The organism is Pelotomaculum isophthalicicum JI, assembly GCF_029478095.1.
GTDB classification, from domain to species: Bacteria; Bacillota; Desulfotomaculia; order Desulfotomaculales; family Pelotomaculaceae; genus Pelotomaculum_D; species Pelotomaculum_D isophthalicicum.
The window spans coordinates 1-57,671 of the sequence record NZ_JAKOAV010000022.1; the positions used below are offsets into that span (position 1 = coordinate 1).

Consider the following 57,671-nt stretch of genomic DNA (forward strand, 5'->3'; position numbering starts at 1 on the left):
TTCTCTTCAAACTCTGGCCAATTTATTTTAAGTATTTCTTTTATTTTCGACGAATATCTCATGTTTAAATGTTACCATATTATGGTCTCACCGGGTACCCTCAAAAATGTATACTTTCCTAAACAATAAAAAACCAGCATAAATACCCTGTTCGATTACACGAGCTAATAAAAACTAAACATAATAAATCTGAGTCCCCATTGCCTGTTGCCTATGGTTAAAGCTATGGCGGGTGGACCGATGGGTGTATCGGGAAACCGGTGCGCCTCCCATTGCGGAAAGGATTTAACTTACTTACAATGTCGTCGTGCCTTTACGCATGACGGCTTTTTTGTTATTGGAAACATTTAAGAGCCAGAGCGGGGTGAGTCTTTTGGCGGTTATCAGCGTTGTAATAGCCAGTGACACAGGTCACCAAGGCGAAGCAATTAAAAAGATAATTGATAAGGCGCCTGACGTGTTTAAAGTGCTGGATGTGATATTATTCGAAAAAATCTTGGAAGTAGTGGGGGACTACCAGCCGGAAATCATTGTCTGTACTTTAAGGGAATGGGAAGAAAACATTGATGTGTTGAGCGAGATTAAAAATGTCTGCCCGCAGACTCTGGTGGTGATGATAACTGAGAAGGAAGATCCGGAAGTAGTCTTGCACGCCTTAAAAGCGGGTGTTGACTCCTGTCTTGGCTCAATTACGCCGGGGTACATACTGCGTAGCCTGGAAATGATTTGTCGCAGCGGGATTATGATCTTCCCCCGCATGCTCAAACCAAGAATACAAAGAATAGCCGACCTTTCGGAATATGCGTCAAAGAGGATACCCGAGGAACTGACCGGCAGGGAAAGAGAAATTTATAGTTTACTGCTGAAAAGGTATTCCAACAAAGAGATATCACAACAACTATTCATCAGTGAATCAACGGTAAAAGTACACGTGAGGAACATTCTGCAAAAAATCGGCACAAAAAGCAGGGTTAGCTTAATAGATAATTAAGCAATCAGATAAATGTATCGATCCTTATGGGTAGGGTGGTTTTAGATGATTAACGTTTTGATTGCCAGCGATAATAGATCTTACGGAGATGCATTAATTAAGATGTTGAAAAAAGTGCCGGATGTTTATAAAGTACTTGATTTGGTAGACTCGGACGATATATTGAATACCGCGGTTGATTTCCAGCCGGAGATAATGTTGTGCGCCGTTCAGAACAGGGAATTGCCTTATTCACTGTTGAAGGAGATTCAAGACTTCTGCCCGCAGACACGTTTAATCCTGGTGCTTGAACAGGACGACGCAAACATTTCGATAAACGCTATGAAAGCGGGTGTGGATGCCTGCCTCGGCCAGGTGGCGCCGGGGAATCAACAGTTAAGGTGCATGTGCGCAATATTCTGAAAAAAACGGGTGTTAAAAGCAGAGGCGCTTTAATTTTCGCCGGTTTGATGCAATAAACTGACCAGATTAGACATCCCCAACATAATGGGGTATTTTTTTTGCCTAATTTGCTAAACTGCTTAATCCCAGGCCTTAAATGCCTAGCACTCGAGACGTGATGATGATTATCGACTTGACATGGGCTATTAGAGAAGCCGATAAGGCTTAATTCAAAGTGGTGATAAAGGATAATTTTTAGGTGATATCATCTAATTCTGGCTAATCCCGGGGTTGGGAAGGTACATCCCGGGCTCGGGTTGGAGGGCGCTGTTAAAACGACTTTAGTGGTTATGTGCCTTTAAAAACTTTCTAAACCCTTTTAAACCTTTCTAAACCCCTCTAAACTATATGCTTTAAGATTTGAACGTTTGGGGAAAAGACTGGTAGGCACTATGACTGATAAAATATGCAGTGCAAGCCGATAAATTCATATTTATGGAAGTTGAATGAAGAATGTACCGAAAATTAAAAAATGTCCGCAGTCACATTATAATTTGTGTCGCCCTGGCGATAGCTCTGAACGCCATCGGGTTGGGTTACGCCGCCTGGCAAAACGGGCTGCAGTTCGAGGGAGTAGTGGCAACGGGGTACATCGACCCTCGCTTTAGTTCCTGCGAAGTGCTGGAAAATTGTTCACCGGGTCGCGCCAAAGCTGTGCTGGAGGGTCAGGGTAAAAGGCTGGCTCTCCACGTTCATGACGCTTACCCGGGATATTACGCGCGCTTTCGTTTTCAGGTGACCAACCAGGGGACGGTGCCGGTCGGTTACACCGCCCGGATCAATAATGACACGCCGGAAGTGGATATAAAGGTCAGCGACGCCCAGGGCATTATCGGAGGGGCGGGCGGCAGCCAGTACGGAGACCTCTGGCTTACGGTGGGAAACGTCGATGAAAACAGCAATTACAATTTCACGGTGGACCTGGCTTTTCAGCAGTGGGATGCCGTGAGGTGATGATAAATAATTGCGGCTGTTTGCTAAAACATTACGGGAGGTGATGGAAAAAACTGTCTGAGCGTGCTTTGGCGCTAATTACCCATTAAATTTTGAGGAGGAAAAGGAAAGATGAAAAGTGTCAAAACGATGAGTTTGGTTATGCTGCTTGCCCTGGTCCTGATGGGCGCCGCCTACGCCGTGTGGGCCGAGGACATCACCATTAACGGCAATGTCCAGACAGGTTACCTGGATACCGTGTTTACAGCCGCGACTTCCAATGACCCGGGCGTATCCGTTGACCCCGGCAAGACGTTAAACGTGGGCCGTACTGAAGTGCCCACCGTTATCGGCGCGGATGGAGTCAAAGATATCGGAGTGGACGTGACCAACGCCTATCCCGGCTACAACGCGACAGTCAATTATACCATTAAAAATAACGGCACCATTCCTGTTAAAGTGACTGAGGTTATAGATAAATCAGGCAACGAGGCCGAGCTTAGCCTGGCTTCCACTTTAACGCCCAATACTGTCATCGCCGCGGGCGCCACCTATAACGCCAGCATTGCCCACACGCTTACCGACGCCGCCCAACAGGAGCAAAATTATCATTACAAAGTCACCATCACCGCCACCCAGGCCCAGTAAGTGATGTTACAGGTGTAACTAACTTGTAAGCCTGAAAAACAAACAAGTTTCTTTATCAGCAAATTAGCAAAGGAGGGATATTCAACATGTCGAACGTCAAAAAGAACTGGCTTTACAAGGTTTTCATGGTCGTTCTCAGCGCGCTGCTGCTCGCCGGGTCGTTTAGCCTGACGGCGCCCGCGCCGGCCCTGGCCGCGTCGACTCAAGTACAGATTGACGGAAACGGGGTGACGAATCCCACGACCTTTACCGTGGTCCAGCTCCAGGCCATGGACGCGCAATACAAACTTATTGAACAGCCGTACAGCACCATCAACACCTGGCCCACCAAGAAATTTTACCGGGCCACGGGGGTCAAACTGCAGCACCTGCTGGATTTGGCGGGGATAACAGCGTCCGCCAAACAGCTTAAATTCTACACGACCGACGGTTTTGCAATAACCCTGACCCGCCAGGAGTTATTGCAGGACACGCGCTATTACTACCCGAATTTCAAGAACGTTGATCCCGGCGACAGCGACGGTTATAAGTTCAATGAAGACTCCGACAACAACGCGGCGGCGGTGGAGCCCATCCTCGCCTATTCCAGCGCCAGCGGCGGAGCGAATGACACTTCCCCTCCCCAGGCGTCAAGCATGAACGGCGACAGCGCCCTGCTCCTGATCTTCGGGCAGCGGGCGGTCAGCGAGCAAACCAATACTTTCTTTTTAAAGTATGTGAACAGGATCGAAGTGTTCACCACCCAACCGGATCAATGGGACAGCTCCATTCAGGCCAGTCCGGCCAGCGGGCCGCCCCCGGCCAACGGGCAGGTAGCGTTGTCCATACCCGGCGCCCCGGACAACGGGCAAGAGGACACGGATAAGATTTACTACACCACCGACGGCAGCACCCCGACCCTGAACAGCCCGATCTATAACTGGATCGGCAGCCGGTGGTGGGTAGACCGGGCGGCTGTTCTGAACACGATCAACCACCCGATCACCGTCGGCACTACCGGTGAAACAGCGATCAAGGCCGTCAGGATCGGCCCCCCCGGCTATACGCCCAGCAATTCCGGCAAAACGAACAGCGACGTGCAAACCTTCGTCTACACCAACCGCGCCAAAGGTGATATCGACTACGACGGCTACATCGATGTCACAGACCTGGGGATAATGATCGACATTATCAGTGCCGAGTATACCCCTAATGATTTTGAGTTCTACGCCGCTGATATCAACTCCGACGGCTACGTCGATGTCACGGATTACGGGATGCTTATTGACTTGATCTCAGGCTAGCAGAGTTTCTTGAACTTCCGCGAGCCAAGTATTAATCAAACTTAAGGAGGGGGATTTTTTTGTCAAGCATGAGTAACAAAACATGGCGCATCCTGCTCACGGTAACGTTTATCATGGCCATGCTGTTCAGCGTCGGCATGGCGGCGCATGCCGATGAAAGCACGGTAGTGACTATCGGTAACGTCGTCGGCGGGCCTGGAACAGAGATCCAGGTTCCGGTTTATTTGAATAGTACGGGTAATGTGGCAGTAGGTCAATTTGACATGTACTATGACTCCGCCCTGTTAACCTACACGGGTTACAGCAGGGGGGATCTGGTGGCTTCCACCAGCCATAGTTTTATTGTCAGCAACCCGTCTACCGGTCCCAAGAGAACGAGAGTTATTATTTCAAGCAATCCCAAGGCAGCGATCCCGGCCGGTTCCGGCACCCTGATCATCCTGAGGTATCAGGTTGCGGCAGGCGCGCAGCCGGGTCAGAGTTGCGCCCTGCAACTAATCAACAATCCGCCCACATCCACCTTGAAACTAAATGACGTTAACAACGCGGTAATCCCCACCACCTGGTACGACGGGCAGTTTAGCGTGCCCGGCGGGGGCAGCATCACCCTGAGCGTGGACCCGGCCGCCGTCACCCTGAATGTCGGCGCCACCCGGGCCATCACTGCCACAGTTGACCCGAATGATGCCACCCTGAGCTACTCTTCCAGCAACGAAGCCGTGGCCGCCGTAGACACCACCGGCACAATCACCGCCTTGTCCCCGGGCGACGCCGACATCACCGTCACCGCCAGCAAGGCCGGTTACACCACGGCCACAGCCACCGTGGCGGTCACCGTAAACGCACCGGCCGACACCGAAGCACCCGCCTGGCCTGAAGGCAGCATCTTGACCGCCGCCGCCTCCGGCGGCAGCGTGGACTTGAGCTGGCCGGCGGCCACCGACAACGTGGGCGTCACCGGCTATCAGGTTTACCAAAACAGCGCCCTGGTAGATACCGTGTCCGGCGCCACCCGGAACTACAACGTCACCGGGTTGATCCCCGGCAGCTACACCTTCAGCGTCAAGGCCGTGGATGCAGCCACTAACACCAGTGCGGCCTTGGATGCCAACGCCAGCGTTGCGCTCGCCACCGACAAGACCCTGCAAATCTTCGGCACCGGTGTAAATCATGATGTAAACATAAACGCGACCGACTGGGCCGGTTTCACTCTCCAAGACCGGTACTATTCCTCTAACAACAGCTATAATTTCCACAAAATCGTCAAGACCAGAGGTTATAGTTTGTGGGATGTGATTGGTACTGATAATCTAAAAACCGACCAGGACTATGACGTTACCTTCATAGCTTCAGATGGTTTTAAGACAGTGAGAAAAGTCAGTCAGTTAAACGGCTATTTTTACTACCCGGATTTGTATACCGAGGCAAGTAAAGTAACCGTCGGTCCAATGCTTGATTTTTACAAGGCGGAGCTTGTATCTGTTCAAGCCAATCCCCTGACCGGGCCGGTCATCTGGTCGGACCGTGAACTTGCCGCCGGCGACGCTGATTCAGGCGCCGTACGGGTAGTCTTTGGCCAGGCCAATGCCAGCGACAAGAATGAATCCAGGTGGGCCAAATATGTGGTAAAAATCCTGGTGGGGCAGGATGCCGTCGCCCCCGCCTGGCCTGAAGGCAGCGCCCTGACCGCCGCCGCCTCCGGCACCAGCGTGGCCTTAAGCTGGCCAGCGGCCACCGACGATGTCGGGGTAACCGGATATAACGTCTACCAGGGTGAGACACTGCTGACTGAAACCCCGATCACCACCACCAGCTATAACGTCACCGGGCTGGCCCCCGGCAGCAGCTACACCTTCAGCGTCAAGGCCGTGGACGCCGCCGGCAACGCCAGCGCGCCATTGACCGCGGATGCAACCACCGCCCTGGGGGCCATCACCCTGAGCGCCAGCCCGGCCAGCGCCGCCCTGATTGCCGGTAACACCCAAGCAATCACCGCCACTGTTGACCCGGCCGACGCCAGCCTGAGCTATGTTTCCAGCGACACGAGCGTGGCTGCTGTTGACGCCGGCGGCGTGATTAGCGCGGTCGGAGCGGGCAGCGCCACCATCACCGTCACAGCCAGCAAGGCCGGCTACAACGATGCCACCGCCACCGTGCAGGTAACTGTGAATACTGCGGCGGAAACCGACCAGGTGGCTCCCGTCTGGCCAACAGCCAGCGCCTTGACCGCTACCGTCGCGGCTGACGGCGTCAGCGTGGCTCTAAGTTGGACCGCGGCCACCGATAACATCGCCGTGACCGGGTACAAAGTTTACCAGAACGGCACTCTAATTACCACTGTGCCTGTTACCGGGACCAGCTATACCGCCACCGGCCTGACTGTGAACACTCAGTACACCTTCCGGGTCACCGCCGGTGACGCCGCAGGCAACTGGACCGGCAACGGCCCCAGCGCCACCGTGATCACCACCACCCCGACCACCGACACATCTCCACCTTACTGGCCGGCCGGCAGCGGCGTGACCGCCTCCGGCGCCACCCACTTCGGGGTGAATCTGAGCTGGACCGCCGCCGGTGACAACGTGGGCGTAACCGGCTACCGGATCTATAAGAACGGCACCCTGATCGACACCGTGAGCGGCACCGGCTACAGCGCAACCGGCCTTAGCGCCAACACCATGTACACCTTCCGGATCACCGCCGGCGACGCCGCAGGCAACTGGAGCCGTAGCGGCGTTTCGGTAACCGTGACCACACCCTAAGCTGCGCTCTGCGCGCGCAGCCGGGTGAACAATTTCCCGCTCAGGCCGCCACGGCCTGAGCGGGAGTTCCAAAATTGACGCTTCCGTCCCGTTAGCGGGCCCTGAATATTTGACAATGCACACAACAGGTATCAGTGACAGGCGCCGGGAAGCAGGTTAACTCCCGGCGCTGAAAAAAGTTTAAGCTTGCCAACAACGGCTGGCTGCGTTTTCATCATCCGGCTGTTTTTATATTTGTTCAGAAAAGTATGCACGCAAGTGCGCGGCGCTTGCATTTTGAGAGTTTTGCCGGCGTCGTGCAAGCGTATTTGAGGAGGGAGAGATTTTTGTCAAGCGCGAAAAGTAAAACATGGCGCGTCCTGCTCTCGGTAGTGTTCGTCATGGCCATGCTGTTCAGCTATGGTCCGGCGGCGAACGCCGACGAAAGCACGGTAGTGACTGTCGGCGCCGTCACCGGTGAGCCTGGAACAGAGATCCAGGTTCCGGTTTATTTGAATAGTACGGGTAATGTGGCAGTGGGTCAATTTGACATGTACTATGACTCCGCCCTGTTAACCTACACGGGCTACAGCAGGGGGGATCTGGTGGCTTCCACCAGCCATAGTTTCATAGTCAGCAACCCGTCTACCGGTCCCAAGAGAACGAGAGTTATTATTTCAAGCAATCCCAAGGTAGCGATCCCGGCCGGATCCGGCACCCTGATCATCTTGAAGTATCAGGTTGCGGCAGGCGCGCAGCCGGGTCAGAGCTGTACCTTGCAACTGGTACACAATCCGCCCACATCTACCTTGAAACTGAATGAAGTCAATAACGCGGTAATCCCCGCCACCTGGCACGATGGGCAGTTTAGCATAACCGGCGGCCCCATCGCCCTTAGCGTGGACCCGGCCGCCGTCACCCTGAATGTCGGCGCCACCCGGGCCGTCAGTGCCACGGTTAACCCGAACGACGCCGGACTGAGCTACGCTTCCAGCGACACAGGCGTGGCCACCGTCAGCGCCTACGGCTTGATCAGCGCCGTGGCCCCGGGCGTCGCCGACATCACCGTTACCGCCGCCAAGGCCGGCTACACCACGGCCACCGCCACCGTGGCGGTCACCGTGGTCGACGCGGCGCCAACCTGGCCCGCGGGCGCCGCCCTGACCGCCGCCGCCACCGGCGGCAGCGTGAACTTAAGCTGGCCCGCGGCCGCCGGCGGCGCGGGCGTCACCGGCTACCAGGTCTGCCGGGACGGCAGCCTGCTGGCCACCGTGACATCCACCGTCTACACCGTCGACGGCCTGGCCCCAGGCAAATACTACTTTACCGTGAGGGCCGTGGACACCGCCGGCAACCTCAGCGCGGCCTTATCCGCCAGTGCGGCGCCGGGCCTGGCCAACGGCTATATCACCACCGTGGCCGGCAATGGAACACTTGGCTACTCCGGCGACAACGGCCCGGCCACCGCTGCGCAGCTAAACCTGCCTAATGGCATGGCTATGGATGCCGCCGGCAACCTTTATATTGCAGATTCTGAAAATAATCGCGTCCGCGTGGTGGCGGCGGCTGATGGTGTCAGATGCGGCATCGCCATGACAGCCGGGAACATTTACACCGTGGCCGGCACCGGCAATCGAGGCTGCTCCGGCGACAACGGCCCGGCCGCCGGCGCGCAGCTAAACTTGCCTAATAGTGTTGCGGTGGACTCCGCCGGTAACCTCTACATCGCCGACACCGACAATCATCGTGTCCGCATGGTGGCGGCTGCTGACAGCACCAGATATGGAATCGCCATGACCGCCGGGAAAATCTACACCGTGGCGGGCACCGGCGCCGCCGGCTACTCCGGCGACGGCGGCCCGGCCGCTGGCGCAAAGCTAAGTTACCCTCAAGGAGTGACGGTGGATAGCGCCGGCAACCTCTATATCGCCGATAACCAAAACCATCGTATACGCCGGGTGTCTCCCAATGGTGCTATCACCACCGTGGCCGGAAATGAAATCCCTGGCTACTCCGGCGACAACGGCCCGGCCACCGGCGCTCAGCTTACCTCGCCTAGTGCTGTGGCGGTGGATACCGCCGGCAACCTCTACATTCTAGACAGCTATTACCAACGTGTTCGCATGGTGGCGGCGGTGTCCGGCACCAAATACGGCATCAACATGACCGCCGGGAACATTTACACCGTAGCCGGCATCGGTATTCCGGGCTACTCCGGCGACGGCGGCCCGGCCACCGGCGCTCAGCTTACCTCGCCTAGTGCTGTGGCGGTGGATACCGCCGGCAACCTCTACATCGCCGACGGCAATCGCGTTCGCCGGGTGGCCCCCGGCGGCATCATCACCACCGTGGCCGGCACCGGCGTCAGCGGCTGCTCCGGCGACGGCGGCCCGGCCGGCGGCGCGCAGTTAACAGGCACTAGGGGTGTGGCGGTGGACGCCGCCGGCAACCTCTACATCGCCGACAGCGGCAATCAGCGCGTCCGCTATGTGCCATCGCCGGTTTCTTCATCTTACCTGGCCACCCTCACCCTGAGCGGCAGCCCGGCCCTGAACTACAGCGGTGCCCCCTTTACCTACGACCTGAGCAGCCTCACCCTGGCCGGCGTTGGCCAGAACGGGGCGGCCTTCGACCTCACCGGCCAGACGGTCACCTGGGCGCTCATCTCCGGCCCAGCCACTATCTCGGGCAGCACACTGACCATCAACGGCAGCGGCATCGTGAGCGTCACCGCCCGGGCGCTCGGGATCACCAGCAACACCCTTAGCCTTACCGTCACCAACAACGCCGGTAGTCAACCCCCGGCCCTGGCCGCGGATATCACCGGCAACAATGTCGGCCAGGATATCGAGCTGACCTTCACTGACGACCCGGCCTGGCGTGGGGCCATCGGCGGGATCAGCATCGGAGGCGCGGCGCTTGGCGCCGGTCAATATACCATCGCTGCCGGCAAGATTACCGTCAGCGGGGCTATCTTCGCCACAGCCGGGGATTACGCCGTCGTGATTACAGCCGCCGGGTACGCGAACGCCTCCGTGACGCAGACGATACTGCCGCCCGGGATAAAAACGCCGCCCGCCCTGGCCTTCGATTACACCGGTAACACCGCCGGCCAAGATATCGAGCTGACCTTTACGGACGACCCGATCTGGCGGGGGGCGATCAACCAGGTTAGCGTCGACGGCGCGGCGCTCGGCGCCGGTCAATATACCATAGCGGCCGGCAAGATCACCATTAGCGGAGCCGTGTTCCCGGCGGAAAAAAATTATGCCGTCGTGATCACTGCTACCGGCTACGCGAATGCCGGCGTGACGCAGCCCATTGAAGAAATCGCGCTTGAAATCAAAGGGGACGGAGTGGAGAATCCCGTTAGCTATACAATGTCCCACCTCCGGGCCATGCCTCAATACGAGCATTTGTACAGCACTATTAACGTCTTCCCCAGTAAAAACTTTTACCGGGCCCGGGGAGTCAAAGTCAGCGACCTGCTCGCCCCGGCGGGAGTGAAAAATGATGCCAGGCAGATTAAATTTATGTCTCTGGATAGTGAAATGGCATATACAGCTGAATTTCCCCTGCCGCAGTTTTTTAATGAAAAGCGCTATTATTACCCGCATTTCAAGGATGTAACCACCGCCGACGGCGACGGCGACGGGTGGATTCCCGGCGATTCATCTGGTGCGGAAGAGGTAGAGTCAATCATTGCACTAACAGTCAGCATTGGTCATACTAAACCACCTGCCGACTTTTCAGATATTGACAATGATTTCTCATTTAAGTCCCTGATTGTAGGGCAGCGGTCGGTTCTCGAGGAGACGAACCCTTCTTTTGTGAAATATATGAAGGTAATCAAGGTGCTCACCGCCGATTTGGAAAAATGTCCCAATCCGCAGGCTGATCCAGGCGTTCTAGACGGTACCATGACGGTGCCCGCCGGGACCAAGGTGTATCTGAGTGCTCCCCCGGATAGTCTAAATTATAGGCAAATTCATTACACCACGGATGGAAGCACCCCGGACGTGAGCAGCCTAATTTATAATTGGAGCGGCAATAGTTATAACCCATCACGAAACGTCCCCCTCGAAATCAGAAAGAGCACCACGCTTAAGGCTATCTTCATTGGCGACGGCAAGCGGGGCGGGTTGGACAGCGACGTGGTCACCTACCACTACCATGTCGACGTGGCCATGCCTCCGGACCTGGTGACCGATACCACCGATAATACGGTGGGTTGGCCGGTAGAGCTGGCCTTCCATTTCGGCAACCCATATGTTACCGACGACGCGGACTGGCGGGCGGGCATCAGCGAGGTCAGTGTAGACGGCGTGGTGCTGGCCGCCGGGCAGTATTCGGCCGGCACCCCCGGCAAGCTCACCATCAGCGGCGACGTGTTCACCACGGCTAAAGATTATACCATTGTGATCAAGGCCGCCGGCTACACCGACGCCACCGTGACCCAGACCGTCCTTGAGTCCCTGAGCGAGCCGCCCGCCCTGGCAGCGGACACCACCGGGAACGTAACCGGGTGCCAGGTGGAGCTGACCTTCACCGACGACCCGGCCTGGCGGGGGGCCATCACCGGGATCACCGTCGACGGTGCGGCCCTGGCCGCCGGGCAGTACTCAAAAGACACCGCCGGCAAGATCACCATCACGGCAAATGTGTTCACCGCCGCCAGAGATTACACCATCGTAATTAAAGCCACCGGGTACAACGACGCCACCGTGACCCAGACCATCACCGGGCTGGTGGTGGAAAAGGCGCCCCTTCTGACCTGGTCCGGCGATCCCAAAACCACCCAGACCGTCACCTGGCTGATGCCGCAGACCTTTGCCACGGCCAAAGTACAGTACCTGGAAGCGGCCGGCTTTACCGGCAGCTTTGCCGGCGCCCAGGAAGCGGCGGCCGCCGGCCGGGCCTTCGGCGCCTCCGGCGCGGACAACCTGTTTTCAGTCAACCTGACCGGCCTGGAGCCGGGGACGCGGTACGTCTACCGGGTCGGGTCCGGGGCGGACTGGAGCGGCCAGTACACCTTCACCACGGCTTCTGATACCGACGCCTTCTCCTTCCTGTACCTGGGCGACGTCCACGCCGGGTACAGCGCGGGCTGGGACGGCCAGTGGAGCGGGATGCTGGATTCAGCCTGTGCCGCGCACCCCGGCCTGAAGTTTTCCCTCCAGGGCGGGGATTTGACCAACGCGGACGACGAGGCGGAATACCGGCAGTTCCTCGGCGCGGCCACGGGAACATTCTCCCGGATTCCCTTCATGCCCGCTCTGGGGAACCACGACGGCGCCTTCTACCTGGATTTCTTCACCCTGCCGGAAAACGGCCCCGCCGGCCAGAAAAAAAGGTTTTACTCCTTTGACTACGGCAACGCCCACTTCGCCGTGCTGGACAGCGACAGCAACGGTGACGCGGCGGCCGCCGAGTGGCTGCGGCAGGACCTGCAAGACAATCACAGCCAGTGGAAGTTCGTGGTGTTCCACAAGCCCGCCTACTACGCCAGTGACGATGGGAAGACAGCCACATACGACGCCATACGGGCGACCTGGGTCCCCATCTTTGAGCAAAACGGCGTGGATATGGCCTTTGTCGGCCACCAGCACGTGTACATGCGGACCAAGCCCATGCGGGACAACCAGGTCCAGGCGGACGGGCAGGGCATCACCTACGTCATGGGCGTGTCGGGACCCAAGTATTATGCCGCCGGGGAAGATTACGACTATGTCGCCAAAGAAGTGGCCAATGTCAGCAATTACCAGGTCGTCAGCATTGACGGCGGCGAACTGACCCTGACCTCTGTCCAGGCGGACGGCCAGGTCATCGACACTTATCAGATCGACAAGAACGCTGGTGTCCCGGCCCCCGTCTGGCCCGACGGCAGCGCCCTGACCGCCGCCGTCTCCGGCAGCGACGTGGTCTTGAGCTGGCCCGCGGCAACCGGCGACGGCATAACCGGTTATCGGGTCTACCAGGACGGCAACCTGCTGACCACCGTCGCAGATGCCGTTTACAGCGGCACCGTCACCGGGGCTGTATACGGCGACGCTTATAGCTATACCGTAACCGGGCTGGCGCCCGGCAGCTACCAGTTCAGCGTCAAGGCGGTAAATGCCGCCCAAAAAACCAGCGCGGCCCTGACCGCCGGAGTCAGCATCACCGGCTCCATGGACACCATGGCACCCGTATGGCCGGAAGGCGGCGCCTTAACCGCCGCCGTCTCCGGCAGCAGCGTGGCCTTGAGTTGGCCCGCGGCGTATGACAACACGGGCGTCACCGGCTACCGGATTTACCGGGGTACGGCCTTGCTGGCCACCGTCACCGGGACCGTGCACAGCTACCCGATCACCGTGCTTGCCTCCGGCAGCTATACTTTCAGTGTTATAGCAGTTGACGCCGCTGGCAACGCCGGCGCGCCCCTGACCGCCGGCGCCGTGATTGCCAACAGTCCGGAAGTGGCGCTGACCATCACCGGAGACGGGGTGGCGACGACCAAAAGCTACACCCTGGACCAGCTTGCGGCCATGGAGCAGTACCAGCAGGTATACAGCGCGATCAACACCTGGCCCAGCAAGAAATGGTACGTGGGCAAAGGAGTCAAATTAAGAGACCTGCTTAGCCAGGCGGGGATGGCGGAAAACGCCAAGCTGATTAAAATTACCTCGCAAGACGGCTACGCAGTAACCCTGACGGTGCAGGAACTGCTTAACGACAAGCGCTATTACTTCCCGCACCTGATGGATAGCGGCACCGGCGACGGCGGGGGGCACATACCCGGCTCCCCCGCGGGCGCGGTGGAAGTGGAGCCCATTCTCGGCCTGGCCAGCGCCGAGGGCACCAGCAACCCCGCCTATATGAACGACGCGAACGCCCTGCTGCTGATGCTGGGGCAGCGGGCGGTCACCGAGCAGACAGGCAATCTATTCGCCAAATATGTAAAGAAAATCGAAGTGCTTACCAGCGCCCCGCCTAAATGGGACAACCCCCGGGCAGTACCGGACAGCGGCACGGTGGCCGCGGGCACCCTGGTCAGACTAAGCAATGACAACATGGACGACGACAAAATTTACTACACCACGGACGGCAGCGACCCGACCCTGGACAGCCCGATGTACAACTGGATAGCCAGCCGGTGGTGGGATGCCCGAAAGAATGTTTTGGACACCATCAATCATCCTATCGAAATCAGAAAGAACACTGTCATCAAGGCCATAACCATCGGCCCCGGCAAAGAGAACAGCGATATCGTCACCTTCAGCTACCAGGTTGACGTTCCCCTGCCCCCGGTATTAAAGGCGAATGCGACGAATGTAATCGGCCAGCAGGTGGATCTGACCTTTGACGACGACGCGGCCTGGCGGGCGGCCATCAGCCAGCTCAGCGTCGACGGCGCGGCCCTGGACTCCGTGCAATATTCAGTATACGCCGGCAAGATCACCATCATTGGAGATGTGTTCAAGACAGCCAAGGATTATCTCATTGAGATCAATGCCGCCGGGTACAATGATGCCGCCGTGACGCTGACGATCACGGAAAGTAGCGGTACAGTAGAGCCTGAGCCCGAACCCAAAGACGTGGTGCTGACCATCAGCGGAAACGGGCTGGCAAAAGACAAGAAGTACACCCTGGCCGCTCTCCAGGCCATGGAACAGTACCAGCAGGTATACAGCGCGATTAACACCTGGCCCAGCAAGAAGTGGTATGTGGGGAAAGGGGTCAAATTGAGAGACCTGCTCAACCAGGCGGGGGCGGCCGGAAGCATGATCAGATTCACCGCCAAAGACGGCTATCAAATGACTCTCACCGCTAAGGAGTTATTACAAGACAGGCGTTATTATTTCCCGCGTTTCATGGACACCGGCGGCGGCAACGGTGGGGGGCATCTGCCGGGCTCCCCGGCGGGGGCGGTGGAGGTGGAGCCCATCATCGGCCTGGTCAGCGCCGAGGGCTCAAACAACCCGGCCTATATGAACGACGTGAATACCCCGCTGCTGATGCTGGGACAGCGGGCGGTCACCGAGCAGACCGGTAATTTATTTGTAAAAAATTTGTGTAAAATCGAAGTTCTCACCACCAGCCCGTCCAGGTGGGACAGCCCGAAAGCGGAGCCGGGCAGCGGCACGGTGGCCGCGGGCACCAAGGTCAAGCTGAGCAACGCCAACATGGACGACGACAAGATTTATTACACCACGGACGGCAGCACGCCGACCCTGGACAGCCCGATGTACAACTGGATTGCCAGCCGGTGGTGGTCAGCCCGGGGAGAAGCCACAGTGGCCGAAATCAATCACCCTATCGAAATAACCAAGGACACCACCATCAAAGCCGTCACCATCGGCCCCGGCAAGGAGGACAGCGATGTCGTCACTTTCACTTACAAGGTTATGGAAGCTCCCTCCAGCGCGTCCGGCACCATCACGCCCGAAAAAGGAGGCGCCGTGAGCCTCGGGAATGAAGTTGTCATTGAGTTACCCCCCGGCGCGGTCACCAGCAATGTGGATGTAAAAATAGACCGCATCGCCGCGCCGCCCGCCGCGCCCGCCGGCTTCAAGCTGCTCGGCGGCGTGTACGAGTTCAGCGTGGGCGATCAGAAAAACTACAGCTTTACCAAAAGCGTGACCATCAAGCTAATCTTCGATCCCAAGGCTCTTAGCCCCGGCGAGACCCCGGCCGTCTACTACTACGACGAGACTGAAGGCCAGTGGGTCAACCTGGGCGGCACCGTGTCCGGCAATTACATCACCGTGCAGGTGGATCACTTCACCAAGTTTGCCGTAATGGTTGCCCTGCCTGCCAGCGTAACGGTGAAAATCAAGCTGGACAAAGGCGGCACGGTAAGCCTCAACGATGAAGCCGTCCTGGAAATACCCGCCGGAGCCCTCAGCGGAGCCGGTGAGGTGGAAGTAAAAATCGAGAGATTGGCCGCGCCGCCCGCCGCGCCCGCCGGTTTCAAGCTGGCCGGCAGCGTGTACGAGTGCAGCGTGGGCGGCAAGAGCAGCTACGAATTTGCCAAGCCGGCGACCATCAAGCTCAGCTTCGACCCCGGCCTGGTCGAACCGGGCAATACCCCGGCCGTTTTCTGCTACGACGAGGCCAAGGGCCAGTGGGTCAAGCTCGGCGGCGTTGTGTCCGGCAAGACCATCACCGTGCCGGTGGACCACTGTGGCAGGTTTGCCGTGCTGACCGCCGCGAGAGTGATCCTGACCGACATCGCCGGCCACTGGGCGGAGGCCGCCATTGAAAAACTGGTGGCCATGGGCGCCGTCAGCGGATACCCCGACGGCACCTTCCAGCCCGACAACACCATTACCCGGGCAGAATTTGCCACCGTGCTGGTGAAGGCGTTCAAGCTGGAGGGCAAGGGCGGTCAAACCTTTGCCGACACTGCCGGTCACTGGGCCGCGGACGCCGTGGCCGCGGCCGCCTGTCACGGCATCGTCAGGGGCTACGACACCAACACCTTTGCCCCGGACGACCTGATCACCCGCGAGCAGATGGCCGCGATGGTCGTCAAGGCGGCCAGGCCGGCCCCGGCGGCGGGAGGACTACAGTTTTCCGACGGCGGCAGTATTTCCGGGTGGGCCAGGGAAGCCGTGGTCACAGCGACCGGGAACGGGATCATCAAGGGGTACGAAGACCGCACCTTCCGGCCCCAGGACAACGCCACCAGGGCCGAGGCCGTGACGGTGATCGTGAATGCGTTGAACAGCATCGCCCCCGCCGCGCCGGCGGCGCCGCCGGCAACTGGAGCCGCGGCGGCGGTATCGCAACAGTAGCCACACCTTGAGCTGCACTCTGCGCAGCCGGGTGAACAACTCCCTTTCGGACCACACGGTCCGGGAGGGAGTCAATAAGGCTTAATTCAAAGCGGCGGCAAAGGATAATTTTTGGGTGATTTTGTCTAAACCAGGCTAATCCCGGGATTAGGCGGGAGCATCCCGGGATCGGGTTGGAAGGCGCTGTTATAACGGTTTAAGTGTAAACACCTCCTAAGCCGTTTAAACCAATCTAAACCTGTCTAAACTTTTTGCCTGAAGGTTTATCAGGTTGAGGGAAAGACCGGCAGGCGCCTTGGCTGATAAAATATAACCCAGCGAAACTGATAATATCCGCTGGTTGAATAAAGGAAGTTTTTAAGGAGTGTGGAGCCGAAGGTGAAGGTATTATTCCTGGTTCTGTCGGTAATTGTCGCGCTCGTGTTCTTGCCCGGCGGTATGGCCCGCTGGGAGCATGACGCGGAGATTACCGGCAAAATCCACACGGGCAACTGGAACAAGCATCATCATTCCGCGCCGGAAAACACCTCCGGCGATTATCCCACGTTGATTGGTGACACCGGCGCGGACGATCGGCCGGAAGTCATACCATGTGACTACGAGCGGGAAGGGCTGGGAAATTTCCAATAGAAATGCGCGACAACGCGGGCGTCTCAAAATACAGCCGGATCATGCTGCCGGCCATGTTATGCGTGATGTACCTGCTCATCAACATGTCGGTCAGCCGGACGGGGGACAGTTTTTTGCTGGCCTACGTGGCGCAGCCGCTGCTCTGGTCAGGGGTGGCTTACTTTGTCTGGCGGCTGCCCCGGCCGGGGATCTCCGGAAAGATGCGCCTGCGCTCCCTGCTGAGCTGGCTGGCGCTGCTCGCCGCCGGTTTCCAGATCATATTTCAACTGGCCGGCGGCATGGTGGAAGGTTTCGGCAAGAGTCCCTCGTCCTTCACGTTTCTGGGGATAGCCAGCAACATCCTCTACGTGGGCGCCTGCCTGGCCGGCACGGAGACGGCCCGGGCCTACCTGATCAACAGCCTGGCCAAGCGGCGCCTCCACCTGAAAATAGGATTACTGACGCTTTTTTTCGCGGCCCTCGGTCTTCCCTTCAGCGCGGTTGGCGGTTTCCGGACCGGCTTCGAGTTCGTCAAGGTTGCCGGAAGCGTGATCCTGCCGGGTCTCACCGAAAACGTTGCGGCCTCCTACCTGGCTTACCTGGGCGGCCCGTTGCCGGCCTTGATTTACCGCGGCGCGCTCCAGTCCTTTATCTGGTTTTGCCCGGTTTTGCCCGACTTGAGCTGGACGACCAAGACCCTGCTGGGCGCCTTTATCCCGGCCTTCAGCCTGTTCATGATCCACCGGATCTACCTGCTGGAGTCCAGGGAACTGAGGAAAAAGAATCATGCCGGGGAAAATCCGGCCGGTTGGATCATCACCTGTGTCGTTTCGGTACTGCTGGTCTGGTTTTGCGTAGGCATATTTCCCGTCTTTCCGTCGGTGGTTTTAAGCGGCAGCATGATGCCCGTGATGTATAAGGGCGACATCGCCCTGGTCAAAAAGATTTCGGGAGACGAGGTCAGGCTGGGTGATGTGATTGATTTTCGCCGGGATAAGATGCTGATTACCCACCGGGTGATTGAAATTAAGGAAAACCATGGCGCCAGGGTTTTCCGGACCAAGGGCGACAACAACAGCGGGCCGGACCCGGACCTGGTCGGCCCGCAGCAGGTGAGGGGCAAAGTGGTTTGTACAATCCCGAAAATCGGTTGGGCCGCTTTATTTGCCAAGACGCTGGCCGGGATGGTCAAACCGGGTGCGAGTCCCCAGGGGATGGAATTTTAACAATGGTTATTAACTTGAAGCCAATTAAAAATATAAATGATCAAGGCTGGAAGCACCGGATGGACAGGAGAGTCAGGCTGGCCTGCCTGGCTATGTGCGCGGCGCTGCTGGCCCTGACATCGTTCCTGTTTTTGAAGTCCCTTTTTTGGCACGGCACGGCGCGGGAGACAGTGCCGCTGGTTTCCTACAACCAGACAGCCCGGGTGGACTACCGGGTCTACTTTATCCCGGGCAACAACCTGTACGCCGAAAATAGCCTCGGGGCGGGCAACGTGTACATGACCAACTTCGTTGATTACATCACTACCTCTTTCAAGTACACCTTCAGCGCCGACCGGGTGTCCGAGGTCAGGGGCGAATACGGAATAGTCGCCCTGGCGGAAGCGCTGGCCGGCAAGGAAAACACAAAAATCTGGCAGCGGGAATTTGTGCTGCTGCCGAAAAAAGCCTTTAGCGGCAATGAACGGACCGTCTCCGTCCAGGAGGAGTTGCCGCTGCGCCTGCCGGAATACAATACCTTCGCCAGTATGGTGATCAAGGATACGGAGCTGATTCCGAACGAGGTCAACCTGACCGTGCGCTGGAACGTGGACGTGGAAGCCGTTACGGACAGCGGGCAAATCAAGGATCAGATAGCCCCGACCCTGGTGGTGCCGCTGGTCCGGAAAGCTTTTGAGATCGGCGGGGAGCCGGTTAAAGAAAAGCCCGGCGCCATCAGCGCGACCAGGTCCGTGCCGGCCCAAACCGACCGGAAAAAGGCCGCCCTGTACGGCGCGGCCGCCGGCCTCAGCGCCGTCATCCTGGCCCTGCTGCTCCGGTTCACCGGCGGAAGCGCGGGGCGGACCGATCCCCTGGAGGCCAGGTTCAGGCGAATTGTTAAAAAATACGGCTACCGCATGGCCGTCATCGAGGGAGAGATCCCTGGCGAACGCGGGAACGCGATCCCGGTCCGGTCCGTGGACGACCTGGCGCTGATTGCCGACGAGCTGAACAAGCCCGTCATGTACCGGCCGCTTTCGGAAACCGATAATATGGCGACGTTTTATGTCTTCGACGAGCCAAAGTTGTTTGTTTATGAATTAAAAAAGGAGGGATAATTAAAATGTTAATAGTCAAAAAAAACTGGTTTTACAAGGTTTGCCTGACCGTCCTGGGCGCGCTGCTGAGTTCAGCCTGACCGCGCCCGCGCCGGCCCTGGCCGCGTCGACCGAGGTACAGATCGACGGAAACGGGGTGACGAATCCCACTACCTTCACCGTGGCCCAACTCCAGGCCTATGTGAACAGAATTGAAGTGCTCACCACCCAACCTAGTCAATGGGATAGCTCCATTCAGGCTAGTCCGGCCAGCGGGCCGCCCCCGGCCAACGGCCAGGTGGCGCTGTCCATACCCGGTACCCCAGACAACGGGCTGGAAGACACGGACAAGATTTACTATACCACTGACGGCAGCACCCCGACCCTGAACAGCCCGATCTATAACTGGATTGGCAGCAGATGGTGGTATGACCACCCAGGTCTGAACACAATCAATCACCCGATCACCGTCAGCACTACCGGTAAAACAGCGATCAAGGCCGTCAGGATCGGACCCCCCGGCCAAAACAACCAAAACGGAAAAACGAACAGCGATGTGCAAACCTTCGTCTACACCAACCGCGCCAAGGGGGATATCGACTACGACGGCTACATCGATGTCACAGACCTGGGGATAATGATCGACATTATCAGTGCCGAGTATACCCCCAATGATTTTGAGATTTACGCCGCTGATCTCGACTCCGACGGCTACGTTGACGTCACGGATTACGGCATGCTTATAGACTTGATCTCGGGCTAGCGGATTTCCGGCTTTCAACGTTACCCGTCCGGTATGCTACCCACCCCCTTCACCCGGGGGTGTTTTTTGTCCAAATACAGCATGGTTTAGTTTGAGTTATCTAATAGATTATTATTGGGTTAATTTATTAGATAAGTATAACCCGAGGGCTAGACAGGAGTAGTTATAAATTAAATGAAAGCGTGGCTTAACCGGAGTTCTACTGTTATCTTCTAAACCGGTCTAAACCTATTTGTAGAAATTTTATCCTTTTGTGGTAATGATGGTTTACGCTATGTTTGTTAAAATATAATATCGTTCTGGACATCCACAGTGTAACATCCTAGTCTGCCCGCCTGTGGCCTCGCGCGGCTATGGCGGCTGACCGGCAGGGCCGGCCCGGAAACAGGCCTGCCTCCCAGTGCGGAAAGGGTTGTTTGCCTGCTGTGCACAACGGCTGGACGCGTTTTCCGCGCCCGGCTGTTTTTGTTTTGTCAATTTCTGGCGATAAGGGGAGTATGATCACGCCGGCAGTTAAAAATATATGGCTCTGTAAGCTCTTTGTGAAATTACTGGTATTGCTGCTGCTCGTAGGCTTATCCAACCTGATGGCGCCCATGGCGGCCCTGGCCGATCAGTCGGACTCGGTGGAGATCACCGGGGACGGAGTGACTGCCCCCGTGACCTTGACCCTGTCCCAGCTCGAGGGCATGAAACAATACGAGCACGTGTACAGTGTGATCAACACCTGGCCTACCAAAAAGTGGTACATAGGGAAAGGTGTCAAGCTGAGGGACCTGCTCGCCCTGGCGGGGATGACAGAAGAGGCCAGGCTGATCAGATTTGTGTCGAACGACGGGTACGAAGTGACGCTTACAGTTAAGGAGTTGTTCAAAGACAAGCGCTATTATTTCTCGCGCTTAATGGACAACCATGCCAGCGACGGGAGCGTTCCAGGCTCTCCGGAGGGCGCGCGGGAGGTGGAGCCGATCCTTGCCCTGATCAGCAGCGAGGGCAGTGACAACCCCGCCGAAATGAACGACCGGGACGCGCTGCTGCTGCTCATCGGGCAGCGGGCGGTTACCGAGCAGAACAATAACTTGTTTTTAAAATATGTGGCTAAAATCGAGGTGCTTACCGACGCCCCACCCAAATGGGACAGCCCGAAGGCGAGCGTGGCCGGCGGAGAGGTGCCCGCGGGGACCAAGATCGAGCTCAGCAATAAGCACAATGACGCGGACAAGGTGTATTACACCACGGACGGCAGCATCCCGACCATTAACAGCCCGATGTACAACAAGAGCGCAAAGCGGTGGTGGCCGCTGCGGCCGGACGATTTGGACAGCGTCAACCGGCCCATCGAGATTAAAAAGGACACGGTGATCAAGGCCGTCACCATCGGTCCCGGCAAAGAGGACAGCGACGTTGTAACCTTTACCTATAAAGCTGATCTCACGGGCAAAGCGGCGGACCCGGCGAAGAGGCCGGCCGGGCCGCCCACCAAGATCACCCTCGACCAGGACACGGCCAGTCTCAAAGTCGGTAACACCATTGAGTTGGTGGCGAGCATAGAACCATACAACACCATGGACCACGACGTGACCTGGAGTTCCAGCGACACCAGGGTGGCCACGGTCGACGGCAACGGCCTGGTGACGGTGGTCGGCCCCGGCACGGCCACCATCACCGCGAGGACTGTGGCCGGGAACCTGTCGGCTTCCTGCGTCGTGCATGGTCAAAGCCTGACTAACGCAGGTTCTCAGCAGAGCGGGTCGCGGGAGATGCCCAAAAAAGCGCCAGTGCCGGAGAGTGGACGGCGTTCCCCGGCGGAAAATGAGATTATCGCCACCAACCGGCAGAGCCCGGCGGAGAAAAAGGCGGCTGCCGGCGATTCGACAACTGCCGATAGGCAGCCGGAGATACCTGCCGAACAGCCGGTGCCGGAAGCCAACCGGCAGTACCTGGCGGAAAAAAAGGAAGTTGCCGCCGCTTCAACTACCGGCGGTGTCACCCCGGAGCAGCCGGATGTACAACCCTGGCGTGTTTTCGAGATGTCGGCCGATGATATACCCTTGAAGTTACAGGAGGAGGCAGATATACAGGACGGTTACGCGGCGGTTGTGTTTCTACTCCTGTTTCTAACCGGCGCGATTAAGAGGTACTTGGAATACGCAAAGGAGGTAGCTAGGTGACAATATCTGTGTTAACCCCGTTGAAAGATACAATGCATGTCATCTCGTCGGCTTTACTAATGCCTACCGTCGCGGTCCTGCTGCTGTTACTGGCCTTTACCGTGATTGAACTGGGCGGCCTGCTTGTGGAAACCCTCATGGAGCGGCGCCGGGCACGGGTAAGGGTGCCGGAGTTGGTTGACGCCTTTCAGGGGAAAGAAGCCGTTCAGATCATGGACGAGATCGAAAATAGCCGGTTGTTCCGGCGCCAGAAAGCGGCTCTGGGCGAGTTGATCAAGCACCGCCATTTGCCCGCCACCTCCCTGCAGGCCCTGGCCCGCCGGCTGCTTGCCGGCGAGGAACTGCATTACGCCGGGATCACCAACAGGACCGACCTGGTGGCCCGCCTGGGGCCCATGTTCGGGTTGATGGCCACTCTGATTCCACTGGGGCCGGGCATGATCGCCCTGGGCCAGGGCGACACCAGGACCCTGGCCGACTCCCTGCTCACCGCCTTTGACGCCACGGTGACCGGCCTGGCCGCCGCCGGCATCGCCTTTGCCATCTCCCGGCTGCGCAAAAGGTGGTATGAGGATTACTTGAGTTCACTTGAGGCCTTGCTGGAAAGCTTACTGGAGGTGTTCGCCCGTGGACGGGGGACTGAGAAGCAGGAGACGCGGAACGCCTGAGGAGGTCAATCCCATGGATGGCGCCATCAACATTGTGGACGCCATGCTGGTGTTTGCCTGCGGGCTGATGCTCTCCCTGGTCATGCACTGGAATGTCGACCTGGGCCGAATAGGTGAGCGCGTCAACCTGGAGCGCGGCCGCGAGGTTTTGCAAGATCCGGAAATACGGGACGATCTGATCGAAACCGAAGAGGGCCGGGGCAGGCTTTATGAAAAGATGGGCACGGTTTACAAAGACCCTGCCACGGGGCAGTTGTTCATGTTAACCAACCAGTAGAACAAGTGAAAGGGGTATCTGCTCAATGCAAATTGTTAAACAGAAATGGTTTCGCGGGCTTATGGCGACTATTCTGGGAGCGCTGCTGCTGGCCGGCGCGTTAAGCCTGGTGGCGCCGCCGGCGGCCCTGGCCGATCCCTCGACCTCGGTCGAAATCACGGGAGACGGGGTAAAGACTCCGGTGACGCTGACCCTGGCCCAACTCCAGGCCATGGAGCAATACCAGCATGTGTACAGTTGCATCAACACCTGGCCCACCAAGAAATGGTACGTGGGCAAGGGAGTTAAGTTACGGGACTTGCTGGCCAAGGCGGGGATGCTTGAGACGGCCAAGTTAATTAAGTTCACTGCTAAGGACGGCTACACGGTGACGCTGACGGTGCAGGAATTATTAAAAGACAAGCGTTATTACTTCCCGCGTTTCAAGACCGGCGGCGACGGTGACGGGAATACGCCCGGCGACCCGTCGGGCGCGGAAGAGGTGGAGCCCATCCTCGGTCTAGTGAGCGTCGAGGGCAGCAATAACCCCAAGTATATGAACGACATGAATGCTTTGCTGCTGATGATCGGACAGCGGGCGGTCACCGAGCAGACCGGTAATTTGTTTGTTAAATACATAAGTAAAATTGAGGTACTCACCACCGAGCCGGAAAAATGGGACGCTCCGCAGGCGAATCCGGGCGGCGGCGTGGTGCCTGAGGGGACCATGGTGGCGCTGAGCAACGCCCACAATGACGATGACAAGATTTACTACACGACGGACGGCAGCACCCCGGACTTGAACAGTCCGATGTACAACTGGATTGCCAAGCGGTGGTGGTCGGCACGGGCGGATGTTCTGGGCACGATCAACCACCCGGTCGGGCCAATCAATAAAAACACGACGATTAAGGCTGTGACAATAGGCCCCGGCAAGCTGAACAGCGACGTGGTCACCTTCTCCTACCAGATTGCCGGAACAGAGAGCGCTTCCGCAACCACGGCGGGCACAGCCGGCCTGGAGAATCAAAGGAAAGATGAAACACCGGGCAGTCCGCCGGTAAAAGTGATCAAGCTCACCATCGGACAAACGGGAGCCAGTGTTGGCGGTAGCCCCTTCACCCTGGACGCGGTGCCTTACGTCAATACCAAGGTCGAACGCACCCTGGTGCCGGTGCGGTTTGTCAGCGAGGCCCTGGGCGCCGGAGTGAAATGGAATGCTGAGACTGGGCAGGTAACCATCACCGGTGCAGGGAAAGAGATTGTCCTGACCCCGGGCTCCACCAGCGTGCTTGTAAACGGACAGACGGCGGCCATCGACTGCGTCCCCGAAACCATACCGCCCGGGCGCACCTTCGTTCCCCTCCGGTTTGTCAGCGAGAACCTGGGGGCGAAAGTGGACTACAATGCTGAAACCGGGGAGATCACGATTACTAAATAACAGGAGTCAGGAGTCGGGAGTCAGTAGTCAGTAGTCAGTAGTCAGAATGGGAGAGGGTAACTAATCAGTCAACCAGGCTGAGGCATGGCGTTATCGTTAGCGAACGAGCGCCGCTAGTTCGGTCCGAAGCGAGCCGTGGTACTGTCGACACGGAATTAATTGGGGACATTCCTTCCCTGATTTTCAAAACAACTTTCGTTTTTATTTTAACCAAGCAAGGTGTGTCCCCTTTCCTCTGAGTAAGCGGTGATAACGCCATGCCTTAATACCGGTTTCACTGAATATATACGAGCAGTGACAGTCATTGATCAAACAGGAAGTGTAAGTTCAATGAAAGGGAACACTTTTTTCCACAAGAAATATTGTCTCTTCTGGATTGTGATCATATTCTGCATCATCTTTGCCTCCGGGTGTAAGGGCGGGGGAGTTGCCCAAAAGGATCAGAGCGGCCCCGCCGGGGAGCAGGCGGTTGTCTTCAGCGGCAACGGCATGGTTAAGGAAACCCGGATGACCATGAAAGAGATGCTGGAAGTGCCTGAGGCCCGGTATGAGCACGTGTATTCCGCCATCAACAACTGGCCCACCAAAAAGAAGTATGCGGCGCGGGGAGTGAAATTGGCCGCGCTGCTGGAGGCCGCCGGCCTCAAGGACGAGGCCAGATGCCTTACGGTTAAAGGTAAGGACGGGTTTGAATGGTCGTTTACACGAGAGCAGTTGCTAGGTACCAAAAGATATTATTTCCCTGGCGTGCTGGCTGGCGATCCGGCAGGGGCCGAACCGGTGGAGCCGATTATCGCTTACGAGTACCTGGAAAACAGCGACAATCTAAGCGAGGCCAGAGCGGACGATTTATGCCTGATCGTGCCGCAGGCCAATGTCAATGAACAGACCAATTACGCCTTTGTCAAGGGGGTCGGCGAGATCGTCGCGGCTGTGGAAGACCCGGGCCGTTGGCCGGTGGCCGCCGTTTTCCCCCCGGAAGGGAAGATTGCCGGGGGCGACACGGTAAAACTGCAGCATAAGGATCTGGGCCTGGTAAAAATGTATTACACCCTGGACGGCTCCACGCCGACAGAAAACAGCACGCTATATAATCCCAGCACCTATCAGCCGGAGTTGAACAAACCGATCAGGATTGATCAAGATACTACCATCAAGGTTCTGGTCAAGGGTTTCGGCAAACATGACAGCGATATCGCCGAGTTTCACTATCAGGTCAGGCAAGGAGGTTGATTGATGTGGTTTTAAAAAAAGGCGTATGTCTTTATGTGGTTTTACTTCTGGTATGCTGCGTCCTGGCCGGCTGTTCCCTGCAGAAGGCCGCCGCTGTCAATCCGGAGTATGAAGGTCAGAAGATCGTTATTGAAGGCGATATGGACGCGCCCAAAGAGATCACCGTGGTAGAAATGCGGGCGCTGACCCAGAAAAAACTGGATGCCAACTTCAACCGGACCACGGGCCTTCTGGAAGAATTTAAAGCGGCCGGCCCCACCGTTCAGGATGTACTGGCTCACGCGGGTATTAAATTTGAGGATTACAAGGGCGTCGGCTTTGTGGGTAAGGACGGTTACTACTGTCTGGTGACGCCGGAAATCATGAGCAGCCGGGAGATGATTCTGGCAATAAACATCGACGGGCGGAGCGAACTGCCGGATGAACTGAGTCCCGCGCGGCTGTGCGTGCAGGGGGAGTTCGGACCTTACTGGGTGAAAATGGTCGACAAGATTGTTTTATACAAGGAGATCCCGGAAAAAAGCATTTCTTCCGTCTGGGTCTTTAAAAACCTCACGCAAGGGATTGAACCTTACCAGTATGAGTATTACGGCAGTAAAGACGACGCCATCGAGCTGGCGCAAGTCTTTTCCCGCTTTGACAACGTGAACAACAAGGCCTTCTTTACCATGAAATCATCGGACGGTTTCAAGAAAAATGAAGCGTTGAACATGGTCAGCAAGCGCTATTACATCAAAATTGAGGGTGAAGGCGCTCCCATGAACATGTCGCCCAACATCAAACTGGGTATGAACGTGCAGCGTATCGCCTGGTTTTCCACAAACGCGGACGCGGCGGTATTCCCTGAAGAATTGATCAAATTGACCGGAGAGAAGGAGGTTGGCGGGCAAAAGGGCATCCCCTTGCAGGCCATGCTGGAAGAAGTGCAGGTCAAGGGCATCGAGGGAAAACAGTTTGAGGTCACCGGCACGGACGGCGGGAGCGTCAATGTCAGCGGCCGGGACCTGGCCGAGGGAATTCTGATCATTAAAGGTGACGGCACTTACCCGGTGGTCTGGACCGAAGGAAAAGGGCTGAGTCCCATCGGCAACTTGATGCGCATCCGTTCAATGGATTAGGGATGATGACTATGTTTTTGGTGAGCAGAATGTTTAAAAAGATAGGGTTGATCACGTTCTTGCTGGTCATTGGGCTGAGCCTTTTGACAGGATGTCAAGGCCAAAAACGGGAGGTAAACCCGGCTTCAGCCGGCAGGGCGCCGGAAAGTCAAGTCAATCAAGCCGCCGGGAAAGCCGGCAGTGGAGAGGTCGTCCTGACCGTCAAGGGATCCGGGGTGGAGCATGAAACGAAGTATAACCTCGACGAATTGAAAAGCATGACGGATGCCCTGGCCGGTGAGTGTTACTCGACCGTTAACAACTGGCCTGCGAAAAAATTTTTTGTGGGTAAAGGCGTCCTGGTTTCCCAGTTGTTGCGCAAGGCCGGGATCAAGGATGAGGCCCGGACGATCACCGTCACGGCCGCGGACGGTTATAACGCCACTTTGACCAGAGAACAATTGGATGAAAAACGGTATTGTTTCCCGAACTTGCAGAAGGGAAGCGCGGAGGGGGCGCGTGAGGTTCCGGCGATCCTGGCCTGGGAGCATCAGGAAGGCGCCAGCGACTTGAGCAAGGCGGTCGGCGGTAACCTGCGCCTGCTTTTCGGCCAGAAAGGAATGAACGACGTGGTCACTGCCGCCTATGTCAAAGATGTGGCTACCATCGAAGTGTCGACCGCGCCGCCCGGCCGGTGGGACGTGGTTGGAGCAGAGCCCGCGCCCGGCAAGGTCAAGCGGGGGACCGGCGTCGTTTTGAGCCATCCCGGCCTGGACCGGGTCAAGATCTATTACACCTTGGACGGGAGCACTCCGGATATTAAAAGCCTGGTGTACAACCCCAGCGCGACGTACTTCCAACCGGACCTGATCAAGCCGATCCCGGTGGACAAACCGGTTACCATCAAAGCTATTGTGATTGGCTACGGGAAACACGACAGCCAGGTGGCAACGTTTAAGTACGACGTGGAGTAGTTTTCGGTTTCGGATGGGAGTTGGGATAGTGTGCGAAAATACATAATTGTAATGCTTGCCGCGGCGGTTATGGCATTGATCATAACAGGGTGTTCGGATTCAAAGAAGATGACCGACCGTCAGAAGGAGGCATTTCAGGAATTACTCGGCAGTGACCAAAGTATTGCTGGTGCAAATGTTAAAGCCATTGAACTGCCGGAGGAAGCGGCGAAAAAGTTTCCGGCTGTGAAAAAAGTGTTTGAGATAACCGCCGGATCACGGAAATATTACGCCTTTGCCGCAAGCCCGCGGGGATACCGGAGCACTATTGATCTTTTCATCTTAATAGACGGAGCCCAAAAAGAGGTGACGGGGATCAAAGTATTGCGGCATGACGAAACACCCGAATACGCGGGAAGCCTGACCAGGGAATGGTTTTTAAACAGATTCAGGAACAAGAGCGCCGGCGCCTATCTAAATCGAGTGGTTTTGGAGGCGTCCCAGCCTAACGACGTGATTCAGATCACCTGTGCCACGGTCAGTTCACAGGCGGTCATTAACGGGGTCAATGCCGCCATGGGAACCTACCGCGAGGTGATCCTGGGCGAGGAAGCACCGCCGGTGCCTCTTGCAGTGGAGGAATTTGTCACGGAAATCAGGTAGAGTGAAGTGCCATGCCGGTAATTAAACGGTAGAGTGTCACTTGTTCAAAAGCGCGGAGGCCATATGGATGACTGAAACAGGTAAGGAATTAAACCCAAAAAAGCTTCTCGGCCTGGGAATTCTGCTGCTGGCATTTATTATAGCTGTTTTCGCGTTCTTGAACCGCGACAGGGAAGGACTGCGGGAAGGTCAATTATTGATTAAAGCGGAAGGTGTCAGGCTAGGCGTCCTGACGGTGGATGACCTTCGCAAATTACCGGAGGTGCGAAAAAGAATGGTCATAAATTCCACCAGCGGACTGACGAGACACGAATTTACCGGTACTCCGCTGGCGGCCGTGCTGGACAGCGTAGATCATGGTCTGACACAAAAGTACGCCAGGATTGTCACGAGGGGCATCGACAACTACACCTCGGGAGTAAGCATGTCCGAAATCTTGCGGCCGGATAATGTATATGTTGTTTATTCTGATTACGGAAAACCGTTAAAAACGAAGACAGGCGGGGAGGGAACCATACAAATCGTTGTTTGCGATGATGAGTTCGGACAGCGCTTTACCAATTATCTGGTGAGCCTGGAATTGCAGTAAACGAAAGGAGGTTACGTTGGCGCGCCAATCCTTTACTCTATTATAAATCCACTAAAAGGAGGGAGATATTCTTGTTTGGCAGGAAAAGTAAAACACTCCGCATCCTGCTTTCAGTATTTTTCATAATAAGTATGCTGTTGAGCTATGGCCCGGCGGCGAATGCCATTGAAAGCACGGTAGTGACTGTCGGTACCGTCACCGGTGAGCCTGGAACAGAGCTCCAAGTTCCGGTTTACTTAACCAGTACGGGTAATGTGGCTGTGGGTCAGTTTGACATGTATTATGACTCCGCCCTGCTAACCTACACGGGTTACGACAGGGGGGATCTGGTGGTTTCCACCAGCCATACTTTCATAGTAACCAACCCGGGAACCGGTCCCAAGAGAACGAGAGTAATTATTTCGAGCAATCCCAAAGTGGGGATCCCGGCCGGTACCGGCACCCTGATCATCCTGAAGTATCAGGTTGCGGCAGGCGCGCAGCCGGGCCAAAGTTGCGCCCTGCAACTAATCAACAATCCGCCCACATCCACCTTGAAACTAAATGACGTCAGTAACGCGGTAATTTCCGCCACCTGGCAGGACGGCCAATTTAGCGTGCCCGCTCTGCCTGATATTACTATAAGCGGTGTTCCGGCCAGCGTTAACCTGGCTAAAAATGACACTCAAACCCTGAGCGTCACCACTGACCCGGCCGATGCCACCGTAACCTACGCTTCCAATAACGAAGCCGTGGCCACTGTAAGCGCCGGCGGCGAAATCAGCGCAGTAGGAGGGGGCAACACCACCATCACCGTCACCGCCAACAGGTCCGGGTATAACACGGCCACAGCCACTTGTAATGTGACCGTACAAGTGCCGGTCAGTGGGGTCACCCTCAATAAGAATAGCACCACTATTACCGTGGACGGTTCCGAACAGTTGACGGCGACTGTAACTCCGGGCGACGCCACCGACAAGAGTGTTACGTGGAGTTCCGACACTCCTGGAGTAGCCACGGTCAGCAATGGCCAGGTGACTGGAGTCGCCCCGGGCGCTGCCACTATCACCGTGACTACAGTTGACGGCGGCTACACCACCACCTGCGATGTGACTGTCAACCCGGGCACCATAACCATCAGCGGTGTACCGGCTAACGCCACCCTGACTGTGGGCGGTACCACCCAGACAATTAACGCCACAACAACTCCTAATAATGCCAGCCTGAGCTACGCCTCCAGCAACGAAGCCGTGGCCACTGTCAGTGCCGGCGGTCTGATCACCGCCGTGGCTCCGGGCGATGCCAACGTCACCGTCACCGCCAGCAAGGCCGGCTACAACCAGGCCACATCGACCATTGCGGTACATGTCAACCCGGGCACCATCACCCTTAGTGTGAACCAGACCAACGTCACCCTGACCACTGACAGCACCCATACCATAGTACCCACGGTAAACCCGGCCGATGCCGGCGTGACCTACTCATCCAGTGACACGAACGTGGCCACTGTCGGTGGCGGCGGCGTGATTACCGCTATGGCTCCTGGTGATGCAAACATCACCGTCACCGCCAGCAAGAATGGCTATAACGATGCTACAAAGACCGTTGCGGTACATGTCAACCTGGGCACCATTACCATTAGCGGTGTTCCGGCCGACGTCACCCTGAATAAAAATAGCACTCAAACCTTGAGCGCCATCACTAATCCCGCTGGTGCCAGCCTGAGCTTCGCTTCCAGCAACACTTCCGCTGCCACTGTAAGCGCCGGCGGCGAAATCAGCGCAGTAGGAGGGGGCAGCGCCACCATTACCGTCACCGCAGCCAAGGCCGGGTATAACACTGCCACAGCCACTTGTAATGTAACCGTGCAAGTGCCGATCAGCGGGGTCACCCTCGATAAGACCAGCACCACTATAACTGTAGACGGTAACGACCAGCTGACGGCGACCGTAGCACCGAACGATGCCACCGACAAGAGGGTAACGTGGAGTTCCGACACACCCGGAGTAGCTACGGTCAGCAACGGCCAGGTGACTGGCATCGCCCCGGGCACTGCCATTATCAACGCTACTACAGTTGACGGCGGCTACACCGCCGCCTGCAATGTGACCGTCAACCCGGGCAACATTACCATCAGTGGTGTTCCGGCTAACGCCACCCTGACCGTGGGCGGCACCACCCAGACAATTAACGCCACAACAACTCCAAATGATGCCACCGTAACCTACGCTTCCAGCAACGAAGCCGTGGCCACCGTCAATGCCGGCGGCTTAATCACCGCCGTAGCTCCTGGCGACGCCAACGTCACCGTCACTGCCAGCAAAGCTGGTTATAATAATGCGACAACAACCGTTGCGGTACATGTCAACCCGGGCACAATCACCCTGAGCGTGGACCATGCCAACATCACCCTGACCACTGACGGCACCCATACCATAGTACCCACGGTAAGCCCGGTCAATGCCGGTGTGAGCTATTCATCCAATGACACGAACGTGGCCACCGTCAATGGCGACGGGGTGATCACCGCCGTGGCTCCGGGCAGCGCCAATATCACCGTCACCGCCGTCAAGGCCGGGTATAACGATGCCACAGCCACCGTAGCGGTAACGGTAAACCTGGGCGCAATAATGGTGAGCGATATACCGGCCAACTACAGTTTGAATGCCGGTGGCACCCAGGCCATTAGCGCTACTGTAAGCCCGGCCGGTGCCAGCCTCAGTTATACGTCCAGCGATCCGAATGTGGCTACCGTAAGTAACAACGGAATCATTACCGCCATAGCCCCGGGCAGCGCCACCATCACCGTTGCCGCCTCTAAAAGCGGCTATACCACGGGCACAGCTACCGTACTGGTTACCGTGGCAGATACAACAGCGCCAACCTGGCCTGCCGGCTGCGGTCTGACCGCTACTGTCGCCGCTAATAAAGTCACCCTCGAATGGTTACCGGCCAGCGACAACTTAGGTGTCACCGGTTACCAGATTTATCAGGATAACAATCTGCTGACCACAGTTACAGGGACTGTCTACTGTACTGTGACTGTGAATACCACGGGCAGCCACAGTTTCAGCGTCATAGCGGTGGATGCCGGCCAAAATGCCAGCGGGGCTTTAACTGTAAGTGTCATTATAGCAGACATCGAACCTCCAATATGGGGAAAAAACAGCGCCTTGACCGCTACGGTCAGCGCACCTGGCAACGTGAACTTAAGCTGGCCAGCGGCAACCGACAGTGCCGGAGTAACCGGATATAGGGTATATCAGGATGAAAACTTGCTGACTACTCCACCAATAACCAATACAAGTTATACCGTCACCGGCGCGACCTACGGCACCTATACCTTCACGGTCCAGGCAGGCGATGCGTCCGGAAACTGGAGCACTGCCGGCTTGAGCACTTCAATTTTCATTGCCCAAATAAATAACACGGTTTCGGGTGATGTATATTCCTATACCGGGCAACCAATCAGTCTGCCGGCGATTGCGCCCCTGAATAATGGTAATGTGCAGTTATGTACTGATATTCCGGCGGGAACTACCATAACCGGACCTGCGATGTGGAATGGTGAAATCCAGGCTCCGACCGTCATGCAAGCGGAAACTATCAACAGCTCATTGGTGACGCCTGATGCCGGGAAGGTCGCATCGGTCAACACGGTCATAGAAGTCGGCTTGAACAACGGCACTTTGGAATTTGACAAGGCTGTAAGGCTCCTCATTCCCGGTCAGGGCAACCTGGACGTTGGCTATATTGACGGAAGCGGCGCGTTTCATAAGATTAATACCGTGGTGGAAGCGACTTATGCAGACGCGGTCACAGCGGAATTGGCTGCCAAATCAGTCCGGGAAGGAAAACAGGTCGTTGGCGGCAATGATCTGGCGGTATGGACCATGCATTTCACCAAGTTCGTCACTTATGAACAGACTAATCGCCATAGTTCCAGTAGTGACGGCGGCGGCAGCGCGACACCCCAGGCAGTTACCTCCACAACCGGAACGGCATTAGTGTCGCCCGGCGTGGGTGGCGTCATCAGCCTGGGCAATGAGGCCACCGTTGAGATACCGGCTGACGCGTTGACCGGAACCAGCGCGGTGGAAGTGAAAGTACAGAAATTGACCACTCCACCAACTGTTCCCACTGGTTTCCGGATGGCCGGCAGCGCTTACGAGTTAAGCGTGGGGGGCAAGAGCAGCTACAATTTTGCCAAAAACGTAACGATCAAACTTAGCTTCAATTCCAGCGCCCTCAGCGCGGACGAGACCCCGGCCATCTATTATTACGACGATGTCAAAGACCAGTGGGTAAACCTCGGCGGCACCGTTTCCGGCAATACCGTTACCGTGCAGGTGGTCCACTTCACAAAATTTGCCGTGCTGGCCGTTAAGAAAGAAGAACAAAAGGTAGAGGCATTAAATGACATCGCCGGTCACTGGGCTGAAGCCAGTATTAAAAAGCTGGTGGCGTTGGGCTGCATTAGCGGTTATCCCGACGGCAGCTTCAAGCCTGACAACAATATCACCAGGGCTGAATTTGCCACCATATTGGTAAAGGCGTTCAAGCTTGATAACAAGGGCGGCAAAATTTTTGCCGACACGGCAGCGCACTGGGCTAAAGACTACATTGCCGCGGCAGCGGCCAACGGGGTGGTCAACGGCTATGACGCCGGCGCCTTTGGCCCGGACGACCTGATCACCCGTGAACAGATGGCCGTGATGGTTGTCAAGGCAGCTAAACTCGCCACGGAATCTTCTCAGGGGACATCCTTTAAGGATAGTTCTGCCATTTCTCCCTGGGCTGCCGGAGCAGTGGCCGTCGCAGCGCGCAATGGTGTTATTAAAGGCTATCCCGACGACATATTCCTGCCGCAAGGCCGGGCCACCAGGGCTGAAGCCGTGACGGTTATTGTAAATGTGTTGAAATAGCATTTATGGCCGGCAATTGCCGGCCATTTTTACATAGAATAATTTTGAAGCATTGGGGTCTAACTACATGTTTTAACGGGGGTGCATGGCAGAATTGCAGTGTTGGCGCAAGATGCTCGATAAATTCTCTATATTTGATTTAATCGTAATTGCTATGATTTCCGCCCTGGGCATCGCCAGCAAACCCCTGATTGTGCCCCTGAGCCATATTATTACCGGGCCGTTATTGATACCAGGCGGGGTTGTGGCCGGTGGTTTTTACATGCTGTGGATTGTGCTCGGGGCGGGAATAGTAGGCAAACCAGGAACGGCCACTTTGCTCGGGATTGTTCAGGCGCTGATGGTTTTCGGATCGGGAATATTCGGATCACACGGAGCCATGACTTTGCTCAGTTACACTTTGCCTGGTGTTGCTGTTGACCTGATTCTTTATTTAATCAAGCATAAGGTATGCTGTCCGGCTTGCGCCTTCCTTGCCGGTTTGACAGCCAACGTCACAGGTTCGGTGCTGGTGAATATTATTTATTTCCGGCTGCCCTTTGTGCCTTTAATGCTTGCTTTGTCTGTGGCGGCTTTATCAGGTGGACTTGGTGGCATAATTGCCTTTAGAGCATCTCAGTTAGTCAACAAAATTTTGCCCTGGGGGAAAGGTTTCAAAGGGAGTTAGAAAGATGTCTTCATTTTTTGGAGGTCAACTGACGTGGACGCAATTGTGGTTGATAATCTGACTTATAAGTATCCGGCAGGAAGGGAAATTTTGAAAAATCTAGACTTCAGGGTCAGACCGGGGGAGATAGTGGCGGTTATAGGTCTCAGCGGGTGTGGCAAAAGCACCTTGTGCTTATGTCTCGGCGGTATTATCCCTCACTATCTGGGGGGGGAGCTGACCGGGCAGGTATGGGTGAATGGAAAGAACACCAGAGAGTATAAGGTTGCTCAACTGGCGCTGGAGGTAGGTCTGGTTTTCCAAGACCCCGATACGCAGCTTTTTTCAGCGACGGTGGAAGATGAAATAGCTTTTGCCCCGGAGAATCTTTGCCTGCCTGTAGAAGTAGTAAGAGAGCGTGTCAATAGTGTGTTGGAGATGTTGGGAATTAGCGACTTGAGACAAAATAGCCCAAGCAACTTATCCGGAGGGCAAAAACATTTAGTTGCCATGGGAGCGGTTTTAGCTCTTGATCCCGCCATCCTGGTGCTTGATGAAGTGATGGCCCAGCAGGACTCACTGGGAAAAAAAACGATCAAGGACATCCTGGTTGATTTGCGTCGGCAAGGTAAAACTATCTTAATTGTTGAGCATGACCTGGAGAGCGTCTCTATCGCGGATCGTGTTTTGGTGCTTGAAGGCGGGTTTCTGATTAGGGACGGACAAGCGGCAAATATACTGGAGGAGCGGGAATTCCTGATCCGGCAAAAATTAGCGTATGAGGTTTAATCGCGAATGGGGTTTATAGATCTATATAATGTTTCTTACAGCTATCCCGGTCAAAGCAGGTCAATTTTGAACGACATAAATTTAAGCATCTTGAAAGAGGGAATTACCGCTGTTACGGGCTCAAACGGCAGTGGTAAGACAACTTTTTCCAAACTACTTACAGGAATATTAACACCAACAAAAGGGTGCGTCAAATTAAACGGACAATTATTGACCTCCCTGTCTCTGGCGCAAATTGGGCGTCAAGTCGGATATGTTTTTCAGAACCCGGAAAAGCAGCTGTTTTGTGAGACAGTGGAGGAAGAGATCAGTTTTGGCATGCATAATCTTGGATTTCCCTTAGACCAGGTGGCGTTAAAAACCAGGGATATTATGGAGTATTTTGAGTTGACCCGGTACTCTCAATCCTTTCCCCATAATCTGAGCGCGGGAGAAAAAAGACGCCTGGCTATAGCAGCGGTTATTGCGCTGGAACCTGATTTGCTGATTCTTGATGAACCGACAACGGGTTTGGATCCTTACCGCAAAAAATTGTTGGGTGATTATATGGAAAGAATTATAGCTTCAAATAGAGGTGTGGTTATAATCAGTCACGATCATAAATTCATTGACAGGTACGCAACCCGGTTAATCAGGCTCAGAGAGGGACAGTTCACAGAAGGCTAGGGAAGAAAATATGATCAACCTTGACCCAAGGACTAAAATAGTGGTTATATTATGTCTTTCAACGCTGGCTATTTTTTTAAATTCACCCCGGTTGTTACTGCTGTTGTTTGTCTTCACATTGGTTATTTTATTATTATTCCACATTAATTTTTTCGGTATTATATTTAGATTTAATAAGCTAATGCCCATATTACTGGTGATGCTCATAATGCAAAGTGTTTTTACCTCGGGCGGACAAGTTCTGGTTTCTCTTCATGGTGTTAATATCCTTACGTCGCACGGTGTTAGTTCCGCCCTTTGTATTTTATTTAGAATGCTTATTTTTTTTGGCTCGGCGATGATTATTATGACAAGCAGTCCCAAAGATTATATTTTGGCCCTGGTGCAGTTTAAGATTCCTTACGAAATCGCTTTCATGGTCATGGTGGCGTTTCGTTTTTTGCCTGTTCTTAAGGAGGAGCTCAACGATACCCTCGTAGCGATGCAACTCCGGGGAGTTGAGTTGAAGAGAATAGCATGGAGGAAAAAGATTAAATTCTATACGCATTTTTTAACCCCCTTGCTTTCCAGTGTGATGATCAAAGCCTATCAACTGTCCATCACAATGGAGTCCAGGGCGTTTAGAGTATACCGGCGGCGAACTTACTTGCGACTTTTAAAATATAGTGTTTCAGATTATCTTGTTACAGTGTTCTTATTAACAGTGACGATAGTGGTTCTCTTACAAGATTTAATCAATCAATGGATAAAGTGTTAATTAAAATTAAAGGTTTTATTATTTTACTTCCGAGGAGTGGATTGATTGAAAGTATTTTCAGTATTTGGTTATTCCAAGTCCGGAAAGACGACAACTATTGAACAAATTATCCCGGAACTAAAAAAAAGGGGTTACAGGGTCGGCTCGGTAAAGAATATTCACAATGAAGGTTTTTTTCTGGATGTGGTGGGAAGCAACACCTGGAGGCATAGACAAGCCGGTTCGGAGATGGTTGTGGCCAGGGGACTAAAGGAGACTGACATTCTCTTGCCGCGGCAGTTGGATATGGAAACGATATTGGGCTATTTTAATCATGATTATGTTATCGTCGAAGGTGTATCCGATACTATTCTGCCTAAAATACTCTGCGCCTATGAGCATGAGGAAATTGAAGGCCGATTGAATGATTTTATTTTCGTGATTTCCGGCCGTATTTCCAACCATTTATCAGAATATAACGGTATTCCGGTAATCAATCCGCTATCAGATGTTAAAAAATTAGTCGATCTGATTGAGAATAAAGTTGCGGATAAAATGCCTTTTGTAAATGGCTTGGAGCATTGCGGAGCCTGTGGCTGCAATTGCCGTGACTTTGCTTTAAGAGTTCTTAATGGCGAGTCAATACAGAAAGAGTGTGTTTTTATAAAGAACAGGGTGTCCGTTACTATCGGTCAAAGAGAAATACTGGTTGATTCCTTGTTTGAGTCTCAGTTAAATAGCAGTATTGTTGGACTTTTAGCTCAGTTGGATAATTTTAATCCTGATGATGAAATAAAAATATCAATAGGGAAGTAATGTCATGGATAGTATCAATAAGCTGGAACTAGCCCTGGGTGTTAAGGTTTCATATACTGAAAAGAAACATAGCTTACGTAACAATGTTTTTTTCGTTAAAACAATAGCCGGGGGAAATTTGAAGCAATGTTATGTCATCAAGGAATATGCTAATTCATCAGCGGGGAATGAGGTTTTTATTATTGATGCCTTGCATAAACAGGGAATAAACGTGCCGGAAGTAATATGGTATGATGACAAATGTATTATAATGCAATATATTCCCGGTGTTTTATTGACGGATTTACTAATAGACCACAAATTAGAGCAAGAGATATGGATAAATGCGCTTGCCACATGGTTGCGTAAGTTGCATGGGTTTATGAATATATCTAACCAAGTTTGTTTATGCATGTCTGATTTAAACTTGCGCAATTTTATTTTCAATGGCCGGGAGTTCTACGGTATAGATTTCGAAAGCGTATGCTTTTATCCTCCGGAGAGAGATCTTGGCGGGATATGCGCATTTATATTAAATAACGATCCAATGTTTGAATATTGGAAATATGGCATTTGCAATTCCCTGATTAAGGCTTATGAGACAGTGCCCGGTATCAAATCCTTTGACAGGCTTGATCACGAGGCTATACGGTGCTATTTAATTGAAGAGCTAAAGGCGGCTGCTGAGAGGCGAGAAAGTCAACGCCATTACTTAAATGAAAAAATAAAAGAATTTAGTTGCACACCATTGATGGGATCAATCCTTTAAATTGAAGCTGCCAGTGGGGGTTACCAAATCAAACTGAAATAGGACACGCCTTTTAGGTAGTGTCTTTTTTTTATTTCGTAGAGAATTTGTATGCGGCAATTTTGAGGCATAATACACAAATACCATTCTTTTACATATTATGAAATATGGATAAAGTATAGATTTTGTCATAGGAGTGATTTATATATGGCCAGTGATATTTTGTTGAACTTAAACCTGGGGGAATCGTGTGATATTGGGCCGGCAAGTGCGCAGCAGCGTCGTCAGGAGGCGTACCGCCATCGTGTGGAAGCGGCGTTGGTTGAAAAGAACCTTCCTCTTCCGGGCCATCCATGTAACGGTGATGAATAGTTGTACGCAGATAAAATTGGCAACTATTCCAAGGCGTTGCCACACAATAATCTCGGTGAGGTTGACCTTAACTCCTATCAAGCCTTGATTGAGGCTTTAACGACCGGCAACCCGGATTTATTTGAATTAATACCACTCGGGGGTGTCGCCAAACTCACTGATCCCCAGGCTGCTTATGCTTATGAAATGGCGGGACCTGATTCCCATCATTTAAGTATGATTGCGCCGCCGGCCTACAGCAGCGCCTGGAATGCAAGTGAAATGGCCGAATTATACTGGCAGGCGTTAACCCGTGATGTTCCTTTCCTGGACTACAACACCGATCCGCTCACCCTCGCTGCCGCTTCTGACCTATCTAAATTTTCGGACTTTCGCGGACCGAAAGTTAACGGCGCGGTCACTACGGGAACCCTGTTCCGCGGGGATACGCCCGGTGACCTGGTCGGACTTTACATTTCCCAGTTCCTTTGTAAGGATACTCCCTTTGGGACTACAACCTTTGTCCAGAAATATCGCACTACAGTGGCCGGCGATGACTACATGACTTCCTATGAGGATTGGTTGAACATCCAGAACGGACTTGCTCCGTCAGGGCAGAATCAATTCGACCCCACGCCCCGCTATATCCGCAACGGCCGTGATATGGCCTTATGGGTTTACCAGGATTTCAGCTATCAGGGCACTCTCACCGCTTGTTTGATTCTGCTCGGTTTTGGCCAGGCGGCGTTAGACCCGGCCAACCCTTACCTGCGTTCTGCTACCCAGGTCGGTTTTCCCACCTTTGGCGGCCCGCATATTCTGGATTTGGTGGCCGGGGCGTCACGGAAAGCACTGGAAGCCGCCTGGTTCCAGAAATGGCTGGTCCATCGCCGGCTCCGCCCTGAGGCGTTTGGAGGGGACGTCCAAAACGTCATGACGGGCGCGGCAAGTTACCCGATTAACACGGAACTGCTCAATTCTCAGGCTCTTTCCCAGGTCTACAGCTAAATATGGCACCTATTTGTTGCCGCAGGCATTCGCGGGAGGCTGCCCCACTCATCCGGCTTATCCCTCCGGTCACGCCACCTTTACCGGGGCAGGGGTTACTATGATGAAGGCATTTTTCAAGGAATCGTTTATTATACCCAACCCGGTGGTAGCCAGTAATTCCTCAAGAAGGTTGCGATGTTTATCAGATAATTAAAGGGACATAGTTATGTTGGGATACCTGAATTCTCCATTCCATACAGTAAAATAAAAAATTCAATTAGGGAAGATAGCCCTATCGCGCGGTTGATCAAAAATTAAAAAATGAAGCAAGTCAATGAGCCGGTTTCTTACGCAATAATAAGGTGGTGCTTAGCGCCACCTTAAAAATTTTGATTTAATAATTTTGTATAATGCGGCTTGCGGCTATTATAAAGAGCTATTATAATTTTACTCTAAGGAAAATAGTAAAATGTGGATGGCATATTTGCTTTGCTGTTGGGAGTGAGATGTACTGGGGACTATTGTTAACGTTGCGGCGATCGCATTTGGCGCCGCTTTTGGCTTGTTGTTTAGAAAAGGAATATCTGAAAAGGTCGGCTGCACAATCATGCAAGGGCTTGGTCTGGCGGTTCTTCTTATAGGCTCCAGCATGGCTCTGCAAACCAAACAGGTTTTGGTAGTTATTCTTAGCCTGGTCTTTGGTGGTTTGACTGGTGGATTGCTAAATATCGAGGGAGGTTTAGCCCGTCTGGGTAAATGGCTGGAAGAAAAAGTTGGCGGAGAAACAGGGGAAGTTGGCAAGGCATTTGTTACAACCAGCCTTATTTACTGTGTGGGAGCAATGGCTATTATGGGATCAATTGAAGATGGTCTTAACAATAACCCTCAGATTCTTTTTGCCAAAGCAGCCTTAGACGGAATTTCAGCGGTAGTTTTCGCCTCCACTATGGGAATAGGGGTTATTTTTTCTCTTTTCCCTGTGCTAATTTACCAGGGTTCCATAACGCTTCTGGCCGCATACGTAAAAGACTTTCTCAGTCCTGACGCGGTGGCGGAAATGACAGCCACCGGCGGATTGCTGATAGTGGGGATTGGCCTGAACATTCTTGGTATTAAGGATATAAAGGTTGGCAACCTGCTTCCTGCGATTTTTTATGCTTTACCCCTCACTATAGTGCTTTCTAAAATAATCCCGGCGTGAGATTTTGCATTGACTCTAAATTTAACAGCATGCGTTGAGTTCTCGGTGATAACACGAGTATAGAATGTCCGCTTAAGAAGGAATAGGAATATTCTTCAAATAAAGATCCTGCAGGCATAGCTTGTAGGATCTTTTAATTAATTGAGGAACTCATTTCATAATTTCCTATTATATTGTATCAGAACAGAAAATAAGGCTGTCCATGAGAGCCGTTGAACTATAGATTCAGGAAGGATTCGTAAGATGCTCAGGTTTATTCCTTTCAAAAAAAAAGAGAAAAGGCTGAAATCCGAAAAGTTGTCTGATTCCAAAATATTACCTGATAATCAGATGATAAGTAATCAATTAGAAATTTCAATAGGTGGCATCATGGCTAGATTATCGCGTAATAATACAGCTCAACCACAGAACGAGCTCACAGTGGTAATTCCCCGGGCGGAAATTCGCCGTAAATATTATAACAACGGGCGTCTGATCGCTGAAGAAGAAATAATATTAAATAGCATTACTTTGGTTGACGCACCTTTACATACTCCTGAAGGTAAATAAGAATTTCAGTTCCATCTGGATTGCTTATCTTTTTTTTCATCACGCCCTGGTGATATCTTCTTATCGTTATTGTCATTTATTTTCCCCTTACCGGTAATATGGTCATTATCTTTTTTATTTCCATTGTCATCTTCTATGTTTTGCTGTTTTTCATAGATATTTTTGCTGTTTTCTTTTTCAGTTATTCTATTCTTTTCTTCGTCGTAGCTATTAGCGCTATTATCGTCATTATTATGGTTATTATCGTTATTATGGTTATTGATACTATTATGGTTGTTGATGCTGCTACGGTTAATGATGCTATTACGGTTGTTGATGCTGTTATGATTAATGCTGATGTGATTGCTGTTATCGCCTAATAGCTCACTGACTGAGATTTTCTTTTCCTTTTCCAATTCCTTCAGACTCATGGCGCTTATCTCATCGATATTTACGGTAACTCCTCTATTAGCGGATTTCTGTAGTAAAAGGTACCTTCCTGTGGAAATACCAGCCTTCTCAGCTTCCTGTCGAATTGTAGTATCTACGGGTTCAATAATTACTTCAGTGTCCAAACCGTTTAATTCGACTGGACTTTTTATTGATTCATAAATAGATTCCAAATCATCGGCGAAATTTTCATCATCATCATCAGTAGTCAGGGTAACTAATATGATGTTGTCGTCTTTAACTGCGAGAAATTGGTCTTTTATTGCTTGGTCTACAATAAGCTTAGCTGCTTCATGCAAGTCCAGACCGGTTACTTTGATCTCTTTCAAAATAGTCGCGCCGTCATTGTTCAACCCGCGGGCTGAGGATACTCTCTTGTCAGCCAGTATTGCCAACTCAATACTGGGGTTAATGTCGATGGTCATGAAAGCTGCCGCTGGTTGTGTACGTCCCAAGTAAAGCTGCCCGGCTAACACAATCAGCAATAAAGAAGCGGCGACCATAAAATGCCTTAGGTAAGGAAAGCGGTTCTTTTTTTCCACGACGGGTATTATTTGGCCTACCCTGGTAACGCCGTTTTCAGGAAGAGCTGCTTTTTTATATTCCCCGTCGCTGGTGAGTAAAATGCATGAACCACCTGTGATTTTGACTACCATCCCCGTCTTTTTCATCCTATATTCCCCCTAAGCTGTTGACGGGCAGTTTCAGGTACGATGCCAGATATAAAAAATCTTCCCGCCTGTTAATAAGTAAAGCCATTGCTATTATGTATTTGCGGCCTCTCTCTAAAGTTTTTCGGCCAATGCCGGTTATTTCCCCTAATTCTACCAGGGGGAGCTTCTTATTATCCATGAATTTTTTAAACAGACTGCTCTCTTTCGCCAATTCCCAAGCGGCAAGCATTAATGAACGGCGCGTATCACGGTGGCGTGGCGAACATTTAACCAAGTCTTCAAACGAAACCCCGTACATATTCAATAAATCTTCAAATTCTTTTATTTCTTCTTCACGCTCTCTTGCGGCTTCCTCTTCTAAAAAAATTTCCCATGACTTAGCGAATTCGACATTGTTTATGCCATCTTCCTGCAGCGATAGTTGAGTTATAAAAAACTTAGCATTCTTGTTTTCGCGCCGGTAATGGTCGACAAGCCGGCTTTTCATAACATTTCTGGAATAAGCAAGAAAAGGAACTCCGAAATCATTACAAAAACGATCGATAGCTTCATTAAAAGCAATCAACCCTATAGCTAACTCGTCATCTCTGCCCCATTCCAGGTTCTTCCCGGTAAACTTGCAAACTACTTTATAAATAAATGGCTTACAGCTTTCCAAAAAGTTTTCTCTGGCCAAACTGTCACCATGTTTTATTTTTTTTATTTCAGCCTCAGTATCCTGTACAGGAAACAAGTTTTCACTCCCCTTCCAAACCGGCAGACCACCTCTTTCAATAATAATAATAAAGCAGTGACCCGGGGGGCATCGACCGTTCCTTATTATTTAAATACGATAAGTCAGAAGTGATTGTGGGGGTAAAAAATAAAATTGGGCAGGGGGGGTACCTCTGCCCATATTTTATTTGCCGTAGTATCTATATTTAGTTTAATTATACAACACTATGGTAGAATGGGGAAACTAATCTTTTGAGGCTAAAATTCTGATATCTTCGATCCGGACATGGAAACCTTCACTTTTTTCCAAAACCATATTAACCAGGCCGGTATGATTCAGGTTCATCATGCAAAACCCCGGCAGGAAGGTCGCTCTGCAACCTAAAGCAGGTTCTTTGCTGATATTGCCGGCAATACCTTCAAACCCAATCATATGGTAGGCGATTACATCCTTAGCTTCCCGATCCCTTGAATACAAAGGACCGACTACCCAGGTATATAATAGGCCGGTTACCGGCTCGGCTTCAATTACAGAAAGAACATGCGGCACCGGACAACCTGCTCCCATTGGTCTCCCGAGCACATAGTCACCTTTTTTGATGTCCATTTTTTCCACTAGATCGCTTCGAAAAGGCAGGACGATTTTCCGGGCAGATCTTTCACCGGGCAAAGGGCTAAGGATGAAATCATATGGATGACCTAGAATATCATGCCCCGGATAAACTGCTTCTTTTTCCAAATCATTATTGCAAAAAGTAGGTTCCTGGTAATATGGACAGTTGTCATAAACCTTTTGGCCATTGCCAACCAACCGGAGGAAGCTCTTACAATTGGTTTCCCCGCAAAGGCCGCAGTTTTTACCTGGTGGAAGCCAGTATTGCATCTCACTCACCCCGATAAAGGTATTCGGCGATTTGACCGTCCAATTTTTTTATGACGCCAAAGTGGTGTTTCCAGCCGATCTCTTTCTTGCCCACACATATCGTACAGGTTCCGATAGGTGGATTTCCCTTAAGATAAAGCTTTTCCGAATCAATATCTTCTGACTGCTTGATTAGTTCATACAAACGGTGCAAAGAGGTACCTTGCAAGGCGTTAGTTTCAATCAGAATTAGATTCGGATGCACGTCTTTTATTTTTTGGATTAAGACTTCTCGCTCAGCCTGGCTGACCAGATCTATTTTAGTGACAACGGCGATGTCGGCGAGGCTAACCATGGCGCCCATTTTTTCAGGAGCGTGAATCCCGGATATGGAACTCAGGACAATTATCCCCAGGCCTTGATTTAAATAAGGAGAGCAGCGTAGACACAAACCCGCGCTTTCCACGATAAACAGGTCCGCATGCTTGCTTTCCGCCCATTCAACAGCGTCTCCAAGTACCATCACCCCGGCGTGGTCTGGACATAGGTCGCCGGAATATATCTTCTTCGTCAGAATTTTGAATTCCCTGCCCAGTTCAATGTCCTCATAAGCTTTCACCACGTCGATTTTTAAGAAGGCAATTGTCATCTCATCTTTAAATCTTCTTACGATTTGTTTGGTAAGGGAAGTTTTGCCAGCTGAGGGGGGGCCAGCTATTACCAAAAGTTTCAAGAAAACACCTCCAAGTAATTCAAGCAAAGCTAACATTAATCAGGTCTTTGGTAATTTCGTCTCCCGCTCTTAACTTTTCCCTGATAAATCCAACCTGCTTATCTAGTTCCAAAAGATTCGCGGCAGCTTTGGTTTCAAACTCATTCTGACTAAGAACTTTTTTTACCGCGCCGTTTTCCATTATAATTCTTTTTTTTGATAAAAGGGCAATCACTGGATCATGGGTGACAAAAATAATTATTTTAGAAGTGTTTTTGATAATGTCAATTACTTCTTGTTTGAATATGCCGGCGTTTTCGATCTCGTCCAGTAGAATGATTGGAGCCGCGCCGATCAATATAGCGTCGGCAATTAAAAGGGACCTTGTTTGCCCGCCTGACAGGACGGTAACTCTTGTTTCTCTGTCAATTTTTTCACCGGTGAATTTGTTGGCCAAGTCAATAGTTTCCATGATTACCCTGTCGTCAGAAATCTTCCTGGCTCTGGCGTGAATCTTTAAAAATTCTACCGTGCTTAAATCGGTAAAACATTTTGTATTTTGAGTGATCATAGCTATAGGTTTCATGGCAGGGTTGTATCTTATTTCGTCGGACGGAGTTTTCCCATTAATTAATATACATCGCCCGGTTGAGGTGTCTCCTTGGGCCAGCAGTTCAATGTCAGAAATAAAAGCGGTTTTTCCGCTTCCTGTCGGGCCGACTATGGATACTGTCTCACCGGCTGTTAAAGTCAGGTATTGGTAACTCTCCTTGCCTCCTCTTTTATCCAGACCTGGAAGAATTGTAATTGTATTTATCATATCCTGCCTCCTATTAGTCTTTTTTACTATTACACCGCAATTTTATCCATATATAATATTAAACGGTTAGTAGGTTTGCATATGCAGATCTTATTATTTTATATGATTAGTTAATGTTAATAAAGTAATAGTCTTGCAATGATAGTAAATAAAGGATAATGATTGTGAGCATGAAAACCTTGGTATTGTAAATTACATCTTTATTATAATTTTATTAAGTATTTTTTAAATATTAACAGTAAACGTATAATACAAGTATTAAAATATATTGAGATATATTATGAAAATAATTACAAAGAATTTTCTGCGTTTGGATTATACCGGTCTAATGTTGCATATACCTATCCTAGAAAAAATAACAGGCAAGCTTGAATAGGCATATACCAAAAATCTTAGCACGGGGTGATGAAAACTGCAGTTGCGATTAAACAGCGGTTGGCTGGCACTGGTTTTTCTAGCCGGCGTCTTTAGCTTGCTCTACCTCTGGTTTACCCTTTTCCCCGGGCGGGCGGTCCCGGAAGCAGGTTATTACTTTAGCGCTGAACAAGTGAACCAAGGCCGTCAATATAATATGAGCCTGAGACTGGTCTATATCTGCAGCTTTCTGGTGGAAGTGTCATTTTTACTATGGCTTGTGTTAAGCAGCCGGGTAGTAGACCTTGCACGCTGGGTCCAACGGGCGACCGGGGATAGTTATTGGGGCGGTCTTTTGCTGTTTTTTTTAATAATATGGTTGTCGTTGCAGTTTTTGAGTGTGCCTTTTAATCTTTACAGTGGTTATTTTTTGCAGCATCAATGGGGTTTTTCCACTCAAACTTTTGGAGCGTGGTGGGTTGATTATTTTAAAAGCGCCGGATTAGGTTTGTTCCTGTCCATTGTGGGAGTTGTTTTATTGTTCTGGGCTATCAATCGCTGGCCCGGTACCTGGTGGTTGGCCTGTGCAGCTTTTGTTTCGCTCTGGTTTGTCATACAAACTTTTTTCTGGCCGGTGGTAATCGCGCCTCTTTTCAACCGGTTTACGCCGTCCAAAGACCCGGCGGTACTTTCCATGGTCCATGAATTGTCCGAAAAAGCCCGGCTGCCGGTGAGTCAAGTGTTGATAATGGACGCCAGCCGGCGCACCACAAAGGCCAATGCTTATTTTGCCGGTTTGGGGCGGACGAAGCGCATTGTATTATATGATACTCTCTTGGCTGATTACCCGCTTGATGAGGTTAAAGCCGTGGTAGCTCACGAAATGGCTCATTGGAACCGGGGCCATATCATCCGGGGACTGGCCCTGGGCATACTAGGCAACTTTTTCCTTTGGGGCATCTTGTTTGTATTGTTACGGTCATCAGTAACTCAATTCACACGTTACCCGCCGCATGTTTTGGCGCTCATCCTGTTATTCTTTTTACTGGCTTCTTTTGCCGGAACTCCGTTGCAAAACTATTTTTCCAGGGGTATGGAAGTGGAGGCGGACCAAGTTGCGGTGTCTTTGACCGGAGATGTTCCCGCCGCGCTCCGGCTTCAGGTGGACTTGGCCGCCAGGAATTTATCCGACGTGGCGCCCTCCGCTTTTATGCACTGGTTCAGCTACAGTCATCCTTCTGCTCTAAACCGGATCAAACTCATACAGCATGCTGGTGATGATAGTCTATCCTCAAATTTATCGAGGTAATAATTGACTTTTTTTTGCTTTATTGTCGTGTTATAATGCTATATGGCGGTTTTTTAACCATCTGGTTATTTTTATATAAATCAAATACTTTTCCACGGAAATTTCTAAACGTGAGAGGAGAACTACTGTGCATCAGATTAAAGTTGGTATAATTGGCGGCGGTCAGGGAGGGACATCTATCTTGGATGTCCTGTCTTCTTTAGAGGAAGCTGAAGTTGCATAGAAAAGGCTATGACGGTAATTAAAATATTATTAACTAACGATAAAAGGAAATGCTTATGATCCAAGTCAACCTTAAACGGCTTTTATCAAAAAAAGAAGTATCCGCTCTCATAGATGAAGCTACGTGTTTAATTAATAGCCCGCTTATGATCAAGGATTTAGACGGCAGGGTGCTTCTAGGTGATGTCGGTAAAGACGATTTACTCAAACATCCTATAAGTATTGGAGACAAAGTAATCGGTTGGGTGTTTGGAGGGGAGAAGGCAAATGTTTTAGCCTCGTTGCTTTCACATCTGGCAACTGTAGAGTACGATAAAAAGATTCTTGGCCGTGAGACCCTGGAAAAATACAAGGAAATAACGCTTATATATGACAGCGCGGAAAAACTGGCCGCAAGCCTTGATCCTAAAGAAGTCGCTCAATTAGTAGTTGATGAGGTAAAGAAAGTAATTAAAGCGGACTATGTCTCCATAATGCTCATGAACGAAGAAACAAGTATATTTGAAATATTAGCCGCGGCAGGGAAGGAATATTACCCCAAAGTTAGTCTCAGAGCAGGAGAAGGGATTGTGGGTTGTGTTGTGCTAACAGGGAAGGCAGAGATAGTAAACGACGTCTTTTCTGACTCAAGATATGTTGTTAGAGTTTATTATGATAAATTGTTTGAAGCGGGTGACAATGGAAATGCCTAAAGTGTTGATAGTAGATGATGAACCACATATCCGGATCCTATTGGAACAAACTCTGGAGGAACTTGAGGATGAAGGTGTTGAGTTGCTTTTTGCGGTTAATGGAAAAGATGCCCTTGAAAAGGAGAAAGACCCGAACTTGTTTTTCTAGATGTGATGATGCCGGTAATGAACGGGTTTGAGGTATGCGACATTGTCAAGAACGAGTTAAAATTTATAGATATTTATATTGTTATGCTCACAGCTAAGGGACAGTAATTTGACAAACAGAAAGGAAAAGAAGTTGGCGCCGACATATATATGACAAAACCGTTTAATCCTGACAGTATAGTTGAAAAAGCCAGGGAAGTGTTGGAAATTTAGTACGATGACATACTTTAACTTAATGTGCATAAAAGGGTTAAATATTTTTATCGGAGGTCAATGATATGAATATTTTAATCGTTGGCGGCGGTAATGGCGGTGTCGCAATGATCGAATGTTTAAATGGAATGAGCGATGTGAAAATTGTTGGTGTCGTTGATGTTAAGGAAGATGCCCCGGCTTTAGTACTGGCAAAGAAATTAAATATTAGGACGATAACTGATTTAAAGGAAGCCCTCCGGATTCCTTCACTGGATATTGTTTTAGATGTTACCAACAGTGAGAAAGCTCGTCAAATGATTAATGAACTGAAACCAGACAGTGTTCATGTTGCTGACCCAATAATCTCCAAACTGTTATATTTGATGGCATCTGACAGGGAAAAGGTTAACATTAATATCCAGGAACAAATTAAATTTATGAATGGGATAGTAAATGAATCAAAGAGCAATATTAATAATATTAATGAAATAATTGATTTTATTAAGAGAGTCGCCGATGATACCAAGCTGCTCAGTTTAAATGCGGCAATAGAAGCAGCCAGAGCCGGTGAGCATGGCAGGAGCTTTGGCGTGGTAGCGGCGGAAGTCCGCAAGCTTGCTGATAACAGCGCCGCGGCGGCAAAAAATATTGGGAAAGTATTAAATGATATTGAAAATTCCATCAAGGGGTTAATCGGTGGAATTGAAAAAACAGCGGTAATATCAGGATTGGAAATCGGCAAATAGTCAAATAGGAAGACTGTGAATTTGGACAAAAACATTATCGGGGAGAGAATCAGTGAACACATCTAACCGGATTATCGAAGAGTTTTTGGAACTGGTGCAGGTCGACAGTGTTTCCGGTAAAGAGCGGCGGATAGCCGACCTGCTGAAGAAAAAATTGTCTGCCCTCGGGCTGGAGGTTTGGGAAGATGACGCCGGTAAAACAGCCAAGGCTGAAGCAGGCAACATTATCGCCAGGCTGCCGGGAACAGGGGAAGGGCCGGTATTGTTGCTCAGCGCCCATATGGATACCGTCGAGCCGGGCTGTGGAGTCCGGCCAAAGGTGGAAAACGGGGTAATTAGTTCCTCTGGTGAAACAATACTGGGCGCGGATGACAAAGCCGGGATTGCAGCTATTCTGGAATCGATAAGATTAGTTAAGGAAAATGGTGTTATCCACGGCGGCCTGGAGGCAGCTTTTACGATTTGGGAAGAAGGCGGCCTTTTTGGCGCTAAAAATCTTGACTATTCTCTGATCACCGCGCGGATTTGCTTCGTGCTTGACAGTGACGGACAACCAGGTACGATTGTGACAGTAGCGCCGTCACATGACCGGATTGGCGCTACCGTCAGGGGCAGGGCGGCTCACGCCGGAATTAACCCTGAAGAAGGAGTCAACGCCATTCAAGTGGCGGCGCACGCTATTGCACAGATGAAAGTAGGCCGGATTGATCATGAGACAACCAGTAATATAGGCATTATATCAGGTGGTAAAGCAGTTAATATAGTACCTGACAGCGTTACGATCCAGGGTGAAGCCAGAAGTCTGCGCGCCGAAAAACGGGTTTTGCAGACCGAGCATATGCGCCGGGCTATTGAGAATGCGGCGGAAAAGTTCGGAGCGCGCGCTGATATTGTAACAGAAACAATTTATCCTGAATTCAACCTGCCGGAGGACTCTCCACCGGTTAAAATAGCTGTCGAGGCGGCTCGGAACCTCGGGCTGAAGCCCAGTTTGGTAAAAACAGGCGGCGGCAGTGACGCTAACATTTTTAACAGTAGAGGAATAGCAACAGCAGTAATCGGTATTGGTATGAAAAAAGTCCATACAACAGATGAATATATAACAGTAGCAGATCTACTTGAAAATGCCAGGTACTTATTCGAGATTATCAAGGTGGCACAAAAAATAAAAAATTAGGAGTCAGAATTCAGGAGTCAGGATTCAGAATATTTCGGAATGATAAAGTCTTTTATTCTGACTCCTGACTCCTGACTACTGAATACCTGTGTTTAGTTCAATATCTTACCGATCAATTCCTGGACTGTCCGGTACATAAGGGCATATTCAGCCAACAGTATCCGGGCGTCTTTTATTTTTCCACAAATGACGATACCCTTCCGCTGAGCATATAACCGCATTTCTTTTTCCCCTTTCTTCGGATAGGAGTAAACACATACTAGTCAGTAATCAGTAGTCAGGATAAAACAATGGCTTATTGTCCTAAAATATTCTGAATTCTGACTCCTGACTCCTGAATACCTTCATGTTTATTATATCTATGTTGCACTGGAAAATAATATGAGAGTGAACTAGTCATAAAAAAAGCGGCTAACCCATAAGAATAAGCATGGACAGGTTGGTGAGAGAGGAGGTAAGGTTGTGTTTAAAGCGTTTTTAACGCTTTGTAAAACCTCTCTGCGGCGGCAGTGGCTTGTTTACTTTATCGTTTTACTAGTGTTTACCCTAGGTTTGACGGCGGGTTTCGCCGGGGTTCAAAAGCTGCAGACCGACCAGACTGATCAGCTGCAATCCGAGGTGGATCGTTTTTTACAACAGGCAGGTATGCTGGAAATAGATTTTTCTATGGCAACCAGAGATGTCATATACAACGGTATTATTTTGGTCGTGGCAATTTATCTGCTCGGGCTAACGATTATTGGCATTCCATTTGTGCTGGCCATTCTTTTTGTAAGGGGGTTTGCCCTGGGGTTTGCGATTGAGTTTCTGACCAGGGAAAAAAGTATCCAAGGAACAGTTTTAACCATTGTGGCTATTCTGCCTCATAATATCCTGATGATTCCAGCCCTGCTGTTCGCAGGGGCTGCGTCTCTTTCCTTCGCATGGCTGCTGGCTAAAAGGTTTCATAACTCTAAAATACAGATATGGCCTAGCTTTATCGCATATAGCGGGATTATGGTTTTAGTAACAGTTTGTTTCGCTGGCGCCGGCTTGGTAGAGGTTTACCTGACACCGTTGTTAATCAAGATTGCGGCCAATTATGTATTTTAACACTTATAAAAAGGATTATTTGGTTTTGTGTGGAAGTAGAGTCAAGAGACTCTGCTTTTTTGTCGTGGTAAATCTACTCTTGGGAGCGTGAATATAAAATGATCGAGCTCCTTGATGAATACATTTATCATCTTGCAGTTGAGCGCGGACTTGCTGAAAACACGCTGATATCCTACCGTCTAGACCTGAACGGTTATCTTGATTTCTGCCGGAAATACGGGCTGGAGTCATTGGAACAGGCGGATAAGAATGTAGTCATGTCATACCTTTTTCAACTGCAGTTGGAGGGGCGCTCTCCGGCAACTATTTCGCGCCGCCTTGCGGCGGCCAGATCTTTTTATAAGTATTTGGTCAGTGAAGATATTCTTCAGAAAGATCCTACCGCCGACTTAGAGTTCCCTAAGCTGGCGCAAAAGCTGCCCAGAGTATTGACAGTAGAAGAGGTGGACACCTTGCTTGGCCAGCCCTTGATTAGTGAACCGGCCGGGATTAGAGACAAAGCCATGCTGGAATTGTTATACGCCACCGGTATCAGGGTATCTGAGCTAGTTTCTCTTAATATGGAGCACATTAATCTGGATAGCGGCTTTATTCGCTGTTTTGGAAAAGGTTCTAAGGAGAGAATCGTACCGCTTGGTGATGTGGCTGCGCGTTTTCTTAAAGAATACCTAACCCGGGGCAGAAGCAAACTAACAAAGGCCGGCAATACACCCGCCGTATTTATAAACCAGCACGGGAAGCGGCTGACCAGGCAAGGTTTTTGGAAAATTATTAAAAAGTATGCTTTAAAGGCAAAGATTAAAAAGGAGATTACACCGCATACATTCAGACATTCTTTTGCCACTCATTTGCTGGAAAACGGCGCGGATCTCCGTTCGGTTCAAGAAATGCTGGGACACGCGGACATCAGCACAACACAGATATATACACATTTAACCAAGCAGAGGATGAAAGAAGTGTACAACCGCAGCCACCCGAGAGCGTGAATCTATTAAGGAGTCAGAAGTCAGTAGTCAGTAGTAAGGATGAGACAATTATAGCAGAAAGTTATTGCAGTTGGGAGATGAGACTGTGCAAGTTAAACGGGTATTATTGCTGATTATGGACAGCGTGGGGGTGGGAGAACTGCCGGACGCGGTGGAATACGGTGATGCCGGAAGCAATACCCTCGGCAATACGGCTAAAGCGGTCGGCGGACTAAATCTGCCTAACCTCGGACGTCTTGGCCTGGGTAATATTATTAATATTGAAGGAACACCCCCGGTCCAAATCCCTGCGGGTTCCTACGGACGCATGGCTGAGCGTTCCGCCGGCAAAGATACCACCACCGGTCACTGGGAAATGGCCGGCATAATCCTGGAGCGGCCTTTTCCGGTATACCCGGATGGTTTTCCAACGGAATTAATCAAACTTTATGAGGAAAAGATCGGGCGGCGGGTGCTTGGCAACAAGGCTGCTTCAGGTACAGAGATAATTAAAGAGTTGGGCGAAAAGCACATGGAAACCGGTTGCCCGATCGTATATACTTCCGCGGACAGCGTTTTCCAGGTTGCCGCCCACGAAGAAGTAATCCCAATAGAGGAACTTTATTCAATGTGCCGGACCGCGCGTGAGATGTTGGTCGGGGAGCATGCCGTCGGCCGGGTAATCGCCAGGCCTTTTATTGGCGAACCAGGCAGTTTCCGCAGGACGGCGCGCAGGCACGATTACTCTTTAAAACCGCCGGGCAAAACTGTTCTGAACCTGCTGGTGGAAAATAATATACAGGTTACTGCTGTGGGCAAGATTAATGATATCTTCGCGGGGGAGGGGATCAGCCGTGCAGTCTCAACCACTGGTAATGTGGAAGGTATTGACCGTACATTAGACCTGCTGCGCTCTACGGAGGAAGGCTTGATCTTCACCAATCTGGTAGACTTTGACATGCTCTACGGGCACCGCAATGATCCGCGGGGATACGCCGCGGCATTGGCGGAGCTGGACCGGAAAATGCCGGAATTGCTCGGCGCCATGCGGGAGGAAGACGTGGCAATCATTACCGCTGACCATGGCTGTGACCCCACCACTCCCAGCACCGACCATTCCAGAGAGTATGTGCCCTTACTGGTTTACGGCAAGGCGATCAAGGCGGGAGTAAATCTTGGTGTGAGAGAGACTTTCGCGGACGTTGCGGCGACAGTGGCTGAAATTTTCGGCCTTGAGACGACAGTTGGCAAGAGCTTCTGGACTGAGGTGAGGTGAGAGGATTGCGATTCGTTGACCTTATTAACAAAAAGAAACAAGGCGGCAATCTAACCCGGGATGAGATTCATTTTATCGTTGAAGGATATACCGCCGGGACTATACCTGACTATCAAATGTCGGCCTTGCTCATGGCGATATGTTTTAAAGGCATGGACAAAAGAGAGATCGCGGACCTCACTCTCGCCTACGTTAATTCGGGAGATCAGATAGATTTGGCGGAAATCGAAGGGATTAAAGTTGACAAGCACTCGACCGGCGGAGTGGGAGACAAGGTAAGCTTGATTATTATCCCGCTGGTTGCTTCGGCAGGTGTCCACGTGGCCAAGATGTCCGGCAGAGGATTGGGACACACGGGAGGGACTATTGATAAGCTGGAATCTATTGATGGCTTTAAAACAGAGCTGACCAGGGACGAATTCATCCATAACGTGAATACCTACAAAATGGCCATAGCGGGCCAGAGCGCCAACTTGACACCTGCGGATAAGAAAATATACGCATTGAGGGACGTTACCGCCACTGTGGATAGTGTTCCCTTAATCGCCGCGTCGGTAATGAGCAAGAAGATTGCTTCCGGGGCTGACGCCGTGGTATTGGACGTTAAAGTCGGGTCCGGAGCTTTTATGAAATCTCTGGCTGAAGCCAAAGAACTGGCGGAAACGATGGTTGAGATAGGTAAATCTCTGAACAGAAAGACAATAGCTATTGTTACCGATATGAGCCAACCGCTGGGGCGCGAGGTCGGCAATGCGAACGAAGTTAAAGAAGTTATTGAAGTATTGGAAGGCAGGGGCGCTCCCGACCTGACTATTGTTTCTCTTACCATAGCCGCGCATATGGCAGTGTTGGGTGGGGCTTACCCGGACTTTGACAAGGCATATACTGCTTTGGAACTTGTTATCAAAACCGGTAAAGCTGTTGAAAAGCTGAAGCAACTTGTCAAAATTCAGGGCGGCAACCCTGACGTTATTGAAAACCCTGAAAAACTGCCGCAGGCAAAATATCATTTTGAGGTTAAAGCCACAGAATCAGGGTATGTGACGGCTATCAACGCTGAAGCAGTTGGAGTGTCGGCGATGCTGCTGGGGGCGGGACGAAAGAAGAAGGATGACCAGATAGCGCACGCCGCGGGCTTGACAATGGTCAAGAAGATAGGGGATAAAGTCAATAAAGGCGATACTATTTGCATTTTGCACACGGACATGGAAAATTGTGAAGAAGCTGAAAATATGGTAAAAAGCGCATACTACTTTAGTGATAATGAACCGCAGCCAATAAATTACATATATGAAGTAATCCAATAATGAGCTAAATTTGGAGAAATAATACTTACTTGTCAGAACCGGGTCTATCGATCCGGTTATTTTTATGCATAATATGGTTAATTTTTTTTGAAAGTGACTAATTATGACAAAAAATGGCTTTAACGCAGCCGTATAACTTTATGACGGAGTATCATAATACAAATAACTGCTAATAAGGCGTTGTCTATGCAAATATTCTGGAAGAAATGGGGGTATGTTTATCTTGCGGAAAAAAGCCTTGATCGGTTTAATGGTTTTTGTATTGCTTGCTGGTCTGCCAGTGGGTCAAGTTGCCGCTACGGCTTCCGGAACCCTTGGCGCGGAAAATACAGCGTGGGAGGTTGCCGCGCCTGCCGTTCCGGAAACGACTGCCGTGGCGGCGGTGCTTTTGGAGCCCACGACCAACAAGATTATTTATGAAAAGGAACCGAATAAGCGCCTGCCGATGGCCAGCGTTACGAAATTAATGACTTTATTGCTGGCGTCGGAAGCAGTGGAACAAGGCAAGTTTAAGCTTACCGATAAGGTTGTCACTAGTGAAAACGCCTGGGAAATGGGCGGTTCACAGGTTTATCTCGAGCCGGGTGAGGAAATGAGTCTTTGGGATATGCTCTTGGCAATCGGTTTACAGTCGGCAAATGACGCCAGTGTGGCTGTTGCGGAACATATAGCGGGCAGTGAAGAGGCTTTTGTCCAGGCTATGAACGATAAAGCCAAAGAGTTGGGCCTGGCGAACACTAATTTTGTCAACTGCCATGGTTTGACTGCTGACAACCATTATACCAGCGCCTACGACATGGCTGTTATTTTAAAGGAAGGTTTAAAATATCCGTTGTTCCGGCAAATAACCTCCATGAAAGAATCGGAATTAAGAGGCGGGGCGTTCAAGCTTTGGAACACGAACAAGCTGTTATGGTGGTACAATGGAGCAGACGCCGGTAAAACCGGCTGGACGGAAGCGGCGAAATACTGCTTGGCTTCCTCGGCGGAAAGGGACGGTTTGAGGATAATCTGCGTAGTATTGGGCACGCCGGAACCGGGAAGCCATTTCCGTGAGTCGACAAAACTGCTGGATTACGGGTTCGCCAGGTATAAAGCGGTAAAAATTGCCGAACAGGGCGCTAATGTGGGCACTATTAAAGTAGGCAAGGGGCAAGTGGACCAGGTGGAAGCTCAAACTGCTGAAAAAGTTAGCGTAGTGGCTCTTAAGGGAGAAGAAAAGGGCTTTGAATCAAGAGTCGAGGTTCCTGACCACCTGAGCGCTCCTGTGCGAAAGGGGCAGGTAGTGGGAGCTTATGTTGTCACCAAGGGCGGCCAGGAGGTCAAGCGGGTTAATTTGGTGGCCGGCAGCGATGTTCTCAAAGCAACTATGATACAACAGATGAAACGGGTTATTGATCAGGTTTTCTAATATATAATTTTTAATAGCGAATCATAGTGAAACTATTTTAGTTTATTGGGCGCGGATTAACTCCGGGCCTTTTTTATCTGCTGACATGCCTTGCCTTTTTAAAAAATATTTGGTAAGATTTAGCAATAAGGCATGCGCTAATGGATTTTATATCAATTCACTTAATGATTATCGATGAAGAGGTGGTGCTTGTGCGTTTGGAACTTGAGCAATTACAAGATACATTAATCGCACGGCTAAGCGGGGATCTAGACCTGGGTGTGGCCGATAACCTGCGGAATACTTTAGATGAAGCCCTTGACAATCAACCAGTTAAAAACATAATTTTAAATCTGGCAGGCGTGTCATTTATTGATAGTTCGGTCTTAGGGGTGGTTCTAGGAAGGTATAAACGAATAACAAAAATAGGCGGCAGGGTTTGTTTCGTAGAACCTCAGCCACAAGTTCGCAGGATTTTGGAACTGTCGGGTTTGCTCCGGATTATGGATGAATTTCCCGGCGAAGCCGCCGCGCTGGAGAATATCGGTTAAGGGGGTAAAACTATGCTCTTGAACAATCAAATGAAATTGGAATTCTTAAGCATTCCAGCCAATGTGGCTTTCGCCCGTGTGACTGTCGCCGCCTTTGCTTC

52 protein-coding genes and 2 riboswitches (1 of these 54 running past the window's edge) are annotated in these 57,671 nt (G+C 51.7%); of the genes, 44 read left to right on the plus strand and 8 right to left on the minus strand.

Annotation, left to right across the window (positions count from 1 at the left end; genetic code table 11):
* Nucleotides 1-175: 175 nt before the first annotated feature.
* A riboswitch (molybdenum cofactor riboswitch) is annotated at nucleotides 176-301 on the plus strand.
* A 72-nt stretch (nucleotides 302-373) separates the two neighbouring features.
* The 14 genes from L7E55_RS11645 (at nucleotide 374) to L7E55_RS11710 (ending at nucleotide 23,606) form a co-directional block, all read left to right on the plus strand.
* Nucleotides 374-991: a response regulator transcription factor gene (locus tag L7E55_RS11645; RefSeq protein ID WP_277444416.1), complete on the plus strand. Its 618-nt coding sequence runs from the start codon at nucleotides 374-376 to the stop codon at nucleotides 989-991.
* Nucleotides 992-1,036: 45 nt separating this feature from the next.
* On the plus strand, nucleotides 1,037-1,393 hold the full coding sequence (locus tag L7E55_RS11650; RefSeq protein ID WP_277444417.1) for a DNA-binding transcriptional response regulator: 357 nt from the start codon (nucleotides 1,037-1,039) through the stop codon (nucleotides 1,391-1,393).
* A 492-nt stretch (nucleotides 1,394-1,885) separates the two neighbouring features.
* Nucleotides 1,886-2,386 (plus strand): hypothetical protein, encoded by a 501-nt coding sequence (locus L7E55_RS11655; RefSeq protein ID WP_277444418.1) that lies wholly within the window; start codon nucleotides 1,886-1,888, stop codon nucleotides 2,384-2,386.
* 111 nt (nucleotides 2,387-2,497) lie between these two features.
* Nucleotides 2,498-3,013, plus strand: coding sequence for a CARDB domain-containing protein (locus L7E55_RS11660; RefSeq protein WP_277444419.1), 516 nt, complete (start codon nucleotides 2,498-2,500; stop codon nucleotides 3,011-3,013).
* Nucleotides 3,014-3,240: 227 nt separating this feature from the next.
* Nucleotides 3,241-4,296 (plus strand): chitobiase/beta-hexosaminidase C-terminal domain-containing protein, encoded by a 1,056-nt coding sequence (locus L7E55_RS11665; protein WP_277444420.1) that lies wholly within the window; start codon nucleotides 3,241-3,243, stop codon nucleotides 4,294-4,296.
* 68 nt (nucleotides 4,297-4,364) lie between these two features.
* Nucleotides 4,365-7,058, plus strand: coding sequence for a fibronectin type III domain-containing protein (locus L7E55_RS11670; RefSeq protein ID WP_277444470.1), 2,694 nt, complete (start codon nucleotides 4,365-4,367; stop codon nucleotides 7,056-7,058).
* 326 nt (nucleotides 7,059-7,384) lie between these two features.
* Nucleotides 7,385-16,816 carry a hemoblobin-interacting domain-containing protein gene (locus L7E55_RS11675; RefSeq protein WP_277444421.1) on the plus strand — a complete coding sequence of 3,144 codons (9,432 nt, stop codon included), beginning with the start codon at nucleotides 7,385-7,387 and terminating at the stop codon, nucleotides 16,814-16,816.
* A gap of 378 nt (nucleotides 16,817-17,194) precedes the next feature.
* Complete coding sequence (locus tag L7E55_RS11680; protein WP_277444422.1) at nucleotides 17,195-17,446, plus strand: hypothetical protein; 252 nt, start codon at nucleotides 17,195-17,197, stop codon at nucleotides 17,444-17,446.
* A gap of 152 nt (nucleotides 17,447-17,598) precedes the next feature.
* Complete coding sequence (locus L7E55_RS11685; protein ID WP_277444423.1) at nucleotides 17,599-18,651, plus strand: signal peptidase I; 1,053 nt, start codon at nucleotides 17,599-17,601, stop codon at nucleotides 18,649-18,651.
* Nucleotides 18,652-18,653: 2 nt separating this feature from the next.
* A complete protein-coding gene (locus tag L7E55_RS11690; protein ID WP_277444424.1) occupies nucleotides 18,654-19,748 on the plus strand; it encodes a DUF5305 family protein in 1,095 nt (364 codons plus the stop codon).
* 136 nt (nucleotides 19,749-19,884) lie between these two features.
* Entirely contained in the window at nucleotides 19,885-20,490 is a 606-nt protein-coding gene (locus L7E55_RS11695; RefSeq protein WP_277444425.1) for a chitobiase/beta-hexosaminidase C-terminal domain-containing protein, read from the plus strand.
* Nucleotides 20,491-20,797: 307 nt separating this feature from the next.
* Nucleotides 20,798-20,920: riboswitch (molybdenum cofactor riboswitch) on the plus strand.
* Nucleotides 20,916-22,661, plus strand: a complete 1,746-nt coding sequence (locus L7E55_RS11700) for an FN3 associated domain-containing protein (protein WP_277444426.1) — start codon at nucleotides 20,916-20,918, stop codon at nucleotides 22,659-22,661. Its footprint overlaps the riboswitch before it by 5 nt.
* Nucleotides 22,658-23,329: a MotA/TolQ/ExbB proton channel family protein gene (locus L7E55_RS11705; RefSeq protein ID WP_277444427.1), complete on the plus strand. Its 672-nt coding sequence runs from the start codon at nucleotides 22,658-22,660 to the stop codon at nucleotides 23,327-23,329. The genes L7E55_RS11700 and L7E55_RS11705 overlap by 4 nt, the downstream gene beginning before the upstream one ends.
* Nucleotides 23,289-23,606 carry a DUF2149 domain-containing protein gene (locus L7E55_RS11710; RefSeq protein WP_277444428.1) on the plus strand — a complete coding sequence of 106 codons (318 nt, stop codon included), beginning with the start codon at nucleotides 23,289-23,291 and terminating at the stop codon, nucleotides 23,604-23,606. Before L7E55_RS11705 ends, L7E55_RS11710 begins: the two co-directional genes overlap by 41 nt.
* On the opposite strand, the gene L7E55_RS11715 is transcribed toward L7E55_RS11710, so the two are convergent.
* Complete coding sequence (locus L7E55_RS11715; RefSeq protein WP_277444474.1) at nucleotides 23,592-23,849, minus strand: hypothetical protein; 258 nt, start codon at nucleotides 23,847-23,849, stop codon at nucleotides 23,592-23,594. The two genes, L7E55_RS11710 and L7E55_RS11715, sit on opposite strands and share 15 nt — an antisense overlap.
* Between L7E55_RS11715 and L7E55_RS11720 the strand changes: the two genes are divergently transcribed.
* Nucleotides 23,788-25,026 carry a stalk domain-containing protein gene (locus tag L7E55_RS11720; protein WP_277444471.1) on the plus strand — a complete coding sequence of 413 codons (1,239 nt, stop codon included), beginning with the start codon at nucleotides 23,788-23,790 and terminating at the stop codon, nucleotides 25,024-25,026. The genes L7E55_RS11715 and L7E55_RS11720 overlap by 62 nt on opposite strands.
* A gap of 64 nt (nucleotides 25,027-25,090) precedes the next feature.
* Here L7E55_RS11720 and L7E55_RS11725 read toward each other — a convergent pair whose 3' ends face one another.
* Complete coding sequence (locus L7E55_RS11725; RefSeq protein WP_277444430.1) at nucleotides 25,091-25,240, minus strand: hypothetical protein; 150 nt, start codon at nucleotides 25,238-25,240, stop codon at nucleotides 25,091-25,093.
* 116 nt (nucleotides 25,241-25,356) lie between these two features.
* On the opposite strand from L7E55_RS11725, the gene L7E55_RS11730 reads away from it, so the two are divergent.
* The 16 genes from L7E55_RS11730 (at nucleotide 25,357) to L7E55_RS11805 (ending at nucleotide 41,936) form a co-directional block, all read left to right on the plus strand.
* Nucleotides 25,357-26,259 (plus strand): chitobiase/beta-hexosaminidase C-terminal domain-containing protein, encoded by a 903-nt coding sequence (locus tag L7E55_RS11730; RefSeq protein ID WP_277444431.1) that lies wholly within the window; start codon nucleotides 25,357-25,359, stop codon nucleotides 26,257-26,259.
* A gap of 5 nt (nucleotides 26,260-26,264) precedes the next feature.
* The gene (locus L7E55_RS11735; RefSeq protein WP_277444432.1) at nucleotides 26,265-27,377 is read left to right on the plus strand and encodes a molybdopterin-dependent oxidoreductase; all 1,113 of its coding nucleotides are present in this window, start codon (nucleotides 26,265-26,267) and stop codon (nucleotides 27,375-27,377) included.
* A gap of 29 nt (nucleotides 27,378-27,406) precedes the next feature.
* A complete protein-coding gene (locus L7E55_RS11740) occupies nucleotides 27,407-28,330 on the plus strand; it encodes an FN3 associated domain-containing protein (protein ID WP_277444433.1) in 924 nt (307 codons plus the stop codon).
* A gap of 30 nt (nucleotides 28,331-28,360) precedes the next feature.
* Nucleotides 28,361-28,972 carry an FMN-binding protein gene (locus L7E55_RS11745; protein ID WP_277444434.1) on the plus strand — a complete coding sequence of 204 codons (612 nt, stop codon included), beginning with the start codon at nucleotides 28,361-28,363 and terminating at the stop codon, nucleotides 28,970-28,972.
* A gap of 67 nt (nucleotides 28,973-29,039) precedes the next feature.
* Nucleotides 29,040-29,561, plus strand: a complete 522-nt coding sequence (locus L7E55_RS11750; protein ID WP_277444435.1) for a molybdopterin-dependent oxidoreductase — start codon at nucleotides 29,040-29,042, stop codon at nucleotides 29,559-29,561.
* Between the two features lie 71 nt (nucleotides 29,562-29,632).
* Nucleotides 29,633-34,465, plus strand: a complete 4,833-nt coding sequence (locus L7E55_RS11755; protein WP_277444436.1) for an Ig-like domain-containing protein — start codon at nucleotides 29,633-29,635, stop codon at nucleotides 34,463-34,465.
* An 85-nt stretch (nucleotides 34,466-34,550) separates the two neighbouring features.
* Nucleotides 34,551-35,132 (plus strand): ECF transporter S component, encoded by a 582-nt coding sequence (locus L7E55_RS11760; RefSeq protein WP_277444437.1) that lies wholly within the window; start codon nucleotides 34,551-34,553, stop codon nucleotides 35,130-35,132.
* A gap of 33 nt (nucleotides 35,133-35,165) precedes the next feature.
* Nucleotides 35,166-35,900 (plus strand): energy-coupling factor ABC transporter ATP-binding protein, encoded by a 735-nt coding sequence (locus L7E55_RS11765; RefSeq protein ID WP_277444438.1) that lies wholly within the window; start codon nucleotides 35,166-35,168, stop codon nucleotides 35,898-35,900.
* A gap of 66 nt (nucleotides 35,901-35,966) precedes the next feature.
* Nucleotides 35,967-36,566 (plus strand): energy-coupling factor ABC transporter ATP-binding protein, encoded by a 600-nt coding sequence (locus L7E55_RS11770; RefSeq protein ID WP_277444439.1) that lies wholly within the window; start codon nucleotides 35,967-35,969, stop codon nucleotides 36,564-36,566.
* A 10-nt stretch (nucleotides 36,567-36,576) separates the two neighbouring features.
* Nucleotides 36,577-37,323, plus strand: coding sequence for an energy-coupling factor transporter transmembrane component T family protein (locus L7E55_RS11775; protein ID WP_277444440.1), 747 nt, complete (start codon nucleotides 36,577-36,579; stop codon nucleotides 37,321-37,323).
* A gap of 45 nt (nucleotides 37,324-37,368) precedes the next feature.
* A complete protein-coding gene (mobB, locus tag L7E55_RS11780; protein ID WP_277444441.1) occupies nucleotides 37,369-38,118 on the plus strand; it encodes a molybdopterin-guanine dinucleotide biosynthesis protein B in 750 nt (249 codons plus the stop codon).
* A 4-nt stretch (nucleotides 38,119-38,122) separates the two neighbouring features.
* Nucleotides 38,123-38,866: an RIO1 family regulatory kinase/ATPase domain-containing protein gene (locus tag L7E55_RS11785; RefSeq protein ID WP_277444442.1), complete on the plus strand. Its 744-nt coding sequence runs from the start codon at nucleotides 38,123-38,125 to the stop codon at nucleotides 38,864-38,866.
* Between the two features lie 186 nt (nucleotides 38,867-39,052).
* A complete protein-coding gene (locus tag L7E55_RS11790; RefSeq protein WP_277444443.1) occupies nucleotides 39,053-39,217 on the plus strand; it encodes a hypothetical protein in 165 nt (54 codons plus the stop codon).
* Nucleotides 39,218-40,204 carry a phosphatase PAP2 family protein gene (locus tag L7E55_RS11795; RefSeq protein ID WP_277444444.1) on the plus strand — a complete coding sequence of 329 codons (987 nt, stop codon included), beginning with the start codon at nucleotides 39,218-39,220 and terminating at the stop codon, nucleotides 40,202-40,204.
* A 493-nt stretch (nucleotides 40,205-40,697) separates the two neighbouring features.
* Nucleotides 40,698-41,387, plus strand: coding sequence for a DUF554 domain-containing protein (locus tag L7E55_RS11800; protein WP_277444472.1), 690 nt, complete (start codon nucleotides 40,698-40,700; stop codon nucleotides 41,385-41,387).
* Between the two features lie 243 nt (nucleotides 41,388-41,630).
* The gene (locus L7E55_RS11805; RefSeq protein WP_277444446.1) at nucleotides 41,631-41,936 is read left to right on the plus strand and encodes a hypothetical protein; all 306 of its coding nucleotides are present in this window, start codon (nucleotides 41,631-41,633) and stop codon (nucleotides 41,934-41,936) included.
* A gap of 5 nt (nucleotides 41,937-41,941) precedes the next feature.
* On the opposite strand, the gene L7E55_RS11810 is transcribed toward L7E55_RS11805, so the two are convergent.
* The 5 genes from L7E55_RS11810 to L7E55_RS11830 all read right to left on the minus strand — a co-directional run bounded on the left by L7E55_RS11810 (nucleotide 41,942) and on the right by L7E55_RS11830 (nucleotide 46,147).
* On the minus strand, nucleotides 41,942-43,036 hold the full coding sequence (locus tag L7E55_RS11810; RefSeq protein ID WP_277444447.1) for an anti-sigma-I factor RsgI family protein: 1,095 nt from the start codon (nucleotides 43,034-43,036) through the stop codon (nucleotides 41,942-41,944).
* Nucleotide 43,037: 1 nt separating this feature from the next.
* Nucleotides 43,038-43,772 (minus strand): RNA polymerase sigma-I factor, encoded by a 735-nt coding sequence (gene sigI, locus L7E55_RS11815; protein ID WP_277444448.1) that lies wholly within the window; start codon nucleotides 43,770-43,772, stop codon nucleotides 43,038-43,040.
* A gap of 225 nt (nucleotides 43,773-43,997) precedes the next feature.
* The gene (locus tag L7E55_RS11820) at nucleotides 43,998-44,636 is read right to left on the minus strand and encodes a (Fe-S)-binding protein (protein ID WP_277444449.1); all 639 of its coding nucleotides are present in this window, start codon (nucleotides 44,634-44,636) and stop codon (nucleotides 43,998-44,000) included.
* 1 nt (nucleotide 44,637) lies between these two features.
* Nucleotides 44,638-45,348: a GTP-binding protein gene (locus tag L7E55_RS11825; RefSeq protein ID WP_277444450.1), complete on the minus strand. Its 711-nt coding sequence runs from the start codon at nucleotides 45,346-45,348 to the stop codon at nucleotides 44,638-44,640.
* Nucleotides 45,349-45,367: 19 nt separating this feature from the next.
* Nucleotides 45,368-46,147, minus strand: a complete 780-nt coding sequence (locus L7E55_RS11830) for an ATP-binding cassette domain-containing protein (protein ID WP_277444451.1) — start codon at nucleotides 46,145-46,147, stop codon at nucleotides 45,368-45,370.
* A gap of 412 nt (nucleotides 46,148-46,559) precedes the next feature.
* Here L7E55_RS11830 and L7E55_RS11835 point away from each other — a divergent pair, with 412 nt between their 5' ends.
* The 6 genes from L7E55_RS11835 to L7E55_RS11855 all read left to right on the plus strand — a co-directional run bounded on the left by L7E55_RS11835 (nucleotide 46,560) and on the right by L7E55_RS11855 (nucleotide 50,989).
* Nucleotides 46,560-47,810, plus strand: coding sequence for a M48 family metallopeptidase (locus L7E55_RS11835; RefSeq protein WP_277444473.1), 1,251 nt, complete (start codon nucleotides 46,560-46,562; stop codon nucleotides 47,808-47,810).
* 278 nt (nucleotides 47,811-48,088) lie between these two features.
* The gene (locus L7E55_RS11840) at nucleotides 48,089-48,724 is read left to right on the plus strand and encodes a GAF domain-containing protein (protein ID WP_277444452.1); all 636 of its coding nucleotides are present in this window, start codon (nucleotides 48,089-48,091) and stop codon (nucleotides 48,722-48,724) included.
* On the plus strand, nucleotides 48,717-48,872 hold the full coding sequence (locus L7E55_RS11845) for a hypothetical protein (protein ID WP_277444453.1): 156 nt from the start codon (nucleotides 48,717-48,719) through the stop codon (nucleotides 48,870-48,872). Before L7E55_RS11840 ends, L7E55_RS11845 begins: the two co-directional genes overlap by 8 nt.
* A 17-nt stretch (nucleotides 48,873-48,889) precedes the next feature.
* On the plus strand, nucleotides 48,890-48,979 hold the full coding sequence (locus tag L7E55_RS17600; protein WP_338091218.1) for a hypothetical protein: 90 nt from the start codon (nucleotides 48,890-48,892) through the stop codon (nucleotides 48,977-48,979).
* A 170-nt stretch (nucleotides 48,980-49,149) separates the two neighbouring features.
* Nucleotides 49,150-49,812, plus strand: coding sequence for a methyl-accepting chemotaxis protein (locus L7E55_RS11850; RefSeq protein ID WP_277444454.1), 663 nt, complete (start codon nucleotides 49,150-49,152; stop codon nucleotides 49,810-49,812).
* A gap of 52 nt (nucleotides 49,813-49,864) precedes the next feature.
* Nucleotides 49,865-50,989: a M20/M25/M40 family metallo-hydrolase gene (locus tag L7E55_RS11855; RefSeq protein WP_277444455.1), complete on the plus strand. Its 1,125-nt coding sequence runs from the start codon at nucleotides 49,865-49,867 to the stop codon at nucleotides 50,987-50,989.
* 92 nt (nucleotides 50,990-51,081) lie between these two features.
* On the opposite strand, the gene mciZ is transcribed toward L7E55_RS11855, so the two are convergent.
* Nucleotides 51,082-51,210, minus strand: coding sequence for a Z-ring formation inhibitor MciZ (gene mciZ / locus L7E55_RS11860; protein ID WP_277444456.1), 129 nt, complete (start codon nucleotides 51,208-51,210; stop codon nucleotides 51,082-51,084).
* A gap of 241 nt (nucleotides 51,211-51,451) precedes the next feature.
* Between mciZ and spoIIM the strand changes: the two genes are divergently transcribed.
* The 7 genes from spoIIM to spoIIAB form a co-directional block, all read left to right on the plus strand.
* Nucleotides 51,452-52,081, plus strand: coding sequence for a stage II sporulation protein M (gene spoIIM, locus L7E55_RS11865; RefSeq protein ID WP_277444457.1), 630 nt, complete (start codon nucleotides 51,452-51,454; stop codon nucleotides 52,079-52,081).
* A gap of 98 nt (nucleotides 52,082-52,179) precedes the next feature.
* A complete protein-coding gene (gene xerD, locus L7E55_RS11870; protein ID WP_277444458.1) occupies nucleotides 52,180-53,067 on the plus strand; it encodes a site-specific tyrosine recombinase XerD in 888 nt (295 codons plus the stop codon).
* An 85-nt stretch (nucleotides 53,068-53,152) separates the two neighbouring features.
* Nucleotides 53,153-54,322, plus strand: a complete 1,170-nt coding sequence (locus L7E55_RS11875) for a phosphopentomutase (protein ID WP_277444459.1) — start codon at nucleotides 53,153-53,155, stop codon at nucleotides 54,320-54,322.
* A gap of 5 nt (nucleotides 54,323-54,327) precedes the next feature.
* Nucleotides 54,328-55,629 (plus strand): pyrimidine-nucleoside phosphorylase, encoded by a 1,302-nt coding sequence (locus L7E55_RS11880; protein WP_277444462.1) that lies wholly within the window; start codon nucleotides 54,328-54,330, stop codon nucleotides 55,627-55,629.
* A gap of 214 nt (nucleotides 55,630-55,843) precedes the next feature.
* Complete coding sequence (locus tag L7E55_RS11885; RefSeq protein ID WP_277444463.1) at nucleotides 55,844-57,040, plus strand: D-alanyl-D-alanine carboxypeptidase family protein; 1,197 nt, start codon at nucleotides 55,844-55,846, stop codon at nucleotides 57,038-57,040.
* A gap of 140 nt (nucleotides 57,041-57,180) precedes the next feature.
* Nucleotides 57,181-57,570, plus strand: coding sequence for an anti-sigma F factor antagonist (gene spoIIAA, locus L7E55_RS11890; protein ID WP_277444464.1), 390 nt, complete (start codon nucleotides 57,181-57,183; stop codon nucleotides 57,568-57,570).
* A gap of 12 nt (nucleotides 57,571-57,582) precedes the next feature.
* On the plus strand, nucleotides 57,583-57,671 hold the 5' end (the start) of the coding sequence (gene spoIIAB, locus L7E55_RS11895; RefSeq protein ID WP_277444466.1) for an anti-sigma F factor. The gene runs 361 nt beyond the window's last position; only the first 89 of its 450 coding nucleotides appear in the window; the start codon lies at nucleotides 57,583-57,585; its stop codon lies off the right edge, out of view.

Coding starts and splice junctions, on each gene's coding strand:
- L7E55_RS11790 (WP_277444443.1), top strand. CDS start 39,053: ATGGCCAGTGATATTTTGTTGAACTTAAACCTGGGGGAATCGTGTGAT.
- L7E55_RS11650 (WP_277444417.1), top strand. CDS start 1,037: ATGATTAACGTTTTGATTGCCAGCGATAATAGATCTTACGGAGATGCA.
- L7E55_RS11760 (WP_277444437.1), top strand. CDS start 34,551: ATGGCAGAATTGCAGTGTTGGCGCAAGATGCTCGATAAATTCTCTATA.
- L7E55_RS11660 (WP_277444419.1), top strand. CDS start 2,498: ATGAAAAGTGTCAAAACGATGAGTTTGGTTATGCTGCTTGCCCTGGTC.
- L7E55_RS11670 (WP_277444470.1), top strand. CDS start 4,365: ATGAGTAACAAAACATGGCGCATCCTGCTCACGGTAACGTTTATCATG.
- L7E55_RS11715 (WP_277444474.1), bottom strand. CDS start 23,849: ATGCAACTGTACACATGCTGGTATTGCTCCATGGCCTGGAGTTGGGCC.
- L7E55_RS11820 (WP_277444449.1), bottom strand. CDS start 44,636: ATGCAATACTGGCTTCCACCAGGTAAAAACTGCGGCCTTTGCGGGGAA.
- L7E55_RS11850 (WP_277444454.1), top strand. CDS start 49,150: ATGAATATTTTAATCGTTGGCGGCGGTAATGGCGGTGTCGCAATGATC.
- L7E55_RS11750 (WP_277444435.1), top strand. CDS start 29,040: ATGACTGAAACAGGTAAGGAATTAAACCCAAAAAAGCTTCTCGGCCTG.
- L7E55_RS11730 (WP_277444431.1), top strand. CDS start 25,357: ATGAAAGGGAACACTTTTTTCCACAAGAAATATTGTCTCTTCTGGATT.
- L7E55_RS11830 (WP_277444451.1), bottom strand. CDS start 46,147: ATGATAAATACAATTACAATTCTTCCAGGTCTGGATAAAAGAGGAGGC.
- L7E55_RS11845 (WP_277444453.1), top strand. CDS start 48,717: ATGCCTAAAGTGTTGATAGTAGATGATGAACCACATATCCGGATCCTA.
- spoIIAA (WP_277444464.1), top strand. CDS start 57,181: ATGGATTTTATATCAATTCACTTAATGATTATCGATGAAGAGGTGGTG.
- L7E55_RS11775 (WP_277444440.1), top strand. CDS start 36,577: ATGATCAACCTTGACCCAAGGACTAAAATAGTGGTTATATTATGTCTT.
- mciZ (WP_277444456.1), bottom strand. CDS start 51,210: ATGCGGTTATATGCTCAGCGGAAGGGTATCGTCATTTGTGGAAAAATA.
- xerD (WP_277444458.1), top strand. CDS start 52,180: ATGATCGAGCTCCTTGATGAATACATTTATCATCTTGCAGTTGAGCGC.
- L7E55_RS11785 (WP_277444442.1), top strand. CDS start 38,123: ATGGATAGTATCAATAAGCTGGAACTAGCCCTGGGTGTTAAGGTTTCA.
- L7E55_RS11885 (WP_277444463.1), top strand. CDS start 55,844: ATGTTTATCTTGCGGAAAAAAGCCTTGATCGGTTTAATGGTTTTTGTA.
- L7E55_RS11655 (WP_277444418.1), top strand. CDS start 1,886: ATGTACCGAAAATTAAAAAATGTCCGCAGTCACATTATAATTTGTGTC.
- L7E55_RS11810 (WP_277444447.1), bottom strand. CDS start 43,036: ATGAAAAAGACGGGGATGGTAGTCAAAATCACAGGTGGTTCATGCATT.
- L7E55_RS11690 (WP_277444424.1), top strand. CDS start 18,654: ATGGTTATTAACTTGAAGCCAATTAAAAATATAAATGATCAAGGCTGG.
- L7E55_RS11805 (WP_277444446.1), top strand. CDS start 41,631: ATGCTCAGGTTTATTCCTTTCAAAAAAAAAGAGAAAAGGCTGAAATCC.
- L7E55_RS17600 (WP_338091218.1), top strand. CDS start 48,890: ATGAACGGGTTTGAGGTATGCGACATTGTCAAGAACGAGTTAAAATTT.
- L7E55_RS11840 (WP_277444452.1), top strand. CDS start 48,089: ATGATCCAAGTCAACCTTAAACGGCTTTTATCAAAAAAAGAAGTATCC.
- L7E55_RS11740 (WP_277444433.1), top strand. CDS start 27,407: ATGTTTAAAAAGATAGGGTTGATCACGTTCTTGCTGGTCATTGGGCTG.